The 55,793-nt window shown below is 67.6% G+C and carries 54 protein-coding genes and 3 tRNA genes (1 of these 57 running past the window's edge); 28 read left to right on the top strand and 29 right to left on the bottom strand.

Annotated features, from left to right (window positions below):
- Both NCO8_RS24910 and NCO8_RS24905 read right to left on the bottom strand, forming a co-directional pair.
- On the bottom strand, window positions 1-253 hold the 5' portion of the coding sequence (locus NCO8_RS24910) for a RidA family protein (protein WP_067642604.1). 143 nt of this gene lie to the left of the window's left edge; the window shows 253 of its 396 coding nt (coding positions 1-253); it begins with the start codon at window positions 251-253; the stop codon falls past the left edge of the window.
- A 70-nt stretch (window positions 254-323) separates the two neighbouring features.
- Window positions 324-962 carry a PadR family transcriptional regulator gene (locus NCO8_RS24905; protein WP_067642600.1) on the bottom strand — a complete coding sequence of 213 codons (639 nt, stop codon included), beginning with the start codon at window positions 960-962 and terminating at the stop codon, window positions 324-326.
- Window positions 963-1,104: 142 nt separating this feature from the next.
- On the opposite strand from NCO8_RS24905, the gene NCO8_RS24900 reads away from it, so the two are divergent.
- Together NCO8_RS24900 and NCO8_RS24895 are read left to right on the top strand one after the other, a co-directional pair.
- The gene (locus NCO8_RS24900; RefSeq protein WP_067642597.1) at window positions 1,105-2,037 is read left to right on the top strand and encodes an ATP-binding cassette domain-containing protein; all 933 of its coding nucleotides are present in this window, start codon (window positions 1,105-1,107) and stop codon (window positions 2,035-2,037) included.
- Window positions 2,034-2,843, top strand: coding sequence for an ABC transporter permease (locus NCO8_RS24895; protein WP_067642594.1), 810 nt, complete (start codon window positions 2,034-2,036; stop codon window positions 2,841-2,843). The genes NCO8_RS24900 and NCO8_RS24895 overlap by 4 nt, the downstream gene beginning before the upstream one ends.
- A 1-nt stretch (window position 2,844) precedes the next feature.
- Here the strand turns inward: NCO8_RS24895 and glmS are convergent, their stop codons facing one another.
- Together glmS and NCO8_RS32610 are read right to left on the bottom strand one after the other, a co-directional pair.
- Window positions 2,845-4,677 carry a glutamine--fructose-6-phosphate transaminase (isomerizing) gene (glmS, locus tag NCO8_RS24890; protein ID WP_067642591.1) on the bottom strand — a complete coding sequence of 611 codons (1,833 nt, stop codon included), beginning with the start codon at window positions 4,675-4,677 and terminating at the stop codon, window positions 2,845-2,847.
- 10 nt (window positions 4,678-4,687) lie between these two features.
- Entirely contained in the window at window positions 4,688-5,065 is a 378-nt protein-coding gene (locus NCO8_RS32610) for a hypothetical protein (protein WP_245655485.1), read from the bottom strand.
- Here NCO8_RS32610 and NCO8_RS24880 point away from each other — a divergent pair.
- The gene (locus tag NCO8_RS24880) at window positions 5,064-5,243 is read left to right on the top strand and encodes a hypothetical protein (RefSeq protein WP_067497001.1); all 180 of its coding nucleotides are present in this window, start codon (window positions 5,064-5,066) and stop codon (window positions 5,241-5,243) included. The two genes, NCO8_RS32610 and NCO8_RS24880, sit on opposite strands and share 2 nt — an antisense overlap.
- A gap of 101 nt (window positions 5,244-5,344) precedes the next feature.
- Window positions 5,345-5,938 (top strand): hypothetical protein, encoded by a 594-nt coding sequence (locus tag NCO8_RS24875; protein WP_067642588.1) that lies wholly within the window; start codon window positions 5,345-5,347, stop codon window positions 5,936-5,938.
- Here NCO8_RS24875 and NCO8_RS24870 read toward each other — a convergent pair whose 3' ends face one another.
- The 8 genes from NCO8_RS24870 to NCO8_RS24835 form a co-directional block, all read right to left on the bottom strand.
- Window positions 5,939-7,537 carry a carboxylesterase/lipase family protein gene (locus tag NCO8_RS24870; protein WP_167353329.1) on the bottom strand — a complete coding sequence of 533 codons (1,599 nt, stop codon included), beginning with the start codon at window positions 7,535-7,537 and terminating at the stop codon, window positions 5,939-5,941.
- 79 nt (window positions 7,538-7,616) lie between these two features.
- On the bottom strand, window positions 7,617-8,048 hold the full coding sequence (locus tag NCO8_RS24865; protein WP_067642581.1) for a MarR family winged helix-turn-helix transcriptional regulator: 432 nt from the start codon (window positions 8,046-8,048) through the stop codon (window positions 7,617-7,619).
- Between the two features lie 93 nt (window positions 8,049-8,141).
- Window positions 8,142-9,191 carry a Gfo/Idh/MocA family protein gene (locus NCO8_RS24860; RefSeq protein ID WP_084457449.1) on the bottom strand — a complete coding sequence of 350 codons (1,050 nt, stop codon included), beginning with the start codon at window positions 9,189-9,191 and terminating at the stop codon, window positions 8,142-8,144.
- Window positions 9,192-9,262: 71 nt separating this feature from the next.
- Entirely contained in the window at window positions 9,263-9,676 is a 414-nt protein-coding gene (locus NCO8_RS24855; RefSeq protein WP_157105081.1) for a hypothetical protein, read from the bottom strand.
- A 40-nt stretch (window positions 9,677-9,716) separates the two neighbouring features.
- Window positions 9,717-10,127: an arsenate reductase ArsC gene (locus NCO8_RS24850; protein WP_067642576.1), complete on the bottom strand. Its 411-nt coding sequence runs from the start codon at window positions 10,125-10,127 to the stop codon at window positions 9,717-9,719.
- Window positions 10,124-11,221 carry an ACR3 family arsenite efflux transporter gene (gene arsB / locus NCO8_RS24845; RefSeq protein WP_067642574.1) on the bottom strand — a complete coding sequence of 366 codons (1,098 nt, stop codon included), beginning with the start codon at window positions 11,219-11,221 and terminating at the stop codon, window positions 10,124-10,126. The genes NCO8_RS24850 and arsB overlap by 4 nt, the downstream gene beginning before the upstream one ends.
- Window positions 11,218-11,556 carry an ArsR/SmtB family transcription factor gene (locus tag NCO8_RS24840; RefSeq protein ID WP_376739953.1) on the bottom strand — a complete coding sequence of 113 codons (339 nt, stop codon included), beginning with the start codon at window positions 11,554-11,556 and terminating at the stop codon, window positions 11,218-11,220. Before NCO8_RS24840 ends, arsB begins: the two co-directional genes overlap by 4 nt.
- Before the next feature lie 93 nt (window positions 11,557-11,649).
- A complete protein-coding gene (locus tag NCO8_RS24835; protein WP_067642739.1) occupies window positions 11,650-12,279 on the bottom strand; it encodes a winged helix-turn-helix transcriptional regulator in 630 nt (209 codons plus the stop codon).
- Window positions 12,280-12,337: 58 nt separating this feature from the next.
- On the opposite strand from NCO8_RS24835, the gene NCO8_RS24830 reads away from it, so the two are divergent.
- Window positions 12,338-13,246, top strand: a complete 909-nt coding sequence (locus NCO8_RS24830) for an alpha/beta fold hydrolase (protein ID WP_210740708.1) — start codon at window positions 12,338-12,340, stop codon at window positions 13,244-13,246.
- A gap of 58 nt (window positions 13,247-13,304) precedes the next feature.
- Here NCO8_RS24830 and NCO8_RS24825 read toward each other — a convergent pair whose 3' ends face one another.
- Entirely contained in the window at window positions 13,305-14,621 is a 1,317-nt protein-coding gene (locus NCO8_RS24825; protein WP_067642736.1) for an FtsX-like permease family protein, read from the bottom strand.
- Window positions 14,618-15,391 (bottom strand): ABC transporter ATP-binding protein, encoded by a 774-nt coding sequence (locus NCO8_RS24820; RefSeq protein WP_067642564.1) that lies wholly within the window; start codon window positions 15,389-15,391, stop codon window positions 14,618-14,620. Before NCO8_RS24820 ends, NCO8_RS24825 begins: the two co-directional genes overlap by 4 nt.
- 70 nt (window positions 15,392-15,461) lie before the next feature.
- Here NCO8_RS24820 and NCO8_RS24815 point away from each other — a divergent pair, with 70 nt between their 5' ends.
- Window positions 15,462-16,022 (top strand): TetR/AcrR family transcriptional regulator, encoded by a 561-nt coding sequence (locus tag NCO8_RS24815; protein WP_067642560.1) that lies wholly within the window; start codon window positions 15,462-15,464, stop codon window positions 16,020-16,022.
- A 210-nt stretch (window positions 16,023-16,232) separates the two neighbouring features.
- Here NCO8_RS24815 and NCO8_RS24810 read toward each other — a convergent pair whose 3' ends face one another.
- From NCO8_RS24810 to NCO8_RS24795, 3 genes are all read right to left on the bottom strand, one after another.
- Window positions 16,233-16,631: a hypothetical protein gene (locus NCO8_RS24810; protein WP_067642558.1), complete on the bottom strand. Its 399-nt coding sequence runs from the start codon at window positions 16,629-16,631 to the stop codon at window positions 16,233-16,235.
- 304 nt (window positions 16,632-16,935) lie between these two features.
- Entirely contained in the window at window positions 16,936-17,391 is a 456-nt protein-coding gene (locus tag NCO8_RS30855; protein WP_084457448.1) for an ankyrin repeat domain-containing protein, read from the bottom strand.
- A gap of 122 nt (window positions 17,392-17,513) precedes the next feature.
- Entirely contained in the window at window positions 17,514-18,620 is a 1,107-nt protein-coding gene (locus NCO8_RS24795) for an NADAR family protein (protein ID WP_067642549.1), read from the bottom strand.
- A 146-nt stretch (window positions 18,621-18,766) separates the two neighbouring features.
- Here NCO8_RS24795 and NCO8_RS24790 point away from each other — a divergent pair, with 146 nt between their 5' ends.
- The 4 genes from NCO8_RS24790 (at window position 18,767) to NCO8_RS24775 (ending at window position 22,988) form a co-directional block, all read left to right on the top strand.
- Window positions 18,767-19,759, top strand: a complete 993-nt coding sequence (locus NCO8_RS24790) for a hypothetical protein (RefSeq protein WP_067642546.1) — start codon at window positions 18,767-18,769, stop codon at window positions 19,757-19,759.
- Between the two features lie 13 nt (window positions 19,760-19,772).
- Window positions 19,773-21,212 carry a hypothetical protein gene (locus tag NCO8_RS24785; RefSeq protein WP_245655484.1) on the top strand — a complete coding sequence of 480 codons (1,440 nt, stop codon included), beginning with the start codon at window positions 19,773-19,775 and terminating at the stop codon, window positions 21,210-21,212.
- Window positions 21,213-21,618: 406 nt separating this feature from the next.
- Window positions 21,619-22,242, top strand: a complete 624-nt coding sequence (locus tag NCO8_RS24780) for a hypothetical protein (protein ID WP_067642540.1) — start codon at window positions 21,619-21,621, stop codon at window positions 22,240-22,242.
- Between the two features lie 170 nt (window positions 22,243-22,412).
- Complete coding sequence (locus NCO8_RS24775) at window positions 22,413-22,988, top strand: dihydrofolate reductase family protein (protein WP_067642538.1); 576 nt, start codon at window positions 22,413-22,415, stop codon at window positions 22,986-22,988.
- Here NCO8_RS24775 and NCO8_RS24770 read toward each other — a convergent pair.
- On the bottom strand, window positions 22,970-23,674 hold the full coding sequence (locus NCO8_RS24770; protein ID WP_067642535.1) for a helix-turn-helix domain-containing protein: 705 nt from the start codon (window positions 23,672-23,674) through the stop codon (window positions 22,970-22,972). The genes NCO8_RS24775 and NCO8_RS24770 overlap by 19 nt on opposite strands.
- 87 nt (window positions 23,675-23,761) lie before the next feature.
- Here NCO8_RS24770 and NCO8_RS24765 point away from each other — a divergent pair, with 87 nt between their 5' ends.
- From NCO8_RS24765 to NCO8_RS24755, 3 genes are all read left to right on the top strand, one after another.
- On the top strand, window positions 23,762-24,271 hold the full coding sequence (locus NCO8_RS24765; RefSeq protein WP_067642733.1) for a DUF1990 domain-containing protein: 510 nt from the start codon (window positions 23,762-23,764) through the stop codon (window positions 24,269-24,271).
- 386 nt (window positions 24,272-24,657) lie between these two features.
- A complete protein-coding gene (locus NCO8_RS24760) occupies window positions 24,658-25,233 on the top strand; it encodes a hypothetical protein (protein ID WP_067642532.1) in 576 nt (191 codons plus the stop codon).
- Between the two features lie 300 nt (window positions 25,234-25,533).
- Complete coding sequence (locus NCO8_RS24755) at window positions 25,534-26,553, top strand: hypothetical protein (protein ID WP_157105080.1); 1,020 nt, start codon at window positions 25,534-25,536, stop codon at window positions 26,551-26,553.
- A gap of 54 nt (window positions 26,554-26,607) precedes the next feature.
- On the opposite strand, the gene NCO8_RS24750 is transcribed toward NCO8_RS24755, so the two are convergent.
- Window positions 26,608-26,689: transfer RNA gene (locus tag NCO8_RS24750), tRNA-Leu, on the bottom strand.
- Between the two features lie 372 nt (window positions 26,690-27,061).
- Between NCO8_RS24750 and NCO8_RS24745 the strand changes: the two genes are divergently transcribed.
- Both NCO8_RS24745 and acpS read left to right on the top strand, forming a co-directional pair.
- Window positions 27,062-36,391 carry a type I polyketide synthase gene (locus NCO8_RS24745; RefSeq protein ID WP_067642525.1) on the top strand — a complete coding sequence of 3,110 codons (9,330 nt, stop codon included), beginning with the start codon at window positions 27,062-27,064 and terminating at the stop codon, window positions 36,389-36,391.
- Window positions 36,392-36,402: 11 nt separating this feature from the next.
- Window positions 36,403-36,840 carry a holo-ACP synthase AcpS gene (acpS, locus tag NCO8_RS24740; RefSeq protein WP_067486057.1) on the top strand — a complete coding sequence of 146 codons (438 nt, stop codon included), beginning with the start codon at window positions 36,403-36,405 and terminating at the stop codon, window positions 36,838-36,840.
- A gap of 30 nt (window positions 36,841-36,870) precedes the next feature.
- Here acpS and NCO8_RS24735 read toward each other — a convergent pair whose 3' ends face one another.
- On the bottom strand, window positions 36,871-37,503 hold the full coding sequence (locus NCO8_RS24735) for a TetR/AcrR family transcriptional regulator (RefSeq protein WP_084457458.1): 633 nt from the start codon (window positions 37,501-37,503) through the stop codon (window positions 36,871-36,873).
- Window positions 37,504-37,786: 283 nt separating this feature from the next.
- On the opposite strand from NCO8_RS24735, the gene NCO8_RS31555 reads away from it, so the two are divergent.
- Window positions 37,787-38,998, top strand: coding sequence for a hypothetical protein (locus NCO8_RS31555; protein WP_157105079.1), 1,212 nt, complete (start codon window positions 37,787-37,789; stop codon window positions 38,996-38,998).
- A 49-nt stretch (window positions 38,999-39,047) separates the two neighbouring features.
- Here the strand turns inward: NCO8_RS31555 and NCO8_RS24725 are convergent, their stop codons facing one another.
- Together NCO8_RS24725 and NCO8_RS24720 are read right to left on the bottom strand one after the other, a co-directional pair.
- On the bottom strand, window positions 39,048-39,812 hold the full coding sequence (locus tag NCO8_RS24725; protein ID WP_067642519.1) for an ABC transporter permease: 765 nt from the start codon (window positions 39,810-39,812) through the stop codon (window positions 39,048-39,050).
- A complete protein-coding gene (locus tag NCO8_RS24720; RefSeq protein WP_067642517.1) occupies window positions 39,809-40,750 on the bottom strand; it encodes an ABC transporter ATP-binding protein in 942 nt (313 codons plus the stop codon). The genes NCO8_RS24725 and NCO8_RS24720 overlap by 4 nt, the downstream gene beginning before the upstream one ends.
- 119 nt (window positions 40,751-40,869) lie before the next feature.
- Here NCO8_RS24720 and NCO8_RS24715 point away from each other — a divergent pair, with 119 nt between their 5' ends.
- The gene (locus NCO8_RS24715) at window positions 40,870-41,601 is read left to right on the top strand and encodes a TetR/AcrR family transcriptional regulator (protein ID WP_067642515.1); all 732 of its coding nucleotides are present in this window, start codon (window positions 40,870-40,872) and stop codon (window positions 41,599-41,601) included.
- Here NCO8_RS24715 and bcp read toward each other — a convergent pair whose 3' ends face one another.
- Window positions 41,602-42,075: a thioredoxin-dependent thiol peroxidase gene (gene bcp / locus NCO8_RS24710; RefSeq protein WP_067642730.1), complete on the bottom strand. Its 474-nt coding sequence runs from the start codon at window positions 42,073-42,075 to the stop codon at window positions 41,602-41,604.
- A gap of 72 nt (window positions 42,076-42,147) precedes the next feature.
- Between bcp and NCO8_RS24705 the strand changes: the two genes are divergently transcribed.
- Window positions 42,148-42,381: a DUF3618 domain-containing protein gene (locus tag NCO8_RS24705; protein WP_084457445.1), complete on the top strand. Its 234-nt coding sequence runs from the start codon at window positions 42,148-42,150 to the stop codon at window positions 42,379-42,381.
- 95 nt (window positions 42,382-42,476) lie between these two features.
- Here the strand turns inward: NCO8_RS24705 and NCO8_RS24700 are convergent, their stop codons facing one another.
- Together NCO8_RS24700 and NCO8_RS24695 are read right to left on the bottom strand one after the other, a co-directional pair.
- Window positions 42,477-42,776: an excalibur calcium-binding domain-containing protein gene (locus NCO8_RS24700; protein ID WP_067486070.1), complete on the bottom strand. Its 300-nt coding sequence runs from the start codon at window positions 42,774-42,776 to the stop codon at window positions 42,477-42,479.
- Window positions 42,777-42,893: 117 nt separating this feature from the next.
- Complete coding sequence (locus tag NCO8_RS24695) at window positions 42,894-43,865, bottom strand: pirin family protein (protein ID WP_067642727.1); 972 nt, start codon at window positions 43,863-43,865, stop codon at window positions 42,894-42,896.
- Between the two features lie 69 nt (window positions 43,866-43,934).
- Here NCO8_RS24695 and NCO8_RS24690 point away from each other — a divergent pair, with 69 nt between their 5' ends.
- Window positions 43,935-44,384 carry a MarR family winged helix-turn-helix transcriptional regulator gene (locus NCO8_RS24690; RefSeq protein WP_067642513.1) on the top strand — a complete coding sequence of 150 codons (450 nt, stop codon included), beginning with the start codon at window positions 43,935-43,937 and terminating at the stop codon, window positions 44,382-44,384.
- Here the strand turns inward: NCO8_RS24690 and NCO8_RS24685 are convergent, their stop codons facing one another.
- Window positions 44,385-46,046 (bottom strand): helicase HerA-like domain-containing protein, encoded by a 1,662-nt coding sequence (locus NCO8_RS24685; protein WP_067642511.1) that lies wholly within the window; start codon window positions 46,044-46,046, stop codon window positions 44,385-44,387.
- Window positions 46,047-46,218: 172 nt separating this feature from the next.
- Here NCO8_RS24685 and orn point away from each other — a divergent pair, with 172 nt between their 5' ends.
- The 3 genes from orn to NCO8_RS24670 all read left to right on the top strand — a co-directional run bounded on the left by orn (window position 46,219) and on the right by NCO8_RS24670 (window position 47,481).
- Window positions 46,219-46,857 (top strand): oligoribonuclease, encoded by a 639-nt coding sequence (gene orn, locus NCO8_RS24680; RefSeq protein ID WP_067486075.1) that lies wholly within the window; start codon window positions 46,219-46,221, stop codon window positions 46,855-46,857.
- Window positions 46,858-46,911: 54 nt separating this feature from the next.
- A tRNA-His gene (locus NCO8_RS24675) sits at window positions 46,912-46,984 on the top strand.
- A gap of 155 nt (window positions 46,985-47,139) precedes the next feature.
- Window positions 47,140-47,481 carry a hypothetical protein gene (locus NCO8_RS24670; RefSeq protein WP_067486076.1) on the top strand — a complete coding sequence of 114 codons (342 nt, stop codon included), beginning with the start codon at window positions 47,140-47,142 and terminating at the stop codon, window positions 47,479-47,481.
- 59 nt (window positions 47,482-47,540) lie between these two features.
- On the opposite strand, the gene NCO8_RS24665 is transcribed toward NCO8_RS24670, so the two are convergent.
- Window positions 47,541-48,749, bottom strand: coding sequence for a L,D-transpeptidase (locus tag NCO8_RS24665; RefSeq protein ID WP_067642509.1), 1,209 nt, complete (start codon window positions 48,747-48,749; stop codon window positions 47,541-47,543).
- A gap of 252 nt (window positions 48,750-49,001) precedes the next feature.
- Here NCO8_RS24665 and NCO8_RS24660 point away from each other — a divergent pair.
- The 3 genes from NCO8_RS24660 (at window position 49,002) to NCO8_RS24650 (ending at window position 50,692) form a co-directional block, all read left to right on the top strand.
- Window positions 49,002-49,074, top strand: a tRNA-Lys gene (locus tag NCO8_RS24660).
- A gap of 562 nt (window positions 49,075-49,636) precedes the next feature.
- Window positions 49,637-50,266: a transglycosylase SLT domain-containing protein gene (locus tag NCO8_RS24655; RefSeq protein WP_067642507.1), complete on the top strand. Its 630-nt coding sequence runs from the start codon at window positions 49,637-49,639 to the stop codon at window positions 50,264-50,266.
- 81 nt (window positions 50,267-50,347) lie between these two features.
- Window positions 50,348-50,692, top strand: a complete 345-nt coding sequence (locus tag NCO8_RS24650) for a hypothetical protein (protein ID WP_067642505.1) — start codon at window positions 50,348-50,350, stop codon at window positions 50,690-50,692.
- Between the two features lies 1 nt (window position 50,693).
- On the opposite strand, the gene NCO8_RS24645 is transcribed toward NCO8_RS24650, so the two are convergent.
- Window positions 50,694-51,314 carry a LysE/ArgO family amino acid transporter gene (locus NCO8_RS24645; RefSeq protein ID WP_067486088.1) on the bottom strand — a complete coding sequence of 207 codons (621 nt, stop codon included), beginning with the start codon at window positions 51,312-51,314 and terminating at the stop codon, window positions 50,694-50,696.
- A 71-nt stretch (window positions 51,315-51,385) separates the two neighbouring features.
- Here NCO8_RS24645 and NCO8_RS24640 point away from each other — a divergent pair, with 71 nt between their 5' ends.
- Complete coding sequence (locus NCO8_RS24640; RefSeq protein ID WP_067642500.1) at window positions 51,386-52,282, top strand: LysR family transcriptional regulator ArgP; 897 nt, start codon at window positions 51,386-51,388, stop codon at window positions 52,280-52,282.
- Window positions 52,283-52,286: 4 nt separating this feature from the next.
- Here the strand turns inward: NCO8_RS24640 and cmrA are convergent, their stop codons facing one another.
- On the bottom strand, window positions 52,287-53,090 hold the full coding sequence (cmrA, locus tag NCO8_RS24635) for a mycolate reductase (protein WP_067642496.1): 804 nt from the start codon (window positions 53,088-53,090) through the stop codon (window positions 52,287-52,289).
- A gap of 49 nt (window positions 53,091-53,139) precedes the next feature.
- Here cmrA and NCO8_RS24630 point away from each other — a divergent pair, with 49 nt between their 5' ends.
- Window positions 53,140-54,465: a purine-cytosine permease family protein gene (locus NCO8_RS24630; RefSeq protein ID WP_067642494.1), complete on the top strand. Its 1,326-nt coding sequence runs from the start codon at window positions 53,140-53,142 to the stop codon at window positions 54,463-54,465.
- 48 nt (window positions 54,466-54,513) lie between these two features.
- Window positions 54,514-55,686: a phosphotransferase enzyme family protein gene (locus tag NCO8_RS30840; protein WP_210740703.1), complete on the top strand. Its 1,173-nt coding sequence runs from the start codon at window positions 54,514-54,516 to the stop codon at window positions 55,684-55,686.
- Window positions 55,687-55,793 lie beyond the last annotated feature (107 nt).

Below are 55,793 nucleotides of genomic sequence, written 5' to 3'. Positions count from 1 at the left end.
CGTGCTCGACGATGAACGTGCGCAGCTGAGCGACGTCGCTGTAGTCCAGACCCGCTGAGCGCAACGCGGTTCCGAGGTTGGCGAAGGCCCGCTCGACCTGTCCGGCGAAGTCGTCGGTGGTGGTGTGGCCCTGTGCGTCCGAGTCGTACTGACCCGCGATCAGCACGAGCTCACCGCTCACCTTCGCGACATGGCTGTAGCCGAATCCGGTGGGATCGTGCAGGTCGGCTGGGTTGCTGATATCCAAAGGCATGGCGTCTCTCCTGTGTGCGCGAATGGTCGGCACAGGGGAGACGACGCACCGCCGGGGAGTGTGACAACCGCTAGCGCGCGTCCGAGGGGTGGGGTCCGGTGCCGAACGGGTTGGGCTCGTCGTCGGCGAGAACGCCCACGAAGGGCTCGCCCTCACCGGCGAACACGTACGCGCCGTCGGCGATGCGCTCGATGAGGCCGCGCGTCCACCTCGCTTCGCTGTCGGCCGAGTCGACCCACATGTGCATGATCTCGCCGATGTGCCCGAGCTGCCCCGGTCCCTGCTCCGGGGTGTAGTACTCGGTGACCGAGGTGCGCCACTGCTCGAGCTTGCCGATGCGCTGTTCCAGCAGGGTCACCACCTCGTCACGGGGGAGGTCGACCATGAACCCGATGCCCGCCGAGAGCATGTCCACCTTCTGGTCGTAGGAGGTGAGGGCCTCGCGCAGCAGGGTGAAGTACTCCTCGGTGCCCGCCTCGGTCAGCTCGTACTCGACGCGCGGAGGTCCGCCGACGGTGCTCGGCGCGACTTCGTGGGCGAGCAGGAGCCCCTGCTTGGCCGACTGCTTGAGCGCGTGGTAGATCGACCCGGGTTTGGCGTTGGACCATTCGTGGGCGCCCCAGAACTCCAGGTCGTTGCGCACCTGGTAGCCGTGCGCGCGCCCGTGTTGACGGACCGCGCCGAGAACCAGCAGCCGGATCGCTGACATGGCCGTCTCCCTTCCGCGTGATGGCAACCAAAGGTAGCAGCGGATCAAGTTTGACTACTCGATCCAGTAATCAAGTTTGACTAATCGAGCGCACGAGCGTACGTTAGCCGACCTAGTCAAGTTTGATTAATGGGAGGGTGAAGTGAGCGACCACGAGATAGTCGTCGAGGGCCTGCGCAAGAAATACGGCGCGAAACAGGCACTCGACGGACTCGACCTGGCTGTGCGCACCGGAACCGTGCACGCCGTACTCGGCCCGAACGGCGCGGGCAAGACCACCGCCGTGCGCATCCTCGCCACGCTGCTTCGTCCCGACGAGGGCCGGGTGGAGGTGGCCGGTCTCGACGTGCGCACCCGGGCCGACGAGGTCCGCGCCCGCATCGGATTGCTCGGCCAGCACGCCGCCGTCGACGAGGAGCTCAGCGGCCGCCAGAACCTCGAGATGTTCGGTCGGCTCCACCGGTTGGGCGCACGCGGTGCGAGCGCACGCGCGGAGGAACTGCTGGCCCGTTTCGGGCTGGCCGACACCGGCAAGAAGGCCGTCAAGCAGTACAGCGGCGGTATGCGCCGCCGGCTCGACCTGGCCGCCTCGCTCATCTCCGCGCCGCGGGTGCTGTTCCTGGACGAGCCGACGACCGGCCTCGACCCGCGCGGGCGCACCGAGGTGTGGAACTCGGTCCGCTCCCTGGTCGACGGTGGCACCACCGTTCTGCTCACCACCCAGTACCTCGAGGAGGCCGATCAGCTGGCCGACCACATCTCGGTGATCGATCACGGCAGGGTCATCGCCGACGGCACGGCCGACGAACTGAAGGCCGACACCGGCGGCGACCGCATCGACGTGGTGCTGCGCGACCCGGCCCACCTGACCCGCGCGGCCGCGCTCATCCCCGGCGATCCGGTGATCGATGAGGACCGCCGGATGGTCAGCGCCCCCGTCGGCGACCGGATCGTCGCCCTTATCGAAACCGTCCGGGCATTGAGCGACAACGGCATCGAACCGGAGGACATCGCGATCCGCCGCCCCACCCTCGACGAAGTGTTCCTGCATCTGACCAAGGAGAACGCGGCATGAGCGTCACCCACCCCCACCCGGCCTCGACACTGAGCGCGGCGCTGACCGACTCCTGGACCATGACCCGGCGCGAACTCGCGCACTGGGCGCGCCAACCCGTCCAGGTGGGCGTCGGCCTGGTGTTCCCGGTGATGATGCTGCTGATGTTCGGCTACCTGATCGGCGGCGGACGCGGCATCGACGGCGACTTCACCGACTACCTGGTCCCCGGAATGCTCACCATGACAATGGTTTTCGGCCTCGACGCCACCATGGTCGCGGTGACCCAGGACCTCGGCAAGGGCGTGATCGACCGCTTCCGGTCGATGCCGATGAACTCGGCGGCGGTGCTGGTCGGGCGCAGCGTCGCCGACATGCTCTCGTCGGTGCTCGGCCTGGCCGTGATGATCGCGGCCGGGTACGCCATCGGCTGGCGCTGGCACGACGGACCCGCCGCGTTCCTGGCCGGCGTCGCGCTGTTGCTGCTGTTGCGTTTCGCGATGCTGTGGATCGGGATCTATCTGGCGATGGTCGCGGGCAAACCGGAGCTGGTGCAGACCGTGCAGCTGCTGATCTGGCCGCTGAGCTTCCTGTCCAACGCCATCGCCTCACCCGAGTCGATGCCGTCCTGGCTGGGCGCGGTCATCGAATGGAACCCGATGTCGGCCACGGCCACCGCCGTGCGTGGCCTGTTCGGCAACCCGGTCGCCGCGGGCGACTCCTGGGCTGCCGACCATGCGGAACTGCTGGCGGTGGCGTGGCCGGTGGCGTTGATCGCGGTGTTCTTCCCGCTCGCGGTGCGGCGGTTCCGCGACCTGAGCCGCTGACCTATTCGACGGTGACGCTCTTGGCCAGGTTGCGTGGCTTGTCCACGTCGCGGCCGAGGGCGAGGGCGCAGTGGTAGGCCAGCAGTTGCAGCGGGATGGTGAGCAACATCGGGTCGAGTTCCGGGGCGACCTTCGGCACCCGGATCACGTCGTCGGCGATGCTCGCGGGCAGGTCCGCGTTGGTGACGGCGATGACCGGGCCACCGCGGGCCTTGATCTGCTCGATCGTGTTGATGTTCTTGGCCAGCAGTTCGTCGTCGGGGACGATCACCACGCTCGGCATCTCCGGATCGATCAGCGCGAGCGGGCCGTGCTTGAGTTCGGAGGCCTGATACGCCTCGGCGTGCACATAGCTGACTTCCTTCAGCTTCTGCGCGCCCTCGCGGGCCACCGGCCAGGCACGCACCCGGCCGATGAAGAACATGCTGCGTGCCTTGGCGTAGCGCTGGGCGATCTCGGCGATGGCCGCTTCGTCACCGATCAGCTGGTCGATGGCATCGGGCACGGCGCGAAGACCGTCGACGATGCGCTGCCCGTCGGCGGCCGAGAGGTCACGCACTCGCCCGAGCAGCAGAGCGAGCATCGTGAACGACACGGTCATGTTCGTGAGCGCCTTGGTCGAGGCGACCGAGATCTCGGGGCCCGCGTGCAGGAACACACCGGCACCGCACTGGCGGGCGATCGCGCTGCCCACCGCGTTCACCGCACCGATCACCCGGCCACCCTTGCGCTGTAGTTCCTGCACCGCGGCCAGGGTGTCGAGGGTTTCCCCGGATTGGCTGATCGCCACGTACAGCGCGTCGGGGTCGACGACGGGATTGCGGTAGCGGAATTCCGAGGCCGGTTCCGCCGTGGCGGGGATGCGGGCGAGCTCCTCCACCAGTTGTGCACCGAGCTGACCTGCGTAGTAAGCCGACCCGCAGCCGAGGAACACCACCTTGCTGATGCCGCGCAGTTCGCGGGCATCCATGTTCAGGCCGCCAAGGCGTGCGGTGGCGAAGCGGTCGTCGAGGCGTCCGCGCAGGGCCCGGCGCACGGCCTCGCTCTGCTCGGCGATCTCCTTGCGCATGAAGTCGGGGTAGCCGCCGAGCGCGTAGTCCTCGGCGGCCATATCGATGGTGGTCGGCACCTTGTCGGTCAGCTCGGGTTCGGCGCCGAGGGTGCTGGTGCGGAATCCGTCGGCGCGCAGGGTGGCGATCTCGCCGTCGTCGAGAAACACCACCCGCTGGGTGTGGTGCACCAGGGCGGCGACATCGGAGGCGATGAACATCTCGCCGTCGCCGACACCGAGCACGATCGGGCTGCCGTTGCGGGCAACGACCAGCTCGTCGGGCCGGCGCGCGTCGAGCACCAGCAGCCCGTAGGTGCCCTGCACGCGGTGCAGCGCGGTGCGTACGGCGGCCTCGAGCGAGTCGGTGACGTCGAGTTCGGCCGCGATCAGGTGCGCGATGGCCTCGGTGTCGGTATCGGAGACCAGCTCCACACCGAGCGCGGTGAGCTCGGACCGCAGCTGTTCGGCGTTCTCGACGATGCCGTTGTGCACCACCGCGATTCGGCCGCTGGTGTCGGTGTGCGGGTGGGCGTTGGCGTCACTCGGCTCGCCGTGGGTGGCCCATCGGGTGTGCGCGATGCCGACATTGCCGGGCAACGTGGCGGTATCGCCCTTGTCGCGCAGATCCTGCACCCGGCCCTGTGTCTTGCGAGCCCGCAATTTGCCCCGGTACGGCAGCGCAAGACCCGCCGAGTCGTAGCCCCGGTACTCGAGCCGATGCAACCCTTCCAGCAGCACCGGAACCGCTTGCCGATGCCCGACGTACCCGACGATTCCACACATGCCGGCTCCTTTACCCGTAGACGATGCGCCGCAACTGCCGTTCGGTGAACCGGGGAGCCGCCACCGGCCGCTGCGCGAGTTCGCCCGCGAGCAACCGCCAGATCTCGGCATTACGCACCTGCCGGGCCTGCAACTCCCCGTGCCTGCGGCGCACGAACTCCTCGGCCGTCTCGTCGAAATATCCGACGATATCGGCGACCACTCGAGCCGCGACCCGCTCCGGAAGCCCCGTGGACATGGCCACATGCCGCACCAGCTCCGCCGAGGATCCGTCGTTCACCGCCGCAATCTTGCCCGCCGCGATCGTTTCCGCCAAGTTCCCTGCCCGATTTCGGGCAGAATCGTTGCCCATGGCACCGCGCGGGTATTCGGCGGACACTGGAACCATGGTCGACAGAGAACAACGCACCCCCTTCTACGGGGTGGTGCTGATTCTCGCAGCGCTGGGAGCAACCATGGCGGTGACGTTCTACGGCCCGACCTGGCTGCGCGTCGTCGTGTACCTCTTCATGGTCGTAGCCATCATGGTCGGCGGCGTCATGACCTTCCGCGACTACTCCCGCTGAGCTGCGATCTCACCCGCGCCCCTGGTCCACGCCAGCGGGCGAGCGATCTGCGAGTGCTTTCGAGCGCCGCCATCGTGGCTGAGCCGTGGCACCATGCGTGGGTGGGTGACTATTTCGAACGGATCGTCGATGTCGAGGTGGGTGCGGCCGAAGCGGAGGCGCTCGGTGCGCGGGTGGTGGACTGGATGGTGGCGCGTGGCTTGCTGACGCGAGGGATGTCCAGCGAGTCGATGTACAGCTCGAAAGTCGAGGCGGGCTATGTCCCCGGGGCGCAGTGGGCGGGTATCGCGGACAACTGGGGCGCCGATTGGCTGCCCGGCCCGGTCGCCGTCATCGTCGGCCGCCACCCCCACCATGGCGGCCAGGGCGAGACCGAACCCGAGTACGCCACCTGCCCCCACTGCGCCACCCGCACCGTCATCATCGATTACCCGAACCGATGGGAAGCCGAACCCACTGTCTGGCAACCCTTTTCGTCCGCGATCGAGGAATGGGTCACCGCGGGCGCCGGCGACGTCACCTGCCGAACCTGTCGGACATCCGCACCGATCAGCACTTGGACCTGGTCCGACGACTTCGCCCTCGGCACGCTGGCGGTCGAATTCTGGCACTGGCCACCGTTGCCCGACACCTTCGTCAGCGAACTCGTCGCCCAGCTCGGCCACCGGACCGTGCACCACACCGGCAAATTCTGACTAACCGATCCGGCTGATCCCCGACCACAGGTCGCAATGATGCTGGGCCGCAAAAGAATCACCGGTGCTGATCCCGGCGCTGCTCATCTCGAGGGTGGCGCCGGGGGTGGTCGGCCAGTCGGCGAAGTCCGCTGTCACCGGGTCGCCGGTGTGGGCGAACCGGGCCCAGCTCTGCTGAATGCGGCGGGAGAGCTGGTCGCCTGCCGGTGGCAACGGGATCGGGATACCGAGCAGATCGGTGAACACGTAGGGAAGTTCGGCCGCGTGAAAGGCGCCGGGCAGCAACGGATTCTGGCCGAGCGGTGCTTCGTTGAAGCGGTATTGCCAGACCTCGGCGCCACCGGCACGTGCGGCCTCGGTGGTGAAAAGTGCTGGGCAAGCGAAGAATCCGTCGGTGAGCACCTGTTCCTTTGCCTTGACCGGGGAGGGGAAGTCGGCCGACGGGTATCGGCGCAGAACCTGGCCGGCGTTGTCGCCGAACAGTTCCTGCGCCCAGGTCAGGTAATCGCTTTCGTCGGGGATTATGCCCTTCAGGTAGTCGAGCAGGGCGATGAAAGCGGCGCCCTCGTCGGCATTGCTGCCGACCACCAGCGGTATGTCGCGCGCGGCTCCGGCGGCGAGCGCCTCTTCGGGAGTGGAGGTCAACACGACCCCGTCCTGTACGGGGCTCCAGGTGATCGCCATCGAATGCAGTTCGGCACTGGGCGAATCCAGCAGCTTCTCGACCGGAAGCGCGCGCAGGCAGTTCAGTCGCGTGTGCGGATCGTGGCACCCGAGGCTCGTCGCGTAGTCGGCCGACCGCTGGAAGGCGAGCCCCCTGTCCGGCGGTGACAGCGGGCTCCGCGCGCACGACCCACTCTGGATGATCGCCCGGTGGAAAAGGCCCTGTGCCAGCGGCGAAGCGAGCTGCGTGCACACACTCATCCCACCGGCCGATTCGCCGAAGATGGTGACATTGCCGGGGTCGCCACCGAACGCGGCCGCATTCTCCTGAACCCAGCGCAGCGCCGCCTGCTGATCGAGCGTGCCGTACGTTCCCGTGATGCCGCCGGTGCTGTCGGCCAGTTCCGGCAGTGCGAGGAAACCGAACGGGCCGACCCGGTAATTGGGGATGGCCACGATGACCTTGCCCTCACGCACCAATCGGTCGGGGGAGTCGTACTGAGCGTTGGAGCCGAGTACGAAGGCGCCACCGTAAAGCCAGACCATCACCGGAAGATTCGCGCCCGCGGGGTTCTCCGGCACATAGATATCGATGCTCAGGCAGTCCTCGCTGGATTCCTGCAGCGCCAATCCGAACGGCGCCGGAGACGCCTGCGGACACTGCGGTCCATGCGCGACCGCCGCACGCACATCTGTCCACGGAACGGCGGGTCGCGGAGGGGTGAAACGGTTTTCGCCCGTGGTCGCGGCGGCGAACGGAACACCGAGGTATTCGACGATGCCGTTGGTGTGCCGACCGCTGATCGGCCCGCCCGAGACGGTGACCACCGTATCGTCGGGTGCCGCGGCGGCGGGCGAAACCACCACCGCCGCACCGGCACTCGCGAGGACAACGGCCGCCGCCAGCAACTGACGGATGAAGTTCGGGCTCCGCAACACACGCTCCCACAGATGAAATGCTTTTGAAACAAAACTACTGTAGGTGACCGGCCTCACAGGGGGAAGAGTGCGCGACCTATTCGTCCAGCACGGACAGCAGTCGCCGCAGGGCGGGCACGGCAGATTCCAGCGCCTGTCGATCCGCCGGTGACAGTTTCGCCAGCGAGTCCCGCAGCATGGCCGCACTGGCCCGGTCGTACCTCGCCAGCAGTTCCCGCGCCCGGGCCGATGCCACCAGCACCGCCCCGCGCCCGTCCTCAGTCGATGGCACCCGATCCACCAGATCGGCCATCGTCCGAACCAGATTGCTCACCGTCGACTGCGCCACCTTGAGCTCGTCCGCGGCCCGCCCCGGCGCCAGACCATCATGTGCGACAAGCAATCTCAGTAGTTCGATCTGCGCCTCCGGCAGATCGGGCAGTCCCTCCAGTGCCCGTGTCCGCCGCAACACCGCCCGCCGCAGCGGTCCGAGCAACGCACTCAACTGAGCTTCGACGCCACCTGCCATCCCGCCATTCTCCCGGCCTCCGACGAATGGCTGTCCGCGGCTACCTACGTCAGGTGCCCAAAGCGGCGGGGGCCGACCGTGGTGTGCGGCAGTTCACTCGGACAGTTTCGGCATTTCGATCGGGCGGGAGCCCTCGCGCAGAGACCGCGCTCCCGCGACGCCGACCAGCGATGCCGCGATCGCCTGTTCTACCGGAACCAACGGTTGCGCGCCGTGTTCGACGCATGCGCGGAACCCCTCGAGGATACGGACCGTGCCCTCGGCTTTCGGCTCGACCGGTGTGCCGTCGGCGAGACACCTGGGTGTGGGCGCGCGTTCTTCGTCGACGGTGGCGCCGCCCACCCATCCTTCGGTGCGCACCCGCACCGACCAGGCGCGATCGCCGGGCGCCCGCACCGATTCCGCCAGCCCTTCGGTACCGCGCACCGAAACCCAGCTCCAATGGCTGTCGGGTTCGCCCTGCAGGAACCCGTGCCTGCTGATCGCCAGCCCGCCCCCGCTGAGCCGGACCACCATGACGACCGCCGCTCGCGCATCGGCGGTGTCGACCGGGTATGCCGACACCTCGACCGGCAGCTCACCGGTGAGGGACAGGATCGGCGAGAGCGTGTGCGTGCAGTAGGCCGTCGGCTCGATGCGTCCGCGCCAGTGGGCGGGATCGCCGATCAGGCCCGTCACATCGGCGGGCGACATGGCGTGCAGATAGTCGGCCTCGATCAGGGTGGGTCGGCCGATCTCCCCGTCCGCCAAGGCTTTCCGGATGAGATTCACATGCGGATGGAACACGTAGTTCTCGGCGAACGAATACGTCGCCGACGACCGCCGCTCGGCCGCGAGCAACTCCGCCGCCTGCCGCGCGTCCACGCAGGCAGCCGATTCCGACAGGACATGGATGCCCCGATCGAGGAAGGCGATGGCCAAGGGTGCGTGTTCGTCGAAGTCATTAGCCAGCACCACGGCATCCATGGGGTGATCGAGAAGCGCGGTCCATTCCTCGAAGAAGGCTGTCCCAGGCAGCATCTCGGCCGCCTCTGCGCACCGCCCTGGATCCCGATCACACGCGGCGACCACCTCCATCCCCAGCCGCCGACACCACGCCGCCAGATGCAACCCCATCCGCAAACCCACAACCCCGACCCGCATTGCCCTGTCCCATCGTTTGTTTCGTCCTGTCGGAGAGTGCGCCTCCGCCGACTGGTGGACGGGAATCGGATTCAGACGACGTCCGCACGTTCAGCCAGGAATTGATCGAGCAGGTCGAACAAGACCTCGACGATGCGGAGTTCCTGCTCAGGACTGAGATCTGTTTCGTCGTCGCGCGCGGGCAGCGCAATCTGCGTAACCAAACCCGACCAGCAGAGGCTACTCTCGCGACGAAGGTGGTTGGCGAGAAGCCACTCGCGAAAGCCGTCCAGACCTCGACCTCCGGTCCGGCGAGCAGCGTAGTCGTAGCCGTTCAGGAAGCACGTCACGCCACGAACCGTGGTGAAACCGATGTACATGCCTGGGCGCGCGGCGAACTGGAGTAGGTACTCGCGCTCCGTCAATCCGTCCGGGGCTGTCGGCTTCCACTCACTGGCGCGTGCCCGCCGTGCGAAGTGTGCATCGAGACCTGCAGGTTTCTCCACTTGGATACTTCACCATGTCGACGGTGACCACACTTCCGATTCAGAGGCGGGTCGGCAGCAATTCGGCGATCAAATCCTCGATGCGCTTCTTGATCTCGTCGCGGATCGGGCGCACCGATTCGATGCCCTTGCCTGCCGGATCGTCTAGCTTCCAGTCCCGGTAATCGATGCCGGGGAAGTAGGGGCAGGCGTCGCCGCAACCCATCGTGATGACGACCGTGGACGTCTCGACGGCCTCGGGGGTGAGGATTTTGGGGGACTGGGCGGTGATGTCGATACCGAGTTCGGCCATGGCTTCGACGGCGGCGGGATTCAGGGTGTCGCCGGGAGCGCTGCCCGCGGAACGAACCTCGATCGCATCGCCCGCGAGGTGGGTGAGGAGCCCCTGTGCCATCTGGGATCGTCCGGCGTTGTGGACGCAGACGAAGAGCACCGACGGTTTGCCGCTCATTTCATGTCCTCGGAGGTGAGAGCCGGGGTAGCACCGGTGAATCGCTTGCGCAGCGCCAGCGAGACGTACACCAGGGCTACAAGAACGGGGACCTCGATCAACGGCCCGACAACACCGGCAAGAGCTTCGCCGGAGGTGGCGCCGTAGGTGGCGATCGCCACGGCGATGGCGAGTTCGAAGTTGTTGCCCGCGGCGGTGAACGCGAGGGTGGTGGTGCGCGCGTAGCCGAGGCCCATGACGGCCCCGAGCGCGTAACCGCCACCCCACATCACGGCGAAGTACACCAGCAGCGGCAGCGCGATACGTGCCACGTCCCACGGGTGGGAGGTGATCTGGCTGCCCTGGAGCGCGAACAGGATCACGATCGTGAACAGCAGCCCGTACAGCGCCCACGGCCCGATCTTGGGCAGGAATGTCGACTCGTACCAGTCGCGGCCCTTGGTCCGTTCACCGATGCGCCTGCTCAGGTACCCGGCCAGCAGGGGGATGCCGAGGAAGATCAGGACCGATTTCGCGATCTCCCACGGGGAGGTGTCGATGGTGGTCTGTTCCAGGCCGAGCCAGCCGGGCAGCACCGACAGGTAGAACCAGCCGAGTACGGCGAACATGAACACCTGGAACACCGAGTTCAGGGCGACCAGCACGGCGGCGGCCTCGCGATCACCGCAGGCCAGGTCGTTCCAGATGATGACCATGGCGATGCAGCGGGCCAGGCCGACGATGATCAGGCCGGTGCGGTATTCGGGCAGGTCGGGCAGGAAGATCCAGGCCAGGGCGAACATGAGGGCGGGGCCGAGCACCCAGTTCAGCACCAGGGAGCCGATGAGGAGTTTGCGGTCGCCGGTGACGGTGTCGAGCCGGTCGTAGCGCACCTTGGCCAGCACCGGGTACATCATGATCAGCAGACCGATGGCGATCGGCAGCGAAACACCGTCGATCTCGACCGCGCCGAGGGTGTCGCCGAGTCCGGACACCATGCGCCCCAACAGGATTCCGGCCAGCATCGCCGCACCGATCCACAACGGAAGGAACCGGTCGAGGGTCGACAGCTTGCCGACGACGGGCGCCTGCTCGGCGGTGGTCGCCGTGCTCACGCGGGCACATCCTCGGTGCTCAGCGCGCTGGAAATGCGGGCGAACGCTTCGGGCACCACACGGTAGTAAACCCACGAGGCGCGCCGCTCACTGGTGAGCAGCCCCGCCTCGCGCAGCACCTTGAGGTGATGGGAGATGGTCGGCTGGCTCACCTCGACACCGTCGGAGATGTCGCACACGCACGCCTCACCACCGGCGCGACTCGCGACCAGCGACAGCAACCGAAGCCGCACCGGATCCGACAACGCCTTGAACACCGCGGCGAGCTCGGCCGCCTCGGTGTGGGTCAAGGGATCGCGAACGACCGGTTCCGCGCAGCACGCGGCATCGGCCATCAGGTTCAGCTCCGACTTCGACATGCATCGATATTGACGTATGTCGAATCAATGCGCAAACGGTAGCGGTGGCCGCCGACCGGGATGCGCCCGTCAGCCGCCGAAAACGGTGTCGACGACGGACTCGTCGCCGTCGATTTCGATCAACCGGAGGGCGCGCGCCTCGTCCAGCGTCAGCGCGCCGGCGGCGAGGCCGAGCAGGCATCCGGGATCGGCGCGGACGCCTGCGTCGAGTTCGCAGCCGTCATGCCGGCCGACCTCGAAGCCCGATCGGGTACCGCGCAGCTGGAAGAACTCCGCCTCGATCTCCAGGCCGATCGTCACCGCACGGCGAAGCTCGACCCGCGCGTTGAGCAAGGCGGGGAGCGCGAGCGCGAGCCACCCGGGACGGAACGCGTCACCCTCGGCCGGACCACGGCTCATCAGTGGCGTCGACCAGCGGATCAAGCCTTCGATCGGTTCACGCAGCTCGGCGCCCCACGGTGTGAGGGCGTACTCGACGACGCTGCCCTCGCCGGTCAACCGCCGCTCGATCACACCCGACGCCTCGAGGTCGCGGAGCCGATCCGCCAGCAGATTCGTCGCGATACCGGGAAGGCCTTCCAGAAGGTCGCGGTACCGGGCCGGGGCGAGGAGGAGCTCCCGCACTATGAGCAGATTCCACCGGTCGCCGACGACTTCGACGGCTCGGGCGAGCCCGCAGTACTGACCGTAGCTGCGCATCATCACCTACTATCGCTTGATATTCTAAAGTGCGCGTGAGATCCTCAAGCATACTCTGATGCCGAGTTCTGAGGAGACCACCGTGGCCGACACAACCAAGAGCGTGCGGCCCGGTTGGGTCGACGACGAACTGTTCCCCTTCGAGAGTCGATTCGTCGAGATCGATGGGCACACCGTGCATTACGTCGACGAGGGATCCGGCGGCCCCACACTGCTGTTCCTGCACGGCAATCCGACCTGGTCGTTCCTCTGGCGCGACGTGATCCGTGAGCTGCGCGACGACTATCGATGCATCGCCCTGGACTACCCCGGCTTCGGGTTGTCGACGGCGAAGCCCGGCTACGGCTACCTGCCGGAAGAACACGCCGACGTGGTCACCGCCTTCGTCGACCAGCTCGGCCTCGACGGCGTCACCCTGGTCGGGCAGGACTGGGGTGGCATGATCGGCCTGGCCGTCGTGCAGCGTCGGCTTGCCGTCTTCGATCGGTTGGTGCTCGCCAATACCTGGGCCTGGCCGGTCAACGGAGTCCTCCACTTCGAGGCTTTCGGCCGCCTCGCCGGCGGGCCCCTGAGCCGCTTCCTGATCCGCCGGTTCAATCTGCTGGTCAACACCTTCATTCCCACCGGCCACCGCAGGCGCAAGCCGACAGCGGCCGAAATGTCGCACTACAGCAAGGCATTGGATACGCCGGAGCGCCGTCAGGCCTGCGCCGTGCTGCCCGGCCGTGTCCTGGCCAGCCGGGCATTCTTCGCCGAAGTCGAGGCCGGACTCGCCGCCATCGCCCACCTGCCGACGCTGATCGTGTGGGGTGACGCCGACATCGCCTTCCGCGCTCAGGAGCGTGAGCGTCTCGAAGCGACATTCGTCGAGCACAAGACCGTGATCGTCGAGGGTGCGGGAACTTACGTGGAGTCGGACGCACCCGAGGAGTTCGTCGCCGCTTTCCGCGAATGGGCCGCGACGTAGCGAAAGCGTCGAGCCGACCGGTTGACGCCTATCCGGTCGGCCGACGGGTTTGTCGCTGTTACGCCGCAGCTGCTCGAACTGCTCGACGGCCTGCCGCCGCGGTCACCCCGACCGTTGTGCCCGCACCGAGCACGACGGCGAGCGCATAGGGCACTGGTGCGAACGCGGCGAGCGGATCACCGGTCTTCACGATCGCGAACGGGACGGTGGTGACGAACGCTCCGAACGCACCGGTGACAGCGCTGATGATGACGGCTGCGGCGGCCTCGCCGATGAGCATCCGCTGTGACTGGCTCGCCGTCGCGCCGATGAGGTGCATGGTGGCGAACTCCGGGTGGCGGCGGGCGATGGAGGCAATCAGATTGTTGGACAAGGCGATTGCCATGAACGCGGCGATGAGGAATACCACCAGGTAGTTGATGGTGGCCATCAGTTCCCCCTCGCTGCCTCCAGCGCCGTAACTGCTCTCGATGCTCTGCATGGACAGGGTGCCCGCGGCGACCCCGATGAACAGGGTCAGGAAGGTGACCGCGGGACGTATCCGTTCCGGTGCGGTGGCGAGATTCAGTGCGATGAGGTGCCCGGCCGGACCTGAGCGCAGGGCCGGGACCTTGGCGCTCACGCGGTGCGCCGCACGGATCAGCTCCGGTGCGAGCAGTCCGGACCCGACGGCCGCGAGGACACACGCCGGACCGGTGAGCGCGGTGGTCAGGATGTCGTCCGCATCGACCGCGAGTACGGCCGTCGACGATCCCAGACCGGCCGCGAGCGCCGCACCTGCCGCGATCCGGCGGATGCGCGTCGCACCACCGCGCATCCGCGCCGGAGTGGGATCTTCGATGGGGCTGCGGGCGGCGATGGTGCGGCTGCCGAGCCAGGCGGCGGCGACGGCCGCACCCAGCATCAGCACGGTCGCGATCGAGGGGAGCGCCACGCCGGGTGAGTAACCGGTGGTGTCATCGACCAGGTCCGCGCTGCGGATTCCCGCGAGCAGGCCCGCGCCGAGCAGTTGTCCGCCGAGCAGACCCGGCACGGCGGCGATGCTCGCCACGATGGCGGTCTCACCGGCGACCATCCGGCGTATCTGCGACGGCGTGGCGCCGATGAGACGGATGCCCGCGATCTCGTTCGTCCTGCCGTGCAGTGCCACCCCGATCGTGGAGATCATGGCGAACAGGACGATCGCCAGTACCCAGCCGCCGAGGATGAGCGGGAACTGCACGAGAAAATCGCGGTCGCCCTCGGCGGCGGAAAGTCCGGTGCCCAACAGCCCAGCCATGGCGGTGACCAGCGCGGTTCCGGCGGCCGCGACGAGCCCGGTGGCGACGGCGGAGGTTCGGTGGTGCGCGAACGAGCGCGCGGCCAGGCGCATCATCGCGACCACGCGTTCGAGCCGCGTTCGGCGGATTCGACCAGCACGGCCATCCGGTTCGCGACATCGCCCGCCGTCGGTCGCGCGAGGCGGTCGACGAGGGCGCCGTCGGCGAGGAACAAGACCTCGTCGGAGTACGACGCGGCAACCGGGTCGTGGGTGACCATGATGATGGTCTGACCCTGGTCGGCCAGGCGGCGCAGCAGGGTGAGAACGTCACGGGCGCTACGGATGTCGAGTGCGCCGGTCGGCTCGTCGGCGAACACCACCTCCGGGTCGGTGATCAGCGCACGGGCGATCGCGACGCGCTGGCGTTGGCCCCCGGAGAGCTGGTCGGGCCGGTGATCGGCGCGCTCGCCGAGACCGACGTGGGCCAGGAGCGCGCGGGTGCGGTCGCGGTCGGGGCGTCGTCCGTCCAGGCGCAGCGGCAGCTCCACATTGTCGATGGTCGACAGTGCGGGCAGCAGATTGAACGACTGGAAGACGAAACCGATCCGGCGGCGACGCAGTTTCGCCAGCTCGGTCTGGTCGAGGGCGTTCAGCGCCTGGCCGCCGAAGGTGATGCGCCCCGAGGTGGGTGGCTGTAGTCCGGCCGCGCAGTGCAGGAGTGTGGTTTTGCCCGAGCCCGAGGGGCCCATGACGGCCGTGAACGAACCGGGCGCGAGGTCGAGGTCGACACCGCGCAGCGCGTGGACCGACCCGCTCTCACCGGGGTATTCGCGGCGCAGTCCGCGCAGTGACAGCACTGGCGGGGCCGAAGTTGTGGCGTGCATGGGATTCCTCCATGTGAACGACTGTTCTAAACGATCGTTGTAAACGAACGTTTATATATACTATCGGGACATGAGCAATCGAGACAAGCTCCGGCAGGCGGCACGTGACTGTCTGCTCTCGCTGGGCTACGCGAACACGACCGTCCGCGAGCTGGTCAAGGCGTCGGGGGCCAACCAGGCGTCGATCAACTACCACTTCGGCTCCAAGGAGCGCCTGCTCACCGAGACGTTGCACGACCTCAACCGGGAATGGGGTGACGTACTTTTCGCGGCGCTCGACGGCGTGGATCCATCCGGTCCGGCGGGCAACGCGGCCAGGTGGGAACGCATCATCGCGTCGATCAACGAGCACCGGGCGCTGTGGTACGTGAACTTCGAGTCGGTGTCGGCCGCCCGTCACGACGAGGAGATCAGGGCGATGATCGCCACCGGGCAGCGCGCGGCCCGCCGCATCCTTGCCCGCGCCTTCGGGGGGCTCGACCTCGACACCGCTGATGCCGATGCCATCGATGCGGTCGGCTCTCACTACTTCGCGCTGCTCGTGGGTGTGGCCAGTCAGTGGCTCGCCGACCCTGATCACGCTCCCACCGCGGAGCGCATCGTTGCGGTCGACGCATTGCGGAACTCATAGTTCCGTAATCGGGGGTGTGCTACACCTACCCCGGCCCGCCGAAACCGGATGTGGTGCAAACGTTTCCGATGAGTGCGCATTTCCTGGGCGCGGAAATCGACCGTGATGGACCTTCGGCATTGTCGTCGGGTTCATAGGCAGCACAGCGGCGCCCCGGATCGTGAGATCAGGGGCGCCGCAATTGCTCTCAGTATCCGGTTGAGCCGATGCTCAGACCTCGAGCGCGCCCGCGATCTTGGCGGCCATCGCGGTCACCGCCGGGAGCGGAGCACCCTTGGCGGCGTGAGTGGCCGGCTCGATCGCGATCAGCACGGTATCGCGGAAGTTGGCTGCCTCGGCGGGGCAAGCGGCGAGCGCAACCACGGCGGCGGTGAGGCTGGGCAACACGGTGTCGGCGAGTTCGGCGACAGTCTTGCCCGGCAGGCGGATATCACGGGACTTCGCCGACAGGACATGACCGACCAGTCCGGTCGCGGAGGTGAGCGCGATAGTGCCGTGCGAAACAGCCTTGTGCGGAGCACCCGCGGCAGCGATCAACGCGACGGCCCCGTACGCGGCGGTGCGAAGGGTAGTCTTGTCCTGGTCGGTCAGGGTGATGGTGGCGTTCATGATGTGCTCCTCGTAATCCGTTGTGGTCCAGCTCCTTCGGAGTAGGACCGCCTTGTTCGATGAACACACTTTGTCGGCCCTCGCTGACACGGACCTGACGCTCAGCTGACGCCGGTGCTGACATGGAGCACGCAGTTCGTAGGTTGATTGCGGTGATCGCTGAACGGATCATCTTCTGCGCCTCATGATCGCTATTTCGATCAGAGATGGCGGCGTACGCAGTCGAGATGGACTAGCTGTAGGCCGGGGAGCATTATGATGCTGCGCTGGAGCAAGGTGGTGGGTCGTCGACCTCGCGTTGTTTCTACACTTCGTCATCGTCGACGAACAGTGAACGGATCTCGGGCTTGTTGGAGATCATTCCGATCAACCACAGCGGGGACTGACCACGGTGGTTCGCGATGCCGGCATCGGCTCCACGGTCTCTGAGTAGGCGTACGACTTCCGTCGTACTCCAGGGACTGCGGAACGCATAGAACAAGGGGGTATCGCCCTTGTCGTCCTGTGCATTCGGGTCCGCGCCTGCATCCAACAGCATTGTCACGGTATCGATTCCGCCGTACTGGGCGGCAAAATGCAGAGGAGTCAGCCCGGCGTGGTCACGATCGTTCGGGTCACCGCCCTGGGCGAGCATCTGCTTGATTGCCGGGGCGCATCCCCCATCGGCATCAGCCGCAGCGTAATGCAACTCGGTGCGGCCCGTGCGATCCCGATGGGCGCCTTGCTGCTTGGGTTTCCGCAACACAGCCAGACCTTTCATCTTCTCTACCCGGGGTCAGAATGCATCTGGCCCGACCGCCGCCCGTTGTGAGGTGATGACATCCGTGTAGCGGTGGCACACGGCGTCGCGATACCCACGAAAGGCCCTGTTGGACGAGCTACTCAGCTGCGGGCATAGGCCAATTCAGCGCGCACCAGTTCCAGGAGTCGACCAATCCAGTTGGCTCCATCCGAACCCTCTGTCCCCCAGTACGTGGCGTCGAATTCTTGGTAGTAGATGGGGCTGTCACCGGTGGCGATGAGCTGCTCAGCCAGTACGGGGTATCGAGCGAACTTCGCGCGAAGAAGCGCGGCCATGACGGCGGCCCGCCTCACCGACCATCCGGAGTGTCGCGTGCCTGACCCGGCGACCTTTTTGGCATCGAAGGGGCGCTCGGCCTGCCGAATCTGTTCAGCGATGTCCGGTTCTTGCGTGGACAGAGCCCAATATGCGTGCACGACTGTGGGATAGAGCTGGTCGGCGTAATTGATCGGCGCGGGAAACTCGTTGCGCAGCACCGAAAGCCCGGCGTCTTCCGGCCAGCCTTGCGGATACACGACATGGCTCAACGTGATCGGGCCGGATCGGCCACCTTCCGGCTCGTCCGTCACTCGCTGTTTCGCCCACCTTGCCTCGGACTGTTCGCGTTCCATGAAATAGGCGAACGCTGCCTCCCGCATCTTTGCGGTGACGATCTCGCCGCCGCCGATCATCGGCTCATCGACGGGGGTGCAGATCACCCGTAGGGGCCGATCCTTATAGTCCATGTCGCCGAGTGCGTAACGCCGGTCCGACTCCGGGATCTTCAGGTACGCCTCGGCCAGCGCACGGCGGTCGGCCTCCTCGCGGCTGCTCACGTAATCCGCGATCAGCCGGCGGCAGCGACCGGTCGAATCAGGTCGATCGTTGAGCCGGTCGATCGCGTCGGCGACCTGAACAACGAAGTCGTCCGGGTTGATCCACATCTGCGGTTCGAGAAACTGCCAACCGGCGAGGTCGTGGGCCGAAGCACGGGCACCCGGCTCGATGGTGGTCGCGATCCACCCGCTCGCGAGTTTGTCGCGCAGCCCGTCGAGATCGACCATGCCCCAGCAGTCGATCGCGCCGTCGGCGTAAATCTTCAGGTCGGTGAGGTAATAGCTGCCACCGTTGCGGATGAAGATCGGCCGCCAAGTGCCCTCGATCCGCTGCCCGTCGACAACCCGATATGTCCGATTACCCCGACCCATGCGGCTCAGCGTAGTCCGTCCGCACCGGGGCCCTCAGCCCACCGATGGACGCACCCTCTCGTTGGGGCATGGGTTTCTGTGCAACTTGTCACACCATGTCTATATCCTCCCGAAGTGGGTAAGGCACACTGATTTCGGAGGACGCGATGGTCGACCAGCTCAACGTGGGCAACACCAAGGAGGGCATCGGCAGGACCGTCGACGGCCTCGGCAAGGTCGCGCGGACCGCGTCGACACAGTTCGTCGGGCAGGTCGGCAGCGTCAAGGAAGCTGCCAGGGGACGCGTCGAAAAGCTGACCGTCAAGAAGGCGGACCCCTACGAAATGGCTGTGGCCGAATACAACGACGTCTTCACCTCCATGGCCGACAGGGGTCTGTCGCTACTGCGTCAGCGCGAACGTTCGACGGATCTGATCGAGCTGGTCGAGCAGTTGGTGAACAGCATCGCCAACACCCCGAAGTCGTTCGGCACCGACTTCGAGGAGATCGAAGTGCACCGGACGAGGTTCCTCGATGCGGAGGAGTTCGCGCAGAAGGAGCTGGAAGCGGCGCGGCTGTCGGCGGCAGGCGCCGGTGCGGGGTTCGCTGCGGGAACCGCAGTGGCGGGACTCGCGCCGTCCGTGGCGATCTGGGTTGCCACCACGTTCGGGACAGCGTCGACCGGCACCGCGATCTCGACGCTTTCCGGTGCGGCGGCCAGTCAGGCAGCGCTGGCGTGGCTCGGTGGCGGCGCACTGGCCGCCGGTGGGGGAGGCACGGCCGCGGGCACCACACTGCTCGCGCTCGCCGGCCCGATCGGCTGGACTATCGCGGGCGCTACCCTGCTCGCGTCGATCGCCCTGTTCGCGAAGAAGAAGTTCGAGAACAGAGAGGCGAAACAGGAAGCGCTGACCGCGATCAAGCGAAACACCGTCCTCGTCAAAGGCATGGATGCTCAGATCGACGACCTCCTCCAACGGACGATCTTGCTTCGTGAAGGACTGGTGAAAGGCTACGGAGAATCTCTGGCGCACTTCCGCGCCGATTTTCGCGCGCTCTCATCCGCCGAACGGATGGAACTCGCAGCCTTGGTGAACAACACGAAGTCGTGCGCGGCCATGCTGAGCCGACGCGTCGAACAGGACACCGACAGTGAGTGAAACAGTCGAGCTCGTGACGAGTGTCCAGGAGCAGGCGGTCGCCTCCTGGGTGAACTATCTCAATCAGCTCCGCATCGACAACTTTCTCGGAGCGCTGAGCCGGCAGGACGTACACCTTCGGGACGCGCTCACCAGCATCGATGAGGCCATCAGGAAAATCGACTTCGAGGTGGTCGCCGCCAACCGGGGTGGCCTACACGGCATGCACGGCTTCATCGCCGAGGTCGCGGAGGTCGGCATCGGCAACGCGCGGCAGCAGATCATGGGCCAGGAGCCCATTTATCGGTGGGTGAACGACAACGGACCCGTTGACCTGATGCGCGGCACCGTGGAGATTCAGCAGAAATTCGTCGCGGCAGGCGGTCGCTTCGCACTGGGTGCGATCGCCGAACACCTTCAGAAGTATCCCGACTACGTGCGCAACGGCGGGAAATATCAGATCCCCCGCGATTTCTTCGAGGTGGTCCAGCGGCTGCATTCGTTGTCGCCCGAGGAGGCGAGCCGAGAGCTGTCACGCAGTGGCGACGGACCGTCGTTCAGAGACTGGCAGCGGGTTCAATCGTTCTTCCAGGACAGATCGGTCGGCCTCGATTCGCTCGAACCCTCGACGCTCGAATACGGCGACGTACAGCGCGATGCCTACACCTCGACGATGGCGGCAGAGAAGGAATCGCTTCTCGCCACAGACCAGTCCGCGCGCGACGTTGCCTACCAGCAGAGCCTGCCCAACTTGCGAGAAGGCGCGACGGCGGGCCTGACTGCCGCCACGCTCGCGGGCGGGACCGCCTTCGTGCTGGCCGTGGTCGCCAGACGCCGGGAAGGTAAGCGGCTCAATGATTTCAGTGGGCAGGACTGGGCCGATATCGCAGGCGAAGCCGGCGGGGGCTTCGGCAAGGGCGGTGTCCGAGGACTGAGTATCTACGCGCTCACGAATTTCACCGCTACCTCCGCCGCTGTCGCGAGTTCGATCGTCACCGCTTCCTTCGGTATCGCAGAGCAAGCGAACAAGCTGCGCCGGAACGAGATCGACGAACTGGAGTTCATCGAGAACGCCGAGCTGGTGGCGTTGGAGGCCGCTGTGCGCGCGCTGTCGTCGTTCGTCGGCCAGGCGACCATCCCGATTCCTGTTCTCGGTGCGGTCATCGGCACCACGGTCGGCACCGTGATGTACAAGGCTGTGGCGTCGTCGCTGTCCAAGCGTGAGGCGGCGCTGATCGAGCGCTACCTCGACGAGCAGCGCTTCCTAGACGAGCAGCTCGCCGCCGAGTACCGGGAGGTACTGGCGAAGCTGGACCAGGGCATGTCGGACTATCTCGGGTTGCTCGAACGAGCCTTCTCGCCCGACATCCAGGTTGCGCTGACCGGATCGATCCAGCTGGCGATAGAACTCGGTGTGGCAGCGGACGAGATCCTGGATTCCGATGAGAAGGCTCTCGCCTACTTCCTCGACTGATGTGGAGGGCGGCGGAGCGAGCGATCCGGGGTACTGACCAGAGAGATGCCCCCAGACAGAACAGTCCCCGGTAGTCTCCATCGAACCGTGGGTTGTCAGTCGTCGCTGACAGCTCCGGAATTCGACTGGCTTGCCGGGGGCTTAGCCGGATCCTGAAAAACAACTCACCGCTGTCGACGGACGTCTCTGTCGGTAGCGTAGCCATTTTCCGGTGCTCCGGTATGTCTCCAGTCTGCCCCGATTTCACCTGCTGTCAATACTTGTTGCCCGACTATTTCGCCGAAATTTCGAGGTCGGGCGGGGTGCTGGGGGGCGGCATTGTGCGGACGGCCGTCGCGGAGGACAGTGGGTATGTCCGGTGGTGTCCACCGGGGGCGCCACTCTTCGGAGAAGCAGGAGGTTGCCTGTGTACGCACGTTCGAGCACTATCGCGGCTCAGCCGTCGTCGATCGACAGCGGGATCGCATACCTGCGTAACAAGGTGATGCCGCAGTTGCCCGAGTTCGACGGATGGGTCGGCCTGTCGCTGATGGTGAACAGGGCGACGGGGCGTTGCATCGCCACGACCGCGTGGGATTCGGAGGATGCGCTGCGGTCGAGCCAGTCGCGTGCCCAGCCGTTGCGTGACGGTCTGGCCCAGGCGATGAGTGGGCGGCTCGAGAAGATCGACGAATGGGATGTTGCCGTCATGCACCGCGAACATCTGGCAGGCCCGCGCGCATGCACCCGATGCACCTGGTTGCAGATGGATCCGGCCGGGATGGACCTGCTGATCGACACCTTCAAGACCAGACTGCTGCCCGCGTTCGAGGAACTCGAAGGGTTCCGCAGCGCCAGCTTGTTCGTCGACCGGGAAACCGGGCGTGCGGTCGGCTCCACCGTGTGGTCGAGTGTCGAGGAGTTGGACAGCAGCCGCGAACACACGGACCGGATGAGGGATGCGGCCTCGCGCAGTCTGAGTGCCGAGGTCCTCGATGTAGCGGAGTTCCGGCTTGGCTTCGCGCATCTGCGCGTACCCGAATTGGTTTGATCGGCTGGGTGAGCCGGCCGGGAGGGTGCTTCCGGCCGGATTCGCCTTGCCCGGCGGACACCGCGTCGACCTGGCCCGCGCGGTGATGGTGTCGGTTTCGTCCAAGACGGGTGTTGGTGCCTCGACCTAGGGTGAGTGCAGTCCGACGCAAGATCTTCAGGAGGAATCGCATGGCACGCGAGCTGGTTTACACGGGATTCATGTCGCTCGACGGGGTGGTCGATTCGCCCGGTGGCACCGTCGAGGGGCATCGCAGTGGTGGTTGGGTGATGCAGACGGAGTTCGTGCCGGAGGCGTATTCGCTCAAGGGGGAGGAGCTCGCGGAAACCTCGGCGCTGATGTTCGGGCGTCGCAGTTATGAGGCGTTCGCGCCGATCTGGCGGGATTCCGAAGACCACGCCGCGTACAAGGATCTGCCCAAGTATGTGGTGTCCTCGACACTGTCCGAGGACGACCTGATCGACGGCTGGGGTGACATCACGATCCTGCGAACCCTCGCGGACGTGGAGAAGCTGAAGCAGTCCGACGGCGGGGCCGTCTTCGTCCACGGCAGCGCCGAACTGGCACGGAGTCTCGGCGACGCCGACCTGATCGACCGCTACAACCTGTTGGTCTTCCCCGTCCTGCTCGGCGCGGGCAAGAACCTCTTCAGTCACTCGGACCGGCCGAAGCAGCAGCTGCGGCTGCGTGATTCGGACACCTACCGCAACGGTGTGGCGAAACTCGTCTATGACGTGGTGCGCTGACCGAGCGCGATCGCCCCGCCCGCACCTTCGCGTAATTGCCGCGCTGTGCGCCCGACATAGCGTCGCAGCGCGCGGGCGAGGTGGGGTTCGTCGTAGTAGTCGAGCTTGGCCACGACATCGGCCGCGGTCTCACCCGCACTCAGCAGCAGCGCCGCGGTGCGGACGCGTTCGATCTGGCGGACCGCCCCCTGCGTGAGGCCGGTCGAGGTGCGGAACCGGCGTTCGAGTGTCCGCTCACCGACCGCAGGCCGTGCACCACGCAGTGCCTCGACGACCAGCGGGTCGCGACCGACCACCCCCGCCGCGATCAGCCGTTCGACGAGCGCCTCGGCGTCGTCCGGATGCGGTGTCTCCCAGCGCGTTCCGTCGAGCCAGAAGCCGCGTCCGGTGACGTCCGGCAGCATGATTCCGCCGTCTACCAGCGACGATGTCGCGACGGTACGCAACGAGGTGCCGACAGCGAACTGGACACCGACGAAACTGGCGCCCTCGGGTACCGGCGCCGTCCCCGCCCGGCTCTCCGGCCCCGTCACCGCGGCTCCGCGCACACCGTCCTGGTCCCAGAACACCAAGCCCCACGTCTCGGTCGCCACGGAGGTCATCTCCGCCACGTGCTCGCTGCGGCACGTCCACACCGTGGAAATCCACGGCGAATCGGACCCGCGCCCCTCGAACACCAAACCCACACGTCGATGCTAAACGGCCGTGCGACGATCTGGTCCCTGTCCCCGGAGCTGACCGCCGCCGTTGTCGGGAAAAGTACCGTCTTGGGCATGCACGATCTGACCTACGCACCCGCAGGCGCGACCTGCCCCGCCGAGCGCGTCTGGGCCGAAGGTCTCGACGGGTTCCGGCGATTCGAGACCTCCGTGGTGATCGGGGACGGTGAGCAGGTGTGGGAAGCGGCGAGGCAGGCGGTGTTGTGCTGGGGTGTGAAGCGGCGCAGTGGGTTTCGGGTCGTCCCGGATGGGACCGTCGCTGTCGGCGCGGAGTATCGGGTGAGCGTGGGATGGGGGCCGCTGTCGGTCCATGAACCCGTGCGGGTGGTGGCGGTGGTCGATACCGAGGACAGGTGTGGGTTCGCTTATGGCACCCTGCCGGGGCATCCGGTGTGTGGTGAGGAGGCGTTCGTGGTGCATCGACGACCTGACGGGACCGTGGAATTCACACTGAGGTCGCTCACCCGACCCGCGCCGACCGGATTCTGGCGGACGATCTTTCCGATCCTGCTCGTCACCCAGCGCCACTATCGCCGCCGTTATTTGCGTGCACTGCTGCGCTGACCTATCTCGTTCTTCACCCAGCTGGCGGACAGCGCTTTTACTCGGCGCGAAACTCGGTTCGAACCTTCTTGGCCGGCGAGAATCATCGATGACTTTCGGACGGCCATCTCCATGGGCTCGTTCATTCCGTCGAGGCCACCACGCGGCCGACCGTGAGCCGGGCACTCATGCTGAATTCCGAACGCAGCGTGCGTGTCTCAAGTCTGTGTGCGAAAGGTGATTCGCATATCGATCGCGAATCCGAACGACAGAATGGATTGGTCAAGCGACGTAAATGTGAAATTGATCACAAAGATTGATTTAATATCTTTCGGCTATTACTAATAGCCCGGTCGACATTCGATTGGTCCGGCTTTGGGGGGCAAAAGGTCGAGAGGGAGTAGTCAATGTTCATGCGCTCAACCCGCAACATTCTCCTCGGTGCACTGCCTGTGGCTATGGCGGTCGCATTCGCCGGCAGTGGCGTTGCGTCGGCGGACGTCACCGCCGACCAGCCGGCCACCGTGCTGGCTGTCCAGGAGAACAACTTTGCGACGGCCGTCGCCGCGTTCTCGTTCGGATCCGCCGTCCCGGCGGGCGCAGTGATTTCCCAGGAGGCCGAGCCTTCGATTCCGCAGGCCGCCCAGCTTTCGGACGAAAACGTGGTCTCGGAAGTGGCCGCTCCCGCGATTTCGGAGGCAACCGCTCCCGTGGTTTCGGACGTGATCGATACCCAATTGCATGAGGTCGCGACCAATCCGAAAGCCGAGAACTCCGACCCGGTGGTCAACGGTGCCCTCGCTGGTGCCGGTCTCGGTGCGCTGGCCACTCTGGTCAACTGCATCCCGTCCGCGATCATATTGGGCGTGGGTTACCCGATCTGCCTCCTCCTCGGTGTGCTTCCCCACGCGGCCGTCGGTGCCATCATCGGTGGCGTTGTGGGCCATGTGAATCCGGAGGTCGTTCCGCAGGTTCTGCCCTGAGAAGGTAAGTCGGCACGCAACTGCCCTGATTCGGGAGTCCCGGTGCCGCTGTGATGAAAAGTGCAGTGGCACCGGGGTTTTGCTACGGGGATACTGATGTGTCGACCTTGCGAGCGCCACTGCGCCGGGAGGCACTCTTTCCGGCTGGGCCGCGGAGTGGGGCAGAGCCGAGATCCTACCTGCTGGCCGAGGGAATCGAAGTGGAGCCGAAGGCTCTTTCGAAGGCCGCGCAAGGGGCATGCCGAGACGGTGAGGCTCCGAGAGTGCGAGCTGTTCCCCAAAGCGCTTAGGGTCCATTGCATGACACGGGTGGGGCGATCGCGTTCTGGTGCGGTGAAGTTGTTGCTCGGTATGGCGGCGATCGCGTTCTTGGTCGGGGGTGCGGCGACCTTGGTCGGGCTCGGGGGAATGACCTCGGATCCCGATGCGGTTCCGACCTGTGAGGGGAAGATCATGTCCGTCGGTGATCGGTGCGAGATCACTCGCCGTGGTTCCACGGTCGACTCCTATACCTATCAGGAGAAGATCGAGCGGCAGCATGCGAACAAGGACAGTGCCGGTACCACGCTCACCATCGGGCTGACGGTAATCGGGGCGAGTCTGCTCACGGGGGCGCTCGTCGAAATCAGGTTCCGGCGCTCTGGTCCCCGCCGAACATCTTTCGCGCCAGTCGGATCGGTGACGCCGTCGCCCGAGGTCCCCTCGCAACGCACCGAGGCTGCCGCACCCACGCGGGCACGGGCGGTTCACGCAACGCGGACGGTGGTGATCACCGGTGTCGCCGCGTGGCTGTGTGTAGCCGCCGCGGTAGTCGTTGGCGTGGTCGTGGTCCTCGCCGACCGGCCTGATTCGTCCGAGCCGTCCCCGTCGCAGGCGGCGGCCGCGTCTTCCTCGGCGGCTTACTCTCGGCATATCGAGGCATTGATGGCTGGGATGCCCGCGACCCTGCGAGCGGGGATCGTACACTGCGAACCGAGCCCGGTCGTACAACGCCACGTTCTCCGCGCGGGTACCTGCGATTTGGCGAAGAACAGCCCACTGGTCGCAGGTTTGGCCGCCCACGATGGGTTGGCGGGCATCTTCCAGGTCGCGAACGTGAACCCCACTTCCTACTACGAGACGATGCGCTACCAGGGCATCGCGTTCCGCGACGACAGCACCGCTTTCGCGGTGTTCAACCAGTACCAGAACCCCTCTGACCCGCCCGGTCTCGGAAACGACATGGAGTACCTCGACCGCCGCACCGGCCTGTGGCTGAAGGTGAGCCACTTGGTCACCGTGCAGGACGCCGAGACGTTTCTCGCACGCGCCGGGTTCTAGACACCCGCGAAGCAGTCCGCTCAGCCGCGATCTGACCCGAAGGCCAGGAATGTGTGCGCGAGAGGGGACTTGAACCCCTACGTCCGTGGACACCAGAACCTAAATCTGGCGCGTCTGCCAATTTCGCCACTCGCGCTGGATGTGTACGACCGTCCAAACTCTACCGGGCGAATCGGGCTCTCCCAAGCGTTGGGGCGGCGTGGCGTACTGGTGGGTAACACGACCTGGGGTTATAACGATTCGATAAAGGTCAATATGAGGGGCACTCATGTTTTGCAAACGGACAGTAGGGCCTCACCTGCGCGTTCAAACATGAGGCGGGGTCATGTTTCAGAATAAAGTGGTACGGGCGTGCGGAAATACTGGGTGGTAGCTGCCGTGGGGGCGGCAAACGTGAGGCTTTCCTCATGATTTTGTGCGATCGTGGCTTCTAACAGGCCCGAGGGGCTGCCGGATACGTGTGCGTGCCGTCGGTGGGCGGAGCGCCAGGAGAAGGAAGTCGAGCGACTTGACGATCAACGAGAGCACCGAGATGGGCACGGGATCGACCGCGAAAGCCGAAGGTCGTGGCCGGGCAACGGGTGTCCGGGTGTCGCTGCTCGAGCAGTTGCGTGGTGGCGCGGGGTACGCGCTGGCCTTTGGCGGACAGGGCGCGCAGTGGTTGCGTGAGCTCGAGGAGATCGGGCGCGACAGCGCGCTGGAATCGGAGCTCACGGCGCTGGTGGGTGAGGCCGCCGCGCTGGTCGAGCCGGTTGCCACGCAGTTGCTGATGGTTCGTCCCGGTGGGTTCGACCCCATGGGCTGGGTACTCGAGAGCGAACTCGACGAGCCGGAGGAGCCGTCCTCGGCGCCGGCCGACGCGGTACTGCGGTCGGCGGCCGTTTCGATGCCGGGCGTGCTGCTCACCCAGCTCGCGGCGATTCGCGCGCTTCGCCTGCAGGGTCTCGACCCGGCCGAGCACGCGCCGGTCGCCGTCATCGGACACTCCCAGGGGCTGTTCGCCGCCGAGGCCGTGCGCGCCGGTGGCGCCCGCGACGCGGAGCTGCTGGCGATTGCCCAGCTCGTCGGTGCGGCCGCCGGTCTGATCGCGCGCAGGCGCGGGCTGATGCCGGTGGGGGAGCGCTCGCCGATGGTCGCGGTGTCGAATGTCGATCCGGAGCAGTTGCGCGCGATCGTCGCCGAGGTGAGCGAAGGGGTCGACCCGGCGCAGGCCGCGGTGGTGTCGATCCGTAATGGCCGCAGGCGCGTCGTGCTGTCGGGTGCGCCCGCGCAGCTCGACCGGGTGCGGGCGCGCTGCGCGCAGCTGCACGAGGAACAGAACCGTGAGCGCGAGGCGAAGATCCGTGGTGGCGCGGTGTTCTCGCCCGTCTTCGAAGACGTGACCGTCGACGTCGCCTTCCACCATCCGGCCCTGGCCGAGACCGTCGACGTGGTCGCGGGCTGGGCCCGTCAGTGCGAGCTCGACGTAGACCTGGCCGCCTCCCTTGCCCAGCAGATCCTGGTCGACCCGATCGACTGGGTCGCCATCGTCGACTCCGCCGTCGAGGCGGGCACCCAGTGGATCCTCGACCTCGGCCCCGGCGACCTGCTCTCCCGTCTCACCGGTGGTTCGCTCAAGGGCACCGGTGTCGGTGTCGTCGCGGCGGCCACGCGCGCGGGTCAGCGCAGCCTGCTCACCCCGGGTGCGGCACCCGAACCGTCGGTGCCGTGGTCGGCGTTCGCGCCCAAGCCGGTGCGCCTGCCCAACGGCCGCATCGTCGTGGAGACCGCGTTCACCCGCCTCACCGGCCGTTCGCCGATCCTGCTCGCCGGCATGACGCCGACCACGGTCGACGCGAAAATCGTCGCGGCGGCGGCCAATGCGGGGCACTGGGCGGAGCTGGCCGGTGGTGGACAGGTCACCGAACAGATCTTCGCCGACCGGATGACCGAGCTGCGTCAGCTGCTGCAGCCGGGTCGCGCGGTGCAGTTCAACTCGCTGTTCCTCGACCCGTACCTGTGGAAGCTGCAGCTCGGTGGCAAGCGGCTGGTGCAGAAGGCGCGTGCGGCCGGTGCGCCGCTGGACGGCGTGATCGTCACCGCGGGTATCCCCGAACTCGACGAAGCCGTCGCGCTGATCGCCGAGCTCACCGAGGTCGGTATCAGCCACGTGGCCTTCAAGCCGGGCACTGTCGCGCAGATCCGGGCCGTGCTGCGGATCGCCGACGAGGTGCCGGACTACCCGGTGATCATGCACATCGAAGGTGGCAAGGCGGGCGGGCATCACTCCTGGGAAGACCTGGACGACCTGCTGCTGGCCACCTACGCCGAGCTGCGCGCCCGCGCCAACGTTGTCGTCTGCGTCGGCGGCGGCATCGGCACCCCCGAGCGCGCCACCGACTACCTCACGGGCACCTGGGCCACCAACCACGGCTACCCGGTGATGCCGCTCGACGGTGTGCTGGTCGGCACCGCGGCGATGGCCACCCTCGAGGCGACCACCGCACCCGAGGTGAAGCAGCTGCTCGTCGACACCCCCGGCACCCCCGACTGGGTGGGTGCGGGCACCGCGAGCGGCGGCATGGCCTCGGGCCGCAGCCAGCTCGGCGCCGACATCCACGAGATCGACAACGCCGCCTCGCGCACCGGCCGCCTGCTCGACGAGGTCGCCGGTGACGCCGACGCCGTGGCCGCGCGCCGCGACGAGATCATCGCCGCGCTCGACGCCACCGCCAAGCCGTACTTCGGCGACGTGGCGACCATGACCTACCAGCAGTGGCTGGAACGCTATGTCTCCCTGGCCGTTTCCAGCGATGTCCCGATCTCCTTCGATTGCGGCAGCGATATCGGTGACGCCATTCGCGACGCCACCCGCTCGGACTGGCTCGACATCAGCTGGCGCGACCGGTTCGCGGAGATGATGCGCCGCACCGAGGCCCGGCTGCACCCGGCCGACCGCGGTGAGATCGAGACCCTCTTCGCCGACGACGCCGACTTCGAGCACCCCGTGCAGGCGCTGTGCGCGCTGAAGAAGCAGTACCCGGCCGTCGCCGAGACCGTGCTGCACCCTGCCGACGTGCCGTTCTTCGTCTCGCTGTGCAAGACGCCGGGCAAGCCGGTGAACTTCGTGCCCGTCATCGACGCCGATGTGCGCCGCTGGTGGCGCTCGGATTCGCTGTGGCAGGCCCATGATCCGCGCTACTCTGCCGACCAGGTGTGCGTGATCCCCGGCACCGTCGCCGTCGCGGGCATCACCCGGGTCGACGAGCCGGTGGGCGAACTGCTCGACCGCTTCGAGCAGGACGCCGCGTTCAGCCTGGTCCGTTCGGGTGTCACCCCGGCGCCCGTCGACGCGCGTCGCGTGGCCGGTGTGGTCGCGGGGCCGATCGACACGGTGCTGGCGGCCCCCGACGTGCAGTGGGCCGGGCGCACCACCGTCAACCCGGTGCATCGCCTCGGCGCGGTGTCGGAGTGGGTCGTCGAGCAGGGCAGCGCGGTGCACACCGGTGCCGGTGCCACCCTCACCGAAACGACCGGCCCGGAAGCCGAATTCAGCTACGTCGAACTGGTCGTTCCGCTGCTCGGCAAGGACGCGGTGCGCATCCGGATCACCGTCCCGACGAGCGTGTACTCCGGTGGGGCACCGGTCATCACCGAAGCCGATGCCGAAGCCGCCATGTCCGCACTGCTCGGTGTGGCCGCCGGTGCGTCGCTGCCCGAGGTGAAATCCGGTGTGGCGCACCTGAACCTGGCCTGGCGGCCGGATCTGATCGCCGACCACGCGGGCGTCACCGGCTCGGGTCTGCCCGAGACGCTCAGCACCCTCGGCCGGACCGCACCCGACGTGCTCGTCGGCGCCTGCTGGCCCGCCGTCTTCGCGGTGCTCGGCGCGTCCCGCACGCCCGCAGGCGGTTCGGTGATCGAGGGCATGCTCGACCTGGTCCACCTGGACCACCAGATCGAACTGCTCGCCGAACCTCCCTCGGAGACAGCGATTCTCGTCGTCCGCGCCGACGGTGGCGAAGTGGTCGACACCGATATGGGCCGCGTGGTCGAGGTGGCCGTGAGCATCGGCGTCATCCTCGATCAGGGCCTCGACGCGACTCCGCTGGCCCGATTGGTCGAACGGTTCGCCATCCGGGGCCGCAACGGCGCCGGTGAGCTCACCGACCCGCCGCGGGCCGCCGGGTCCGTGTCCGGCGCGGCCACCGACACCCCGCGTCGCCGCCGTCGCGATGTGAGCATGGCCGCCCCGCGCGCCATGCACGCCTTCGCCGCCGTCTCGGGCGACCACAACCCGATCCACACCAGTGAGGCCGCCGCCAAGCTGGCCGGCCTGGGCAGCCCGATCGTGCACGGCATGTGGCTCTCGGCCGCCGCCCAGCACGCCGTGGTGGCGGTGGATCCCGAAAGCTCCGTTCCCGCACGCACTCTCACGGCATGGACCACCCGGTTCCTCGGCATGGTGCGCCCCGGCGCGACCGTGGACGTGCGGGTGGAGCGGATCGCGGTGGACGCGGGCGCCGAGATCGTCGAGGTCTCCTGCCGCGTCGAGGGTGACCTGGTCATGACCGCGACCGGGCGCACCGCCGCCCCGAAGACCGTGTACGCCTTCCCCGGGCAGGGCATCCAGCGCAAGGGGATGGGCCTGGACGCACTGACCCGCTCGAAGGCGGCCAAGCAGGTGTGGGAGCGTGCCGACGCGCACACCCGCGAAGCACTCGGTTTCTCGATCCTGGCGGTGGTGCGCGACAACCCCACCTACCTCAAGGCGCGCGGTGTCGAACACCGCCACCCCGACGGTGTGCTGCACCTGACCCAGTTCACCCAGGTCGCCATGGCGACCCTCGGTGTCGCCCAGGTCGCCGAGCTGCGCGAGGCCGGTGCCTTCGTGGAAGGCGCCATGCTGGCCGGGCACTCGGTCGGTGAGTACAACGCGCTGGCCGCCGTCGCCGGTGTGCTGCCGCTTGAAGCCGTGCTCGAGGTGGTGTTCCAGCGTGGTTCGGCCATGCACGAGCTGGTCCCGCGTGACGCGCAGGGCCGCAGCGACTACCGGATGGCCGCCATCCGCCCGTCGCAGATCGGCCTGCCCGACGACGAGGTCATCGACTTCGTCACCGGCATCGGCGAAGCGACCGGCGAGTTCCTCGAGGTCGTGAACCTGAACCTGCGCGGCTCGCAGTACGCCATCGCGGGCACCGTCGCCGGGCTCGAGGCCCTGGAGACCGAGATCGACCGTCGCCGCGCCGAGTTCGGTGGCAAGCGGGCGTTCATCCTGGTCCCCGGTATCGACGTGCCGTTCCACTCCTCGGTGCTGCGCGACGGCGTGCCGGAGTTCCGGCACAAGCTCGAACAGCTGCTGCCCACCGAGGTGCACCCGGAGGTTCTGGTCGGGCGCTACATCCCGAACCTGGTGCCGCGGCCGTTCTCGTTGGACCGGGAATTCCTCACCGAGATCGCCGAACTGGTGCCGTCGGAGCCGCTGCAAGCGGTGCTCGCCGACTTCGACAGCTGGGCCGAGCGCGACGCCGAACTGTGCCGCGTGGTGCTGATCGAGCTGCTGGCCTGGCAGTTCGCCAGCCCGGTCCGCTGGATCGAGACCCAGGACCTGCTGTTCACCGACACCGCCCACGGTGGTCTCGGAGTGGAGCGTTTCGTCGAGATCGGTCTCGGTGCCACGCCGACCGTGGCGAACCTGGCGAGCCAGACGCTGAAGCTGCCCGCGTTCGGTGGGGCGACCGTCGAGGTGGTCAATGTCGAGCGCGATGCCGCGGTCGTCTACTCCACCGACACCGATCCCGCGCCGGTCGAGGACGACATCGAGGAGACCCCGGCCGCCGAAACCCCCGCTGCCGCGGCCGCTCCCGTGGCCGCCGCACCGGTGGCGACCGGCGGACCGCGCCCCGACGACATCGCCTTCACCGCCGCCGACGCCACCCGCGTGCTCATCGCGCTGTGGACCAAGCTGCGCCTGGACCAGATCGGTCCGGTCGACACCATCGAGGGCCTCTGCGACGGTGTGTCCTCGCGACGCAACCAGCTGCTGGTCGACCTCGGCGCGGAGCTCTCGCTCGGTGCCATCGACGGTGCCGCCGACGCCGACATGGGCGCGCTCGCGGCCACCGTCGAACGCCTGGCCCGCACCTACAAGCCGTTCGGCACCGTGCTCACCGACGCCATCGGTGACCACCTGCGCAAGGTCTTCGGGCCGTCGGGCAAGCGGCCCGCCGCCATCGCGGACCGGGTCAAGAAGGTCTGGGAACTGGGTGACGGCTGGGCCAGCCACGTCACCGCCGAGGTCTCGCTCGGCACCCGCGATGGTGCCAGCGTGCGCGGCGGGGACCTCGGCGGACTCGTCGGTGGCGCTCTCACCGACGCCGCCTCCGTCGATGCCGCCATCGACGCGGCCGTGCAGGCCGTCGCCGCCCGGCGCGGGGTCGCGGTCTCGCTGCCTTCGGCCGGTGGCGCGTCCGGTGGCACCGTCGACGCGGCCGCGCTCGGTGAGTTCACCGAGCAGATCACCGGTCGCGACGGCGTGCTCGCCACGGCGGCCCGGGTGGTGCTCGAGCAACTCGGCCTCAGCGAGCAGGTGAGCGCGCCCGAAGCCACCCCCGACACCCTCGTCGACCTCGTGTCGGCCGAACTGGGTTCGGACTGGCCGCGCCTGGTCGCTCCCGCGTTCGACGCCCGCAAGGCCGTCCTCATCGACGACCGCTGGGCCACCGCCCGCGAGGACCTCGCCAAGATGTGGCTCGGCAACGACGCCGAGACCGCCCAACTGTCGATCGACGGTTACTACGGTGCCGGGGAAGCGGTTGCCGCACAGGCGAACTGGTGGCGTCAGCGGGCTATGCACGAGGCCCGTTCGGTGCTGGCCGGGGTGTACGCGCAGATCGCGCAGGCCGCGCTCGACACCAGCGAACCGGGGCTGTGGTCCGACGACGTCGCCGTGATCACCGGTGCCAGCAAGGGTTCCATCGCCGCCGCCGTCACCGGCAAGCTGCTCGCCGGCGGTGCCACCGTGGTGGTGACCACCTCGAGCCTGAACGACGAACGGCTGCGGTTCTACCGTTCGCTGTACCGCGACAACGCCCGCCACGGCGCGGCGCTGTGGGTGGTGCCCGCGAACATGGCCTCCTACCAGGACCTGGACGCGCTCATCGAGTGGGTCGGGTCCGAGCAGGTCGACAACGCCGGTGGCGCCAAGATCAAGGTCAAGGACGCCATGACCCCGACGCTGCTGCTGCCGTTCGCGGCGCCGCGCGTCGCGGGCGATCTCGCCGACGCCGGTGCGCGCGCGGAGATGGAGATGCGCGTACTGCTGTGGTCGGTGGAGCGCCTGATCGGCGGCCTGTCCGCCCTCGGCGCCGACCATGATGTCGACGCGAAACTGCATGTGGTGCTTCCGGGTTCGCCCAACCGTGGCCTCTTCGGTGGCGACGGTGCCTACGGCGAGTCCAAGGCCGCGCTCGACGCGGTGGTCGCCAAGTGGCGGGCCGAGAAGTCGTGGGCAGCACGGGTGACCTTGGTGCACGCGCTGATCGGCTGGGTGCGCGGCACCGGGCTGATGGGGCACAACGACCCGATGGTCGAGGCCGTCGAGGCGGCGGGCGTGCACACCTGGTCGACCGCCGAGATGGCCGACGAACTGCTGAAGTGGTGCACCTCGCGTGCCCGTCAGGTGACGGTCACCGGCCCGCAGCAGATCGACCTGACCGGCGGCCTGGCCCGCGCCAAGCTCGACCTGCCCGCGCTGGCCAAGCAGGCACAGGAAGCCGCGGCCGCGGCCGAGGAGGAAGCGGCCACCGCCGCGACCATCGCCGCGCTGCCCGCACCGCCGACCATGAGCTCGGCGCTGCCGGTGCCCGAATGGGGCGAGGTGACCGCCGATCTCAGCGAGATGGTCGTCATCGTCGGCGCGGGCGAGCTCGGCCCGTACGGCTCCGCGCGCACGCGTTTCGAGATGGAAGTCGAGGACGAGCTTTCGGCGGCGGGCGTGCTCGAGTTGGCCTGGACCACCGGTCTGATCCGCTGGGAGAACGAGCCGAAGCCGGGCTGGTACGACACCGAATCCGGTGACTTCGTGCCCGAGGAAGAGGTGGCCGAGCGCTACCACGACACCGTCGTCGAACGCTGCGGTGTGCGCCGCTACGAAGACGACGGCGCCATGCTCGACAATGCCGCGCCGCTGCTCACCTCGGTGTTCCTCGACCAGGACCTGTCCTTCACGGTGGCGAGCGAGGCCGAGGCCCGCGCGTTCCACACCGCCGATCCCGAGCACACGGTGATCACCCCGGTCGCCGATTCCGGCGACTGGACCGTGACCCGCAAGGCGGGCACCGAGATCCGGGTGCCGCGCAAGGCGAAGCTGTCGCGCGTGGTCGGCGGTCAGATCCCCACCGGCTGGGACCCGACCATCTGGGGCATCTCCGCCGACATGGCGGCCTCGATCGACCGGGTGGCGCTGTGGAACATCGTCTGCACCGTCGACGCGTTCGTCTCGGCGGGCTTCAGCCCCGACGAGCTGATGAGCTGGGTGCACCCGAGCCTGGTGGCCAACACCCAGGGCACCGGCATGGGTGGCATGTCCTCGATGCGCTCGCTCTACGTCGACAACCTGCTCGGCGAGCCGCGCCCGAACGACATCCTGCAGGAGGCGCTGCCCAACGTCGCACTGGCGCACGTGGTCCAGTCCTACGTCGGCAGCTACGGCGCCATGGTGCACCCGGTCGCGGCGTGCGCCACGGCGGCGGTGTCGGTGGAGGAAGGCGTCGACAAGATCCGGCTCGGCAAGGCCGAGGTCGTGGTCGCCGGTGGTTACGACGATCTCGGTATCGAGGGCATCGTCGGCTTCGGTGACATGTCGGCCACCGCCGACTCGGCGGCCATGCGCGCCAAGGGCATCAGCGACCGGTACTTCTCCCGCGCCAACGACCGCCGTCGCGGCGGCTTCGTGGAATCACAGGGTGGCGGCACCGTGCTGCTGGCCCGCGGTGACGTGGCCGTGGAGATGGGTCTGCCGGTGCTTGGCGTACTGGCCTTCGCGCAGTCCTTCGCCGACGGCGTGCACACCTCCATCCCGGCACCGGGTCTCGGTGCGCTGGGTGCGGGGCGTGGCGGCAGCGGTTCGCGACTCGCCGCCGAGTTGCGCAAGCTCGGTGTCACCCCGGACGACATCGCGGTGATCTCCAAGCACGACACCTCCACCGCCGCCAACGATCCCAACGAGTCGGAGCTGCACGAGCGGCTCGCGGGCGCGCTGGGTCGCAGCGAGGGCGCACCGCTGTTCGTGGTGTCGCAGAAGAGCCTCACCGGCCACGCCAAGGGCGGCGCGGCGGCCTTCCAGCTCATCGGCCTGTGCCAGGTGCTGGAAAACGGTGTGGTGCCGCCGAACCGGAGCCTGGACTGTGTCGACGAGAAGATGCAGGCCTACCCGCACCTGGTGTGGGCCCGCGAACCGCTGCGCTTCGGCGAGAAGTTCGCGCTCAAGGCCGGTCTGGTGACCTCGCTCGGCTTCGGGCACGTGTCGGGTCTGCTCGCGGTGGTGCATCCGCAGGCGTTCCTCGCCGCGATCGAACCGGGGGCGCGCGCGGAGTACCAGGAGCGGGCGCAGGCGCGTCAGCTGGCGGGCAGGCAGCGTTTCGCCGAGGCCATGTGTGGCGGCGCGGCACTGTACGAGAAGCCGGCCGATCGTCGCCTCGGCGCCGACGGCACCCCGGCCAAGCAGGTGCGGCAGCTCGAGGCCGACATGCTGCTCTCGCCGACGGCCCGCCTCGACCAGGGGCTGTACCGGGCCAACGGAATCGGTTGCGAGACCGGGCTGCTCGGTTCCGCTCCGCAGACCAGCGAAGCGTCGTAGGCTGCCGCTTCGTGACGATTCTCGGTATCGGCTTGGACCTGGTCACCATTTCCGAGTTCGCCGAACAGCTGCAGCGGCCCGGGTCGGCCATGCTCAGGGAGACGTTCACCGCCGGTGAACGTCGCTACTGCCAGAGCAAGCAGACCGACCCGGCCCGCAGCTTCGCCGCCCGCTGGGCCGCGAAGGAGGCGGTGCTCAAAGCCTGGGCGTCGTCGCGTTTCGCGCGCAGCCCGCAGATCGGGGACAACCCGTATCCGCTGATCGAAGTGGTCAACGACGCGTGGGGCAGGCCGAGTATCAAACTGCACGGCCTGGCCGCGGAGTTCCTGCCGCGCGTGCGCGTGCACCTGTCGCTGACCCACGACGGCGACACCGCCGCGGCCATGGTCGTCCTCGAGGATCCGGGCGAGCTCGCCGACCTCATCGAGGGGCGGGTAGGAAACTCCTAGCGCCGCAGACGTTCCGGACCCGGGTCGAGGTCACTCCTCCGACCCGGGTCCTTTCGCGTGCCTGGACTCCTTCTCGGCGACCAGCAGATACGCCACCATCAGCCGCTTGAGTTCAGCGACGGCGTCGGCGTTGGACTGCTCGTCCTGCACCGAGAAGTTGAGCATCGAATAGACGACGTGCACCAGCACCTCGGCCATCATCGTGCGCCGGGCGCGGGGCGTGCGCGGAGTGAGCGGTCGCAGCATCTGCGACACGACCTCGGCGAACTCCTTCTCGTGCAACGCGCCCGTCGCCCGGGTGGACGGGGTGGACTGCATCGCCAGCCACACCTCGCGCCGCGACGGGTCGGTGGTCCACAGATTCGCCAGGTGATCGACGAATTGGTTCATGTGCCGCAACCAGTCCAGCGACGGCACCTCGCCGTGGAAATCGGCGAGCTCGCGCGAAACCGCGACGAGGTCTTGCCGATTCAGCTCACAGACGATCACGTACTTGTTGGCGAAGAACTGATAGAGCGTGCCGATCGGCACCTCGGCGCGCTGGGCGACCTCTTCACAGGTGAACGATTCGAAACCCACCTCGACCAGCAGTTCTCGCGAGGCCTGCAGCAAAGCGTCGAACTTGCGCTTGCTGCGCTCCTGGGTGGGCCGCTTGCGCGGCATCAATTCCTGTGGATCGTCCTGCAATTCCAGCGCGGGGTCCGGGCGGTGCTGCTTGGACCGGGCCTGCGCATGTACTTCCACCCATCCAGGCTAGCGCTAGAGGGACCTATACGACATCCGCATACCCGAAGCGTGTCAGGAACCGGTGTGATTCCCACCCATCCGCCCCGTGACCGGTGACGAATCATCAGATGAGCGTGCGTGCATCCGCACGCTGATTCGCGGTTGGTACCGCACCGCGTCGCACAGGGGCATCGTTTCGCTACAGGGGAAGGCAAGACTGGTGGCAGCAGGATCAGTGGTAACCCTCGGCGTGAGCACCGAGCGTGGAGCCGTGCACGCGGTCGCGCTCGCCGAGACGGGCAGTACCCTCACCGACCGGATGGTGCTGCGGCGCACCGTCCGTACCGCCGGTGACAGCAGACCGGAGACGGCCGAGGCGGTGCGTGTGGCGCTCGACGCCCTCGCCTCCGAACTCGGCGACGACTACGAGATCGCCGGTGCGGCTGTCGGATACCGCGACGCCGCCGATCGCCGCGCCATCGTCACCCATCTGGCGACCACGTCGTGGAGCACGGCGTCGCTGGTGTCGGCCAAGTCGGCACACCTGTTCGTCGGCGGCGTGATGACCTGGCTCGACGAATTCGACACCCTGCTCGTCTACGAGGCGGTGCCGGGTTACCAGGCGATGACCCTGCTCGATCCGGGCAGGCACCGCGTGCTCGCCGCGTGCTCACACACCGGGCCGTCGACACCCGAGGCGCTGCGTGCCGGGGTGGCGGCGGCAGGCGACCAGCTGGATGCGGCGTCGGTGCGCCCGGGCGCGGTGGTGCTCATCGGCTCGTCGGCCGACGCGCCCGCCGTGCGCGAGGCCGCCGCGGGCTTCGGGGTGCCGGTGCTGCCGTGCCGGCTGGCAGGCTCCGCGCCCGCTGCCGGTGCCGCACTGGTCGCGCTCGGTGACACCAAGGTGGTGCCGATCACCGGGCCCGCGCGTTCCCGTCGCGGCACCGCGGTGGCCGCCGCGGCGGCGAGTGTGCTCGCGGGTGGGCTGGTGGTCGGTGGTTCCTACGCGCTGATGGACGGTGGCACGCCTGCGGTCGACAACACCGCCGCGTCGTCCGAACCCGGCCTGGCACCGGCACATCCGGCCCCGGCGCCGCACGCGCAGGACGCCGCCGATTCCGGTTCGGCCGGTGGGATCGGCTCGGGGAGCGGCCTCGCGGTCGACCCGACACCGCCCACCGACATTTGGCCCTACGAAAAGGTGTCACCGAACCCGCAATTGGTGAATCCCGGGGTGTTCCCGCTGGACTACCCGACCCAGCTCTACGGCGACGCGGCCGAGGACGAGCCGCTTCCGCTGGAACCTGTACAGCCGGTCGTCCCGGAGATCCCGGTCGCCGTGCAGACCGTGCCGGGCACCGGCATCCCGCTCAGCATGCAACCCGCCCAGGCGATGACGCCGCCTGGCCGGATGTCACAGTCGGCCGACTGAGCCGCACACGGGCCGCGCGAGACGATCGCGCGGCCCGTGTCGTTTCCGCTCAGGAACTGGTGCGGCGCTGGAACATCCACCGCGCGGCCAGATACCCGGCCACCGCGATGCCGCCGCACCACAGCACGGCGAGCGGGCCGCTGTCGCCGATGGGTGTGCCCATCAGCAGCCCGCGCATCGTCTCGATCACCGGCGTCACCGGCTGGTTCTCGGCGAAAGTGTGCAGCCAGGTCGGCATGGTCGAGGTCGGCACGAACGCGCTGCTCACATACGGCAGGAACATGAAGAAGAACGTGAACCCGTTGGCCGCCTCCGGATTACGGGCCACCATTCCGAGCGCCGCCGATAACCACGACAACGCGAACACGAACATCGCGAGCACGCCTGCCACGCCGAGCCAGCGCACCGGATCGGTGGTCGGCCGGAAGCCGAGGACCACGGCCACGCCGATCACGACGGCCGAGGTGACCAGATTGCGCAACACGCTCTCCACGACATGCCCGGTGAGGACCGCCGAGCGGGCGATCGCCATCGCCCGGAACCGGTCGACAATGCCCTCGGCCAGATCTGTCGACAGTGCCACCGCCGTGGTCGAGGCGCCGAACCCCGCACACAGCAGGATGATTCCGGGCACCACGTAGTCGATGTAGGCACCGTCGACCCGCATCGCGCCGCCGAAGACGTAGACGAACATCAGCAGGATCATCACCGGCAGCGCGATGGTCATGATCATGGTGTCCGGGCTGCGCAGGGTGTGGCGGATATTGCGGTCGAGCATGGTGACCGAATCCTGCACGGTGGTCATGGCGCTCATGCCGCCACCGCCGTCCGGCCGGTCAACGCGAAGAACACATCGTCGAGGTCGGAGGTGTGCACCGTGAGCTGCTCGATGGCGATGCCGAGTTCGGCGAACCGGTCGAGCAGCAGTTTGATCTCCACCGCGCTGCCTGTCGAGGACACCTGCATGCTCAGTTGTTCGGGGTCGACCTGTGCGCTCGGCACCGCCTTCGCCGCCGCGGTGAGCAGGAGGTGATCGGCGAACCGGAACCGCAGGTGCCCGCCGGGGACGAGTCGCTTGAGTTCCTCCGGGGTGCCGTCGGCGACGATGCGCCCGCCGTCGAGGACGGCGATGCGGTCGGCGAGCTGGTCGGCCTCCTCCAGGTATTGCGTGGTGAGGAAGACGGTGGTGCCCTCGGCGGCGAGTTCGCGGATGGCGGTCCACAGGTCACGGCGGCTGCGTGGGTCGAGGCCGGTGGTCGGCTCGTCGAGGAAGACCAGCCGGGGGCGGCCCATCAGGCTCATGGCCAGGTCGAGTCGGCGTCGCATGCCGCCCGAGTAGGTGTCGACCGGTTTGGCCGCGGCGTCGACGAGATCGAACCGGTCGAGCAATGCGGCACCGCGGCGGGCGATTTCAGGCTTGCCCAGATGCAGCAGCTTGCCGGTGAGGCGCAGGTTCTCGTGGCCGGTGAGCACACCGTCGACGGCCGCGAACTGGCCGGTGACGCCGATCAGCGCGCGCACGTCGTCGGCCTCGGCGACCGGGTCGTGGCCGAGGACGCGCAGTTCACCGCGATCCGGTCGGGTGAGGGTGGCGAGGATGCGGACCAGGGTGGTCTTGCCCGCGCCGTTGGGGCCGAGCAGGGCGAAGACGGTGCCCGCGCGGACCTCGAGGTCGAGGTCGTCGAGGACGACGTGGGTGCCGAATGACTTGTGTAGCTGCCGCACCGAGAGTGCGGGTGGTTCGGGTGCCATGGATTTTCTCCGATCGATGCCACTGTTTATGGCCTATATTGTTTATAGGCTAAACAGTTGTCCGGCACAAGAGGGCCGCCGGTTAGAGTCGTGGCAGAGCGAAGGAGGCGGACGAGTCGATGACGACCGGCGAAGCGGCGTTACCCAGAGCGGTGGAACTGATGTGGGGGCTGGCCCAGCCGGCCGGTCGCGGACCGAAGCGGGCGCTCACCATCGACCAGATCGTCGATGCCGCGATCGAGGTCGCCGACGCGGAAGGCGTCGCCGCGCTGTCGATGAGCAGGGTGGCCAAGCAACTCGGCTTCACCGCCATGTCGCTGTACCGCTACGTCGACAGCAAGGACACCCTGCTCGACCTGCTGATGGATCGCGTGGTCGGCGCGCCACCGGATATCCCCGCCGGAACCTCCTGGCGCGCAGGTCTCGAACAATGGGCTTTCGCCGAGTTCGACCGGATCGGCAGGCATCCGTGGTGGATCGACATCCCGCTGGCCCGCCCGCCGATGGGCCCGAACAATATGGCCTGGCTGGAGGTGGCGCTGGGCGCGCTCGCCGGGACCGGCGTGCCGGAGCCGGCGAAGCTCGAGCTGGTGATGAACGTGTCGGTCTACGTCATCGGCAAACGCCGCATGCTGCGTGATCTGCAGACCGTCGAAGGTGCCGATTTCGCGTCGGTGATGGCACGCGTACTCGACCCGCAGCGGTTCCCCGCGGTCACGGCCGCCATGTCGGGCTCGGCGTTCGACGGCGAGAGCGAGGTCCATTTCGATTGGGCCCGTGCCGATTTCGAATTCGGGCTGGCGCGGATGCTCGACGGTTTCGAGGTGTTCATCCGCACCTTCGCCGAGTAGCTACGCCGACAGGTCGCGGCGCAGCTTCGCCACGTGGCCCGTGGCGCGCACGTTGTACTGGGCCACCTCGATCGCACCCTGTTCGTCGACGAGGAAGGTCGAGCGGATCACGCCGGTGACGGTCTTGCCGTACATCTTCTTCTCGCCGAACGCGCCCCACTGCTGCAGCACGGTGCGTTCCGGGTCGGACAGCAGCGGGAAGGTGAGGCCCTCGGCGTCGCGGAACTTGGCCAGTTTGGCCGGCTTGTCCGGGGAGATGCCGAGGACGGCGATCCCGGCCTCGTTCAGTTCGGCGAGGTTGTCGCGGAAGTCGCAGGCCTGCTTGGTGCAGCCGGGGGTCGAGGCGGCCGGGTAGAAGTAGACGATCACCTTGCGGCCACGGTAGTCCGACAGTGACACGTCCTTGCCGTCGGCGTCGGGCAGCGTGAAATCGGGGGCGGTGTCTCCGGGGGAGAGGCGATGGTTGTCGGTCACCACCGCACGGTAACCGACCGGGTCCGCTGACGGCATGGATAGACTCGGGCGAGCACAGACACATACCTGGAGGTGACGGTGGCCAAGGACGACACCGACCGGATCGAACGCGAGATCGAGATCGCGCGCGCCCGGTTGGCGACCACGCTCGACGAACTGGCGGTGCGCGCCGATCCGCAGCGGATCGCCGACGACACGAAGGCGATCGTGGTCGCCAAGTTCAGCGAGCCCAAGGTCAAATACACGCTGATCGGCGCGGGTGCCCTCGTAGCGGGCCTGGTCCTGGTCAAACTTTTCCGCCGCTGAGCGGTCCACAAACACAGAACACCCGATGCGGCACAAGCCACATCGGGTGTTTCTGTATTCAAACGCACCAACTCGAGCGCGCCAGCGCTCCAAAATTACTGCGTGGGGCAGGCGAGGCCGTCGCCGTCGGGGTCGAGGTGGGGGGAGTAGCCCGCCTCGCCGCGGAACAGCGGGGCGCGGCCTGCGGCCATCGCCTCGTCGCAGCTGCGGAACGCACCGCCGGCCGAACCGGACTGGACCAGGTTGGCCGAGCCGGTGGCGCCGAGCAGGGAGTCGAAGCTGGACGAGCCGGTGCCCGCGGAGCCCGTCACCAACGGATTCGCCTGAGCGGCGGGGGCGACGAGCAGGCCGAGGCCTACGGCGGCGAGGCTGACAGTGAGCCGACGAACGTTCATGAATTCCTCTATGTCTGCTGCGGTTCGGATGTTGGCCCGGACACACGCCTCGGGCGGCGAAGTCAACCTTCATGACGGGGCCCCCGCTTGTCAACCGCACCGCGTGTGCCTCGACTGTTACTCGCCGAGCCTGCGCCCCGTGAGGTGCTCGGCGGGCACGGTGCCCATCCGTCCGGCCTGGAAGTCCTCGAGTGCCTCGATGATCTCGGCGCGGGTGTTCATGACGAACGGTCCGTACTGGATCAGGGGCTCGCGCAACGGTTTTCCGCCGAGCAGCAGCACTTCGAGGTCGCCGTAGTCCTGTGTGGTGTCGGCGGTGAGCGTGATGGCCTCGCCCTTGCCGAACATCACCAGCTGTCCGGTGTGGATCGGCCGACGGTCGGTGCCCGCCGTGCCGCTGCCCGACAGCACGTAGGCCATGGCCGTGAAGTCCTGCGGCCACGGTGTTTCCAGCTGCGCGCCGGGGCTGATCGAGGCGTGCGCGTAGGCGATCGGGGTGTAAGTGGAACCGGGTCCGGCGAAGCCGCCGACCTCGCCCGCGATGAGCCGCACCAGGGCGCCGCCGTCGTGCGAGCTGACCAGGGTGAGCTCGCTGCCGCGCAGGTCCTGGTAGCGCGGGGTGGCGAACTTCTGGGCGCGCGGCAGGTTCACCCACAGCTGGATGCCGTGGAATCGGCCGCCCGAGATCACCAGCTTCTCCTCGGGCAGTTCGTCGTGCAGCATGCCCGAGCCTGCCGTCATCCACTGGGTGTCACCCTCGCCGATCACGCCGCCGCCACCCTGGGAGTCGTGGTGGACCATGGTGCCGTCGAGCATGTAGGTGACGGTTTCGAAGCCGCGATGCGGATGCCACGGCGCGCCCTTGGCCTCGTAGGGCTCATAGGCCACGGGGCCCATCTGGTCGAGCAGGATGAAGGGGTCGGCCGCGCGCAGGTCGACGCTGGGGAACGGGCGCGTCACCTCGAAGCCCGCCCCCTCGCGCTGACGGTGGGCGGTGACGATCTGACGTACCGGCCGCTGGGTTTCGGTGACGTCCGGGCGGGGGAGCCGGGGCAGCACCATGATGTCGTCGACGGTGATCGCGGGCATGGGAAGCGCCTCCTGGAGTGGAACCTGTTTGGTTTCCATGTCAACCAATGTGGCTCTAGGATCATTCCCGTGACCCGATGGTTGTCCGAGCAAGAGCAGCAGACCTGGCAGGCCTTCATCCGGATGCGGCAGCGGCTGGACGCGGCGCTGTCGGCCGGGCTGGCCGGGCACGGGCTGTCGATGGCCGACTATGAGCTGATGGTTCCGCTCTCGGCCGCACCGCAGGGCTGTCTGCGTGCCAGGGACCTGGCCGCCGAGGTGTGCTGGGACAAGTCGCGGCTGTCCAAGCAACTGGCCAGGATGGCGGCGCGGGGGCTGGTCGGCCGGGCCCCGGCCGCCGACGACGCACGCGGCGTCGTCGTCACGCTGACCGACCACGGGCGCGACGTCTTGCGCGCCGCCGCGCCCGAACATGTCGAGCTGGTGCGAAAGCTGTTCGTGGACAACATGACCCGTCAGGAAGCCGCGGCATTGCGGTCGCTCTCGGACAAGGTGGCCTCGGCGGTCGAGCAGAGCTGACTACCGGCGTCGCCGGGTGCCGAACAGGCTGCGGCTGATCTCGCGCCCCGCCGCACTGGCCGCCGAGCGCAGGAAGCTCTTCACGGCCGGGTTCTTCATGATCCGTTCGGCCGCCGAATCCGCGTCCGGTCCGGCAGGCGGCGGGGCGGTTTCCGGTGCGGGTGCGGCAGCCACGCTGGCCAGCAGCATCTCGTAGGCCGATTCGCGGTCGATGCTCTGCCCGTACTTGCCCTGCAACGAGCTCGACCCCGCGGCGGAGCGGATGGCGTCGTCACCGATGGTGTCCATCAGCGACCGCGGCGGCACGATCTTGGTCCAGGCAACCGGGGTCGGGGCACCCTTCTCCGACAACACTGTGACGATCGCCTCACCGGTACCGAGGCTGGTGAGCGCCTCCTCGAGGTCGTAGACCTCCGACTTCGGATACGTGCGAACCGTTTTCGCCAGCGCCTTCTGATCATCGGGGGTGAAGGCGCGCAGCGCGTGCTGGACGCGGGCGCCGAGCTGCGACAGCACCGCGTTCGGGATGTCGGTGGGCAGCTGGGTGCAGAAGAACACACCGACACCCTTGGAGCGGATCAGCTTCACGGTCTGCTCGATCTGCTGCAGGAACGCCTTGGAGGCGTCGGCGAAGAGCAGATGCGCCTCGTCGAAGACGAAGACGAGCTTGGGTTTGTCGACGTCACCCACTTCGGGCAGCGTCTGGAACAGCTCGGCGAGCACCCACATCAGGAATGTGGAGAACAGCGCCGGCCGCGCCGCCTGCTGTCCCAGTTCGACCAGTGTGATGACGCCCTGCCCGTCGACGACCCGGGCCAGATCGGCGGGATCGAGTTCGGGCTCGCCGAAGAACGTGTCACCGCCCTCGGCCTCGAGATTCACCAGCGAACGCAGGATCACCCCGGCGGTCTGGCTGGACACCCCGCCGATCCCCTTGAGGTCTTCCTTGCCCTCGGGGCTGGTCAGGTGGGTGATGACCGCGCGCAGGTCCTTCAGGTCGAGCAGGGCAAGGCCCCGCTGATCGGCCCAGTGGAAGATCAGCCCGAGGGTCGACTCCTGGGTGTCGTTGAGGCCGAGGACCTTGCTGAGCAGGATCGGGCCGAAAGAGGTGATCGTGGCGCGGATCGGCACGCCGATGCCCTCGGTGCCGAGCGAGACGAACTCGGTGGGGAAACCGCTCGGCGCCCAGTCGCTCGCGCCGGTCTCGGCGGCGCGAGCGCGGATCTTGTCGTTGTCGGCACCGGGGTCGCGCAGACCCGACAGATCGCCCTTCACATCGGCGAGCACCACGGGAACGCCCGCCCGCGAGAGCTGTTCGGCGATGCCCTGCAGGGTTTTGGTCTTGCCCGTGCCGGTCGCCCCCGCGACGAGCCCGTGGCGGTTCATCATGCGCAACGGAATACGCACGCGCGCAGCGGGGTCGGTGGTTCCGTCGACGACAACGGTGCCCAGCTCCAGAGCCTGACCGTCGAAGGCGTAACCGGCCGCGATCTGTGCGGCGGCGCCCGACCCGGCCGAGGCGTCGGGTGACGTTGCCGCCGAAGCTGATTGCGCCGCCTCCCGCTCGGCGGCCTCCGCCGCGGCGGCTGCCTCGGCGGCGACGCGCGCCGCCTCTTCGGCTGCCAGGCGAGCCGCTGCCGCCTTCTCCTGAGGGGTGGTCATCGCGTCCTCCGTCTCGATCGCAAGAACATGAACGGACAATCTCAGGCAAACTGTATCCGTGCCGGTCACCCCTGTGGTGGCCTTCGGCGGGTGTCGTCGGCAAACACCTCCGCCGCGCCCGCGCGACACACCTGTCGGCGAGGCGCGCCGATACCCCATTAGGGTGGCTCGGGTGTCCGACAAACTCTTGGTCTGGATGGATTGCGAGATGACGGGGCTCCGTCTCGACAGCGACAAGCTGATCGAGATCGCCGCGCTCGTAACCGACAGCGACCTGAACATTCTCGGTGACGGTGTCGACATCGTCATCCACGCCGATGACGCCGCCCTGGCCTGCATGCCACCCGTCGTCGCCGACATGCACGCGAAATCCGGTCTCACCGAGGAGGTCCGGCGCTCGACCGTGACCCTCGAGCAGGCCCAGGAGCAGGTGCTCGACTACGTGCGCCAGTACGCGCCCGCCGCGCGCACGGTGCCGCTGTGCGGCAACTCCATCGCCACCGATCGCGGCTTCATCGCGCGCGATATGCCCGAGCTGGACGCGCACCTGCACTACCGGATGGTCGACGTGAGCTCGATCAAGGAACTGTGCCGCCGCTGGTACCCGCGCATCTACTTCGGTCAGCCGGAGAAGGGGCTCGCGCACCGCGCGCTGGCCGACATCAAGGAGTCCATCCGCGAGCTGGAGTACTACCGGCGCACCGCCTTCGTGGCGCCGCCCGGCCCGTCCTCGGCCGACATCGCGAGCATCGCGGCGGCGGTCACCGAGGCCGTCGACGTCACCGGAACAGGGTCCCGACCAGCGGATTAGGGCATCGGGGCCGGTACAAGCTAGTATTTACCGCGCCGGTGCAAGCCGGTGATGGTGACCGTAGTTCAGTTGGTAGAGCACCAGGTTGTGATCCTGGCTGTCGCGGGTTCGAGTCCCGTCGGTCACCCCGAAGAGAAGGCCCCGATCCTGTGGATCGGGGCCTTCTTCGTTGTAGGAGCCCACATCCGCTTCATGACGCAGGTCACGTTTGAACCGCTACACTCTGGACGGCTGCCCAAATGTGTGGGCCGCCATATCCTCGTTCGACCGGAAAGACCCTTGATGAAGCGTTCCACCGTCGTCGTGGCCCTCGCGGCCGCCACCGTGCTCGGCCCCGTCGCAGGCACCTCGGCGGCGCAGACCCCCGGCCTGCCACTCACCGACTTCACGGCCACCCCGTCGGGCGGCATGGAACTGCCGGGACCGCCCGAAACGGGATCGGCGCAGAGCGGATCGACCGGCGGGCTCGAGACCACCGGCTCCTCCGGCACCGGCTCGGCAGGCCTGCCCAACCTCGACCGCCTGCTGTTCGGTGGACGCATCCTCTGCGGGGCCCTCGGCAGCGCCATGGCCGTGGCCGGCGAGGCCATGATGGACTGCGCCGATCTGCCCACCCCGGTCTGATCCAGGACACGAAAAAGGCCGCCGGAGACATCCGGCGGCCTTTTTTCGGCTGTATGGGGTCAGGAGACGTCGGCGTTGCCCGCCTTCCACTCCGCCCACGGAATGTTCCAGTCACCGAGCCCGTCGACGCCCGACAGCGTCCCGCCGACCGTGTTCTTGATGATCGTGATGTCACCGCGCTTGGCGTTCTCGTACACCCAGCGCGCATTGGCGGGGCTCAGGTTCAGGCAGCCGTGGCTGGCGTTCGAGTAACCCTGCTGACCCACCGACCACGGCGCCGAGTGGAAGAAGATGCCGCTGTAGGAGATCCGCGTGGCGTAGTCCACCGGCGTGCGGTAGCCGTCGGCGGAGTTCACCGCGACACCGTAGGTGGACGAGTCCATGATGATCTTCTCGTGCTTGTCGGCGACGATGTAGATGCCGTTGTCGGTGGGCGTGGAATCCTTGCCCATCGAGGTCGGCATGGTCATGATCACCTCGCCGTTGCGCTCGACGGTCACCTGCTTGGTGTTGTCGTCGGCGGTGAAGATCACCGCGTCACCGATGGTGAAGTGCGAGGTGATGTTGTCCTGGCCGTACAGACCTTTGCCGAGGTCCTTGCCGTAGACGTTCACCTCCACGTTCACCCGCGTACCCGGCTTCCAGAAATGCTCTGGGCGCCAACGGACTTCGCGGTTGTTCACCCAGTAGAACGCGCCTTCGACGGGCGGTTCGGTGGTGATCTTGATGGCGTCCTGCGCGGCGCGACGGTCCGGGATGTTCTCGTCGAACTGGATCGCCACCGGCTGGCCGATACCGACCACCTCGCCCTCGCCGGGCATCAGGTACGGCTTGGTCTGGTTGTTCGGTGAGCTCGTGGTGAAGCTCAGGGTGGAGGAGTTCGCGCCGCCGAGGCCGATCGCGGCCGCCGAGAGCTGATAGGTCTTGCCGTAACCGAGCACCTCGGTGGTGGCCCACGAACGCCCGTCGGGCGCCAGCTGACCCGACACCTGCGTGCCCTGCTGGTTGGTCAGCTTCACCTCGGTGAACTTGCCGTCCTGCACCTGGAACTTCAGCGGCATCCCCGGCGAGACGCCGACCTGGCCGTCCTTGATCTCGGAGACCAGTTTCGGCTTGATGAGTTCGGTGATCGGGTTACGGTCGATCGCCACCTCGACCCCGGCACCCTCGGCCGACGAGCACGCGGAAGCACCGAGGGCGAAAACCGCCAACAGTGCCACCGGAACGATCATCCGCAATGACCGAGGTTTCCCCCGCTTCTTACCCATGTCCAACCCCGTTTCCATACCGACGCCCCGCCATTCTGCCAGCCCGCCCGGTCGCCACCAACGTCGAAAGCGCGGCGACACGACCCGAGTGGGCAATCGTTAGATACGTGCCGGGGCCCGATCTGTTAACACTGCGAACCGTCCGGCATCGGTGCTGGTCAGAGCCCGATTTCACTTTTCGCCCTCGGGCCTGTTAATGTTTCTTCCGCACCGCAGAGCGGAGCAAACGCCCCGCGGAGCGGAGCGAAACAAGCGCCATTAGCTCAATTGGCAGAGCAGCTGACTCTTAATCAGCGGGTTCGGGGTTCGAGTCCCTGATGGCGCACAGCAGACCGCATCCCGGCAGTTACCACTGCCGGGATGCGGTCTTTTTGCGGTCTGCCAGCCTCGTCATCGATCGTTATCTTCGGGGCCTCGCGCGCCCGTTTTGCCACCGCGAACAGCCAGGAAACCTGATTCGGGCAAACTTTTTCTGTGACCCATACCACGGTCGTCGCGGTTCTAAACCCCCTGCATACATAACGATTCTGCAACCACCGGTAGAAGCGACCAAGATCGCCAGCACCTGCCGTTCAGATTTCGTTCATCTCGCGTTAACCTACCGTGACCATTCTGTCATCAGGTCACAAACAGACCTGCGGTTTGGTTAGCCACCGGGAACCCGGATACCGAACAGCGCGTGGTCTCCCCGCAGCCAGCTGTGGAGCACCGTGCGACGAGCGGGACAGCCATCGAGCGTCTCCGTCACCACAGCGTCGCACATTCCCATACCGACAGAAACAACACATCGCCTGACCGGCGTGCGCCGCTGCGCGCGCTGCGCGGTCCACCGCGCCCCCACCGGGGCCTCGCGGTCGCCAGACAGAGATGAAGGAACAGAGAAGAACATGATCGTCAAAGACAAGCTCAACTCCATGATCGGCCACCGCCGCGAGGCGTTCACCGTGGCAGTCGCCGCGGTCGGCCTGGTGGCCGTTGCCGCGTCCTCGGCGGTGTCCTTCGCCGACGACAGCGTCCCGCAGCGTGCCGCCATGGTCGTCGAGCAGGCCGAGGCCATCCCGGCCGTCGGTGCCGCCCCCGCCCCCGCCGTGGAGGCCGTGCCCGCCCCCGCCCCCGAGGTGCTGCCCGCCCCGGCCCCGGCTCCCGAGCCGGCGCCCGCCCCCATGCCCGCGCCCGCCCCCGCGGCGCCGGTGTACCCGAACAACCTCGACGGCTGGATCCGTGAGGCCCTCGACATCATGGCCGCCAAGGGCATCCCCGGCAGCTACGAGGGCATCATGCGCAACATCATGCGCGAGTCGACCGGTAACCCCCAGGCCATCAACCTGTGGGACTCCAACGCCGCCGCGGGCATCCCCTCCAAGGGCCTGCTCCAGGTGATCGACCCGACCTTCGCCGCCTACCACGTGGAGGGCACCCCCTTCGACGTGTGGCACCCCGTGGCCAACATCGTTGCGGCCTGCAACTACGCCGCCGACCGCTACGGCTCGATGGACAACGTCAACAGCGCGTACTGATACGCACTGGAGAACACAGCAACGCCCGCGCACCGGTTTGGGGAAGACCGGGGCGCGGGCGTTCGCCGTTAGAATGCCCTCGTGCCAGACAGCGCCGATCAGGCACCCGATCACGCGCATTCCGACGCGGCGACAGCCAGCCGCGTCGCCAAGGCCCGCCGCTTGGCTGCCTACCTGTGGGCTCGCGACATCAGCAGCGCCGAATTGCTCGCCCTGCCCGCGCCGACGCTGCGCAAGCTCGCCCGTGCCGCCGAGACCAATCCGCCGAGTACCGACGAGACGTGGCGGGTGGTCGCCGACCTGCTCGATCAGAAAGACGCGTGGGCCGCCCGCAACCCCGACCACGAGGCCGCACGCCGCGCCCATGCCGACGAGAAGCTGCTGTGGGTCAAGCCACCGGTGACACCGTGGTCGTCGCAGTCCTGAGTCAGCCGAGGACGAGACCGATCGCGAGTGCGAGCATCACCACCGCGATCAGCGAGTCGAGGATGCGCCAGGCGAGGGGTTTCGCGAACAGCGGGCCGAGTCGACTCGCGCCGTAACCGAGGCCGAAGAACCACAGCACGCTGGCCAGCATGGCCCCGGCCGCGAGGAACCAGCGCTCCGAGGGCGCCCAGGTGCTGGCGAACGAGCCGAACAGGACGAGCGTGTCCAGGTAGACGTGCGGGTTGAGCCAGGTGAGCGCGAGACAGGTGAGCACCGAGGCGCCGAGTGCCGCCGAGGTGCCCGTGAGGTCGGCCTGCAGTGCCGACGACCCGAACGCCCGCCGGGCGGCGAACAGGGCGTAGCAGACCAGGAAAGCCGCCCCGGCCCACCGCGCGATGGTCACGACCGCCGGAAACGACTCGACGACGGTGCCGAACCCGGCCACCCCGGCCGCGATCAGCACCACATCCGAGAGCGCGCACACCGCGACCACCGGGAGGATGTGTCGGCCGCGCACGCCCTGTCGCAGGACGAACGCGTTCTGCGCGCCGATCGCGACGATGAGCGAGAGCCCGAAACCCAACCCGGAGAGCGCGGCCACTGCGGCCGACGATGTCGTCATATCCCTGACGCTAGGAACCTCGCTACATTCAGTCCAGCTAATAATTCTGCAGAACCATTAGAATCGCTGATGTGGATCTGCAGCTCGACCAGCTACGTGCGCTCGACGCCGTGCTCACCGAAGGCACCTTCGACGCGGCGGCTCGCCGATTGAACCTCACGCCGTCGGCCGTCAGCCAGCGGATAAAGGCGCTGGAGGACGCGGCGGGTCGCATTCTCGTGCAGCGGTCGAAACCGGTGCGGGCCACCGAATCGGGACTCGCCGTGCTGCGACTGGCCAGGCAGGTGCACGTGCTCGCCGCCGATACCGCGCGCGAACTCGGCGAGCCGGACCGGCCGGCCGGGCGACCCGCCCGCATTCCGATCGCGGTGAACGCCGACTCGCTCGAGACGTGGGTGCTGCCCGCCGTGTCGCGGATCGCCGGCATCGCCTGTCTGGAACTGCACCGCGAGGACGAGGAACACACCACCCGGTTGCTGCGCGACGGCACGGTGATGGCGGCGATCACCTCCACCGCCACCCCGGTGCAGGGCTGTCGGGTGCGACCGCTCGGCGCCATGCGCTATCAGGCGCTCGCCACGCCGGACTTCGCGCAGTACTGGTTCCCCGACGGCGCGCGACCCGGTTCCTACACCCACGTGCCGATGATCCAGTTCGACCGCAACGACGACCTGCAAGCCCGCCACCTGCGCGCCGCCAACCAGCAGCCCGCCGATCCGCCGACACATTTCGTGCCGTCCTCCACCGCGTTCCGTGAGGCGGTCCGGCTCGGCATGGGCTGGGGCATGCTGCCCGACCTGCAGACCGAAACCGACCGGGCCGCAGGCACTTTGGTGAACATCAACGGCCGGGCGCGGATCGACGTGCCGCTCTACTGGCAGCAGTGGAAGCTGGATTCGCCCGCGCTGAACGCGGTTGCCGACGCCATCATCACGGCCGCCGCGAAAGCCCTGCTGCCCGTCGAGTGAGCTGTCAGCCGCCGAGCTTCTTGTAGAACGCGCCCGCGATCGGGGCCGTCATCGCGCGCGGACCGTAGTTGCCCGCCACACTCATGCCCTTGCTGATCAGGCCGGGGACGATGCGCATCTTGTTGCGGGCCAGGGCGTCGATCGACACCTTCGCGGTGTATTCGCTCGACACCCACAGGAAGTCGGGGACCATTCTGTCGACGATCGACTCCTCTTCCGGCGCAGGCGTTTCCGTGCGCACGGGACCAGGCGCCAGCAGGGTGACATTGACCCCGCTGCCCTTGAGTTCGCCGCGCAGCGACTCGGAGAACGTGTTGGCGAACGCCTTCGACGCCGCGTAGGTGGCGTTGTTCGGGATGGGCATATTGCCCGCGGCCGAGCCGCTGATCAGGATGCCGCCCGCCTTGCGCTCGATCATGCCGGGCAGCACGGCCAGGGTCAGGTCGTGCACGGCGGTGGCGTTGAGTTCCATCTGCGCGCGTTCGTAGGCGAAGTCGAGTTCGGCGACAGGGCCGAAGGTGGCGATGCCCGCGTTGTTGCAGAGGATGGCGATATCGCGCACCGACAGCTCGTCGACCAGGCTCGCGCGCTGGGTGCGGTCGGCGAGGTCGACGGCGCGGACCTCGGCGGTGATGCCGTGCGCCAGCGTCAGCCGCTGCGCCAGTTCGGTCAGGATCTCTCCGCGCCGGGCGACCAGGATCAGCGAATAGCCGCGCCCGGCCAGTTCGGCGGCCAGTGCGGTGCCGATACCGGAGGATGCGCCGGTGACGACGGCACGATTGTCAGCAGTGGGGGAGGGCAGGCTCACACGGCGAAGCTTAGGGGATCGCCCGCCCGGCCATAGCATGGCTCTTGCTATGACTACTGACTCCTCGCCCCGCGCCCAGGAGGCGCCGCTGCTGCTCTCCACCGAGCCGCCGCGCACGTTCGGGTTCGCCGACCAGGCTGCCTTCTGGACCAATCTCGGGGTGAGCCTGATCGGGTTCACCGGCGCCACCTACGTGCTGCAACCGCCCGGGTACGACCGGTTGCCGCTGCTCGGGGCGGTGCTGGCGACCGTGGTCGGCACGATCGTCGGCACGTCGATGGTGGCCGCCGCCGGTGCGGTCGGCGCCGGAACCGGTGCGCCCGCGATGGCCAATTTCCGTGGGCTGTTCGGCACCAAGCTGTCCGGGCTGCCGACGGTGGCCAATGTGGTGCAGTGCATCGGCTGGGGTGTGTACGAGCTCACCGTGATCGCGGCGGGGATCGCGGCGCTCACCAGCGACCGGGTGCCGCACGCGGTGGCGGTGATCGCGGCCGGTGTACTGAGCACGGTGATGGCGATCTGGCCGATGCATGTGGTGGGGATCCTGCGGCGCTACGTCACCGTGGCGGTCGGTATCGCGATGCTGTATTTCACCGTGCAGATGTTGCGGCAGCCGCTGCCGGATCTGGGACAGACCTCCTGGTCCGGGTTCCTTCCCGCTGTGGATACCGCGCTCGCCGTCGCCGTGTCGTTCGTGCCGCTGGCCGCGGACTACACGCGGCATTCGCGGTCGGTGAAGGTGGCGGGCGGTGCCACCGTGATCGGGTATTCGGTGGCCCAGATCTGGTGCTACCTACTGGGTATCATCGCGCTGCTGCACGTGGGCGGCGACCCGAACCAGCTGTTCGACTCGTTCCTCGGGATCACCGCGGGCTGGGTGTTCTTCGCGGTGCTCGTGCTGCGCGAGACCGACCAGTCCTTCGCCAACGTGTACTCCACGGCCATGTCGTTGCAGAACCTGCTGCCGCGCGTGGATCGCCGCATCCTGGCCGCCGTCGTCGGCGTGCTCGCCACCGTCTTCGCCCTGAATGTGCGCGATTTCAGTTCTTACGCGAACTTCTTGCTGCTCATCGGCTCGGTGTTCGTTCCCCTCACCGCCGTGCTCGTGGTCGACTACTTCTTCGGGCGCGGCCGAACCGGCTGGGACCTGTCCGACAACTCGCCCGCCCGCCCGATCATGCTGCTGCCCTGGGCGATCGGCTTCGTGGTGTACCAGCTGTGCAACCCCGGCTCGGTGTCGTGGTGGGCCGACCGGTGGACCGGGATCCAGGACGCGCTCGGCGTGCACCCGACCTGGTGGACGTCGGCATCGCTCTTCTCGTTCCTCGCGGCCGGTGCCGCGACCGGTGTCGTGGTCGTCGGTCGGCGACGGTGATTCGGCGGCGCGGCGGGGTGGCCCGGGCGGCCGGACGGAGTCCGAGCGATGGATGAGGAGCGCGTTTTCGGAATGGGCGACGAGCCACTGGCCGCACCGACATGGCCCGCGCTCACCGAAGCCGAAGCCGCCTCGGCCGTCGCGGCTACGTGGGGCTTCGATGGGGCGACGATCGAATGGCGCAGTGCGCGACCACTTTCCGCGACGGTTGGGGTGCGTACCGGCAGTGAGCGATTAGTCGTCAAACGGTTGCCGAGTGCGCTGCGTGACCTGGGTGCCCTGGCGGAGGAGCACCGGTTCATGGCACACCTGCGAGCACGCGGGATTCCGGTCCCGGAAGTGCGCACCGTCGCCGGGTCCGAGTTGCGAGCGGCTGCGTCCCGCGACGAACTCGGACAGCATCGGTGCGGCGTCGAGTCCACAGAGCCCGATAGCGCAGGTGGCAGCCACGCCGATCATCGTGCGTTCGTCTACGAGGTGCATCGGTTGGGGGAAGGGGACGATCGGTATCGCGCAGATTTTTCCTGGACACCGTTCCGCGATATCGAGGACGCCGCCGCAGCAGGCACGATGCTGGCCCGATTGCATTCGGCCGCCGAGGGTTTCGACGCACCCACACGTCCCGTCCGTCCATTGCTCGCCAGCATGCACAGCGACGTCATCGACGCCTTCGAATGGCATATCGCGCGCCGGCCCGCTCTCGCGGCCTTCCTCGCCAACCGCGATTGGCGCACGGAAGTCCCCGACCTCCGCGCCGACCTCACCACCGTCGAACCCCTATGGACGCATGGCGATTGGCACCCGACCAATCTCCTCTGGCGCGACCACGAGGTGACCTCGGTGATCGATTTCGGCCTGTCCGACCGCACCACCGCCGTCTTCGACCTCGTCACCGCCGTGGAACGCACCGCCGTGGACTGGATCTCGCTCCGCGACGGTGGCCCCGCCAACGTTCGCACGGACCAGATCACGGCCCTGTTCGAGGGCTACCAGTCCATTCGTCCGCTGAACCACGCAGAAAGCCAACTGTTACCGGATCTGCTCCCACTGGCACACATCGGCTACGAACTCTCCGAAATCGACTACTTTCTCACGATTCCCCAGGAACCCCGCAACGCCGAAATCGCCTACAACGACTGGCTTCTGGGCCACCTGCGCTGGTACGAAACGCCCGAAGGCCACAACCTCAGAGCACTGCTCCACGACCTGGCCACCCGCTAAGGGACTTGCCACCGACCTGCACATCTTCAGCTTGTGCGGTACTACTCGGAGCGGCCACCTACCGCACACCCAGCCCACGTGGCAGCACTCGAGTCCGCCATGACAGC

This window comes from Nocardia coubleae NBRC 108252, assembly GCF_001612805.1.
GTDB classification, from domain to species: domain Bacteria; phylum Actinomycetota; class Actinomycetes; order Mycobacteriales; family Mycobacteriaceae; genus Nocardia; species Nocardia coubleae.
This window is presented reverse-complemented; position numbering and strand designations above follow the sequence as displayed.

What these genes read in the sequence shown, in the direction of transcription:
- NCO8_RS24860 (WP_084457449.1), bottom strand. Translation starts at nt 9,191, where the DNA reads ATGCGGGTCGGGGTTGTGGGTTTGCGGATGGGGTTGCATCTGGCGGCG.
- NCO8_RS24725 (WP_067642519.1), bottom strand. Translation starts at nt 39,812, where the DNA reads ATGAGCGCCATGACCACCGTGCAGGATTCGGTCACCATGCTCGACCGC.
- NCO8_RS24795 (WP_067642549.1), bottom strand. Translation starts at nt 18,620, where the DNA reads ATGGGTCGGGGTAATCGGACATATCGGGTTGTCGACGGGCAGCGGATC.
- NCO8_RS24790 (WP_067642546.1), top strand. Translation starts at nt 18,767, where the DNA reads ATGGTCGACCAGCTCAACGTGGGCAACACCAAGGAGGGCATCGGCAGG.
- NCO8_RS24670 (WP_067486076.1), top strand. Translation starts at nt 47,140, where the DNA reads ATGAAGCGTTCCACCGTCGTCGTGGCCCTCGCGGCCGCCACCGTGCTC.
- NCO8_RS24905 (WP_067642600.1), bottom strand. Translation starts at nt 962, where the DNA reads ATGTCAGCGATCCGGCTGCTGGTTCTCGGCGCGGTCCGTCAACACGGG.
- NCO8_RS24765 (WP_067642733.1), top strand. Translation starts at nt 23,762, where the DNA reads ATGCACGATCTGACCTACGCACCCGCAGGCGCGACCTGCCCCGCCGAG.
- NCO8_RS24830 (WP_210740708.1), top strand. Translation starts at nt 12,338, where the DNA reads ATGCCGAGTTCTGAGGAGACCACCGTGGCCGACACAACCAAGAGCGTG.
- NCO8_RS24880 (WP_067497001.1), top strand. Translation starts at nt 5,064, where the DNA reads ATGGTCGACAGAGAACAACGCACCCCCTTCTACGGGGTGGTGCTGATT.
- NCO8_RS24715 (WP_067642515.1), top strand. Translation starts at nt 40,870, where the DNA reads ATGACGACCGGCGAAGCGGCGTTACCCAGAGCGGTGGAACTGATGTGG.
- glmS (WP_067642591.1), bottom strand. Translation starts at nt 4,677, where the DNA reads ATGTGTGGAATCGTCGGGTACGTCGGGCATCGGCAAGCGGTTCCGGTG.
- NCO8_RS24865 (WP_067642581.1), bottom strand. Translation starts at nt 8,048, where the DNA reads ATGGCAGGTGGCGTCGAAGCTCAGTTGAGTGCGTTGCTCGGACCGCTG.
- NCO8_RS24825 (WP_067642736.1), bottom strand. Translation starts at nt 14,621, where the DNA reads ATGATGCGCCTGGCCGCGCGCTCGTTCGCGCACCACCGAACCTCCGCC.
- NCO8_RS24700 (WP_067486070.1), bottom strand. Translation starts at nt 42,776, where the DNA reads ATGAACGTTCGTCGGCTCACTGTCAGCCTCGCCGCCGTAGGCCTCGGC.
- NCO8_RS24815 (WP_067642560.1), top strand. Translation starts at nt 15,462, where the DNA reads ATGAGCAATCGAGACAAGCTCCGGCAGGCGGCACGTGACTGTCTGCTC.
- NCO8_RS24835 (WP_067642739.1), bottom strand. Translation starts at nt 12,279, where the DNA reads ATGCGCAGCTACGGTCAGTACTGCGGGCTCGCCCGAGCCGTCGAAGTC.
- NCO8_RS24735 (WP_084457458.1), bottom strand. Translation starts at nt 37,503, where the DNA reads ATGCCGCGCAAGCGGCCCACCCAGGAGCGCAGCAAGCGCAAGTTCGAC.
- NCO8_RS24695 (WP_067642727.1), bottom strand. Translation starts at nt 43,865, where the DNA reads ATGCCCGCGATCACCGTCGACGACATCATGGTGCTGCCCCGGCTCCCC.
- NCO8_RS24755 (WP_157105080.1), top strand. Translation starts at nt 25,534, where the DNA reads ATGACACGGGTGGGGCGATCGCGTTCTGGTGCGGTGAAGTTGTTGCTC.
- NCO8_RS24840 (WP_376739953.1), bottom strand. Translation starts at nt 11,556, where the DNA reads ATGGCCGATGCCGCGTGCTGCGCGGAACCGGTCGTTCGCGATCCCTTG.
- NCO8_RS24720 (WP_067642517.1), bottom strand. Translation starts at nt 40,750, where the DNA reads ATGGCACCCGAACCACCCGCACTCTCGGTGCGGCAGCTACACAAGTCA.
- NCO8_RS24630 (WP_067642494.1), top strand. Translation starts at nt 53,140, where the DNA reads ATGACTACTGACTCCTCGCCCCGCGCCCAGGAGGCGCCGCTGCTGCTC.
- NCO8_RS24895 (WP_067642594.1), top strand. Translation starts at nt 2,034, where the DNA reads ATGAGCGTCACCCACCCCCACCCGGCCTCGACACTGAGCGCGGCGCTG.
- NCO8_RS24645 (WP_067486088.1), bottom strand. Translation starts at nt 51,314, where the DNA reads ATGACGACATCGTCGGCCGCAGTGGCCGCGCTCTCCGGGTTGGGTTTC.
- NCO8_RS24685 (WP_067642511.1), bottom strand. Translation starts at nt 46,046, where the DNA reads ATGACCACCCCTCAGGAGAAGGCGGCAGCGGCTCGCCTGGCAGCCGAA.
- NCO8_RS24655 (WP_067642507.1), top strand. Translation starts at nt 49,637, where the DNA reads ATGATCGTCAAAGACAAGCTCAACTCCATGATCGGCCACCGCCGCGAG.
- NCO8_RS24820 (WP_067642564.1), bottom strand. Translation starts at nt 15,391, where the DNA reads ATGCACGCCACAACTTCGGCCCCGCCAGTGCTGTCACTGCGCGGACTG.
- NCO8_RS32610 (WP_245655485.1), bottom strand. Translation starts at nt 5,065, where the DNA reads ATGGTTCCAGTGTCCGCCGAATACCCGCGCGGTGCCATGGGCAACGAT.
- NCO8_RS30840 (WP_210740703.1), top strand. Translation starts at nt 54,514, where the DNA reads ATGGATGAGGAGCGCGTTTTCGGAATGGGCGACGAGCCACTGGCCGCA.
- NCO8_RS24665 (WP_067642509.1), bottom strand. Translation starts at nt 48,749, where the DNA reads ATGGGTAAGAAGCGGGGGAAACCTCGGTCATTGCGGATGATCGTTCCG.
- NCO8_RS24775 (WP_067642538.1), top strand. Translation starts at nt 22,413, where the DNA reads ATGGCACGCGAGCTGGTTTACACGGGATTCATGTCGCTCGACGGGGTG.
- NCO8_RS24810 (WP_067642558.1), bottom strand. Translation starts at nt 16,631, where the DNA reads ATGAACGCCACCATCACCCTGACCGACCAGGACAAGACTACCCTTCGC.
- NCO8_RS30855 (WP_084457448.1), bottom strand. Translation starts at nt 17,391, where the DNA reads ATGAAAGGTCTGGCTGTGTTGCGGAAACCCAAGCAGCAAGGCGCCCAT.
- NCO8_RS24850 (WP_067642576.1), bottom strand. Translation starts at nt 10,127, where the DNA reads ATGAGCGGCAAACCGTCGGTGCTCTTCGTCTGCGTCCACAACGCCGGA.
- NCO8_RS24760 (WP_067642532.1), top strand. Translation starts at nt 24,658, where the DNA reads ATGTTCATGCGCTCAACCCGCAACATTCTCCTCGGTGCACTGCCTGTG.